Here is a 57,671-nt window from a genome sequence, read left to right as displayed (position 1 = left end):
TATCGTCAATTCGTACAATTCGGTATCGAAGCAATCGGCAGTAATGACCCTGCAATTGATGCAGAAGTAATTGCACTTGCTGTTGAATTTTACCGCGGCATGGGCTTAAAAAATATTAAAGTTGTATTAAACAGTTTAGGTGACGCAGCGAGCCGTCAAGCACACCGTGATGCATTAATCGCACACTTTGAGCCACGTATCGGCGAATTCTGTTCTGACTGTCAATCTCGCTTAGAAAAGAATCCACTTCGAATTTTAGACTGTAAGAAGGACCGTAACCATGAATTAATGGGAACAGCACCATCTATTACAGAATACTTAAACGAAGATTCAGCAATATACTACGACAAAGTTCAAGAACTATTAACGATGATGGATGTTCCGTTTGAAAAAGATCCGAACTTAGTGCGTGGTTTAGACTACTACCAACACACTGTTTTTGAAATTATGAGTGAGGCAGAAGGTTTCGGTGCGATCACTACATTAAGCGGTGGTGGCCGTTATAACGGACTTGTACAAGAAATCGGTGGACCAGAAATGCCAGGTATCGGTTTTGCAATGAGTATTGAACGTTTAATTATGGCGCTAAAAGCTGAAAACATTGAATTACCACTTGAACATAGCATTGATTGTTACGTTGTGGCGCTTGGCGAAAAAGCGAAAGACCATGCTGCAAAAGTTGCGTTCGATCTTCGTAAAGCTGGATTGTCAGTTGAAAAAGATTATTTAGATCGCAAAATGAAAGCACAATTTAAATCAGCAGATCGTCTAAAGGCGAAATTTGTAGCTGTATTAGGAGAAGATGAGCTAGATAAAGGCATCATTAACTTAAAAGATATGGCAACAGGTGAACAAGAAGAAGTAGCGTTAGATGTATTTGCTTCATACGTAGCAGAGAAATTAATATAGGGGGAACTTACAGTGGCTGAAAGAACACATGCATGTGGAAAAGTAACAGTAGAAGCTGTTGGACAAACAGTTCAATTAAAAGGTTGGGTACAAAAACGCCGTGACTTAGGTGGATTAATCTTTATCGACTTACGTGACCGTACAGGTATCGTGCAAGTTGTATTTAACCCAGAAACATCAAAAGAAGCGTTAGAAGTAGCAGAAACAATTCGTAGCGAATACGTATTACACGTAGAAGGTACAGTTGTTGAACGTGGTGAAGGCGCAATTAATGACAATATGGCAACTGGTCGTATTGAAGTACAAGCAACAAAAGTAAATGTACTAAATGCAGCGAAAACAACGCCAATCATCATTGCTGATGATACAGATGCATCAGAAGATGTGCGTTTAAAATATCGTTATTTAGACTTACGTCGTCCAGTAATGTTTAACACATTCAAAATGCGTCATGACGTAACGAAAACAATTCGTAACTTCTTAGACACAGAAGAGTTCTTAGAAGTAGAAACACCAATTTTAACGAAAAGCACGCCAGAAGGAGCTCGTGACTATTTAGTGCCAAGTCGTGTGCATGATGGTGAATTCTATGCACTACCGCAGTCACCACAGTTATTTAAACAGCTTCTTATGGTCGGCGGATTTGAGCGTTACTATCAAGTAGCACGTTGTTTCCGTGATGAAGATTTACGTGCGGATCGTCAACCGGAATTCACGCAAATCGATATCGAAGCTTCATTCTTAACACAAGATGAAATTTTAGATATGATGGAGCGTATGATGACGAAAGTTATGAAGGATGCAAAAGGTGTAGAAGTTAGTGCACCATTCCCTCGTATGAAATATGCTGATGCAATGGCTCGTTACGGTTCTGATAAGCCAGATACACGCTTTGAAATGGAACTAACAGACTTATCTGAGTTTGCAGCAGGTTGTGGCTTTAAAGTGTTTACAAGTGCTGTAGAAAGCGGCGGACAAGTAAAAGCAATTAATGCAAAAGGTGCTGCAAGTAAATATTCTCGTAAAGACATCGATGCATTAACTGAATTCGTGAAAGTATACGGTGCAAAAGGTCTAGCTTGGCTTAAAGTTGAAGAAGATGGCTTAAAAGGACCGATTGCGAAATTCTTCAGTGAAGAAGATGCAAATGTGTTAATGAGCACATTAGAGGCTACTGCTGGCGACTTATTACTATTCGTAGCAGATAAGAAGAGCGTTGTTGCAGATAGCTTAGGTGCACTTCGCTTACGTCTAGGTAAAGAGCTTGAGTTAATTGACGAAAGTAAATATAATTTCCTATGGGTAACGGATTGGCCACTTCTTGAGTACGATGAAGATGCAGATCGTTACTTCGCAGCTCACCACCCATTCACAATGCCATTCCGTGAAGACGTTGAGTTACTAGAAACAGCACCAGAAAAAGCACGTGCACAAGCATATGACCTTGTATTAAACGGTTATGAGCTTGGTGGTGGATCACTTCGTATTTACGAGCGTGACGTACAAGAAAAAATGTTCAAAGCACTTGGATTCTCACAAGAAGAAGCGCAAGAGCAATTCGGGTTCTTATTAGAAGCATTCGAATACGGTACACCACCACACGGCGGAATCGCATTAGGTTTAGATCGTCTTGTTATGTTACTTGCAGGCCGTACGAACCTTCGTGATACAATTGCATTCCCAAAAACAGCAAGCGCAAGCTGCTTATTAACAGAAGCTCCAAGCCCAGTTGCAGAAGCACAGCTTGAAGAGTTAAACTTAAAATTAAGCTTAAAAGAAGAGAAGTAAGAATAGGGTCTAGATGGTTATACTATAACCGTCTAGACTTTTTTTGAGAGGTTGTTTAAAAAGTCCGGTTTAGATAACTGTCGCATCTCATCGTTGCTTCGCCAGTCCGGTGCTCGAGTAGTATTTTTCTACACTGCGCTCCTCCTGGCTTCAGCGCCTCGATCTGCTCGGTTCTCTAAATCCTCCTTTTTAAACGTGTATTTAGGAAGAAATGAAATTCTGGTCTATGTTTTCATTTTCGAAATATGTATTTTTAGGAATTCTATAACTTTTTCTATACAAATAGTCGGAAAAACGCTAGAATACATGGTAGACCATTTTTGTAATAGGAGTGTAGAGCTGAATGTTACATCAATTTTCACGTAATGAATTAGCCTTCGGTAAAGAAGGACTTGAAATATTAAAAAATAGTACAGTCGGTATTTTAGGAATTGGCGGCGTAGGCTCTTTTGCAGCTGAAGCGTTAGCACGTTCTGGCGTTGGACGTCTTGTATTAGTTGATAAAGACGTTGTAGATATTACAAACGTAAACCGTCAAATTCACGCTTTAGTATCTACTGTAGGACGTTCAAAAGTAGAATTAATGAAAGAGCGTATCGCAGACATTAACCCAGAGTGTGAAGTAATTGGACTTGAAATGTTTTATACAGATGAAACATATGAAGAGTTCTTTAAGCACGGTTTGGATTTCGTAGTGGATGCATCTGATACGATTACGTTCAAAATTCATTTAATTAAACAATGTTTACGTCGTAAAATTAAAATTATCTCCAGTATGGGTGCAGCAAATAAAATGGACCCAACTCGTTTCCGTATTGCGGACATCTCTAAAACACATACAGATCCAATTGCGAAAGTCATTCGTACGAAGCTTCGTAAAGAGGGTATTAAAAAAGGTGTAAAAGTTGTCTTCTCTGACGAAAACCCAATCGTAATTCGTGAAGAGGTACGTAAAGAAATTGTACCAGACGAAAATGCAAAAATTCGTAAGGCGAAATTACCGCCTTCATCAAATGCATTCGTACCATCTGTGGCAGGCTTAATTATGGCAAGTCACGTTGTACGTGAACGTATTAAAAATGTAGAAGTGAAACGTGTAGGGCAAGAATAAAAAAAAGCATATATCCATTTTGGATATATGCTTTTTTATATGTATTAAAGAAATATGGATATTTGCATTACTACTAGTTCAAATGTAAGTAAGGTTAGTAAGTAAAAATCATATTTATCTGATTTATAGGCGGATGTCTTTTTTAGACTGTTAATGGTGAAAAGAGCTAAAGTTAGGACGAGAAGGCCAAGAGTTATTTTGAAGATTATTAATGAAATAGCAACCATCCCCCTTTAAAGGTATATGTTTATAATAATATTTTAGTAAAAAATATCTAATCCGTTTTAGGAGTTTCCTTGTATGACAAGGAGGAATGTTATTGTCAATCTTTGTCGTTAAATCGATATCCTTTATTGAATCGTTGATATATTGCAAGTTGTGATAGATATATTCGAAAAATCGTTGATATATTGCAAGTTACGATAGATATATTCGAAAAATCGTTAATATAATTTCATTTACCGACATGTATATATATGATTTACCGAAAACAAACAAGGATGTCACTCAGTCAAAAAAGTGACATCCCTGTTTTTAATTCTCAGCAGAATAAATAATATCTAAATTCCCGTTTTGATCGGTTTTGAAAATCGGGGCAATTTGCTCTTCTTGCTCTTCGACCGAAACAAGTTTTCGAGCACGATCCATAATTCGAACAAGCATCGCGTAATCTTCTTCGATTGCTTGTTGTTTTTTTGTGAGTACCGCTAATTTCGTTTCAAGTTCATGATTCGTTTTTTGCAGAGAAGTGAGCTGAGCTTGTAATACATCATTTTCAGTTTGCAACTTTGCGAGTGAAGGGTTATTATGCTCCAAGTTTTGCAAAAATGAGATGACATTTTGCATCGTAAGTTCTTGTTTACTTGGCGTAATATCTTCAGAAAACTCAGCATCGATTACGAGTTGTTTCGTTTTCGTGAACTGATTTTTTTCTATTTTAGCTTCAGAGCGCTTTAATTCTTTACGTTGTTTCTTCGCAAGCTGCACAGCATCTTCGTAATTCGGTCTTACTTCAGCATTCCATCTAAAGCCGCAAGCTGCTGAAGTCCGGTTCAACGTATCGCCGACTTCATCAAATGCTTTTATTTGTGTACTTCCGCTGCGAATATGTCGTAAAACAGTTTCTGCTAAAAGGAGATCATCTTCTTTTGTCCATGCATCTTGACGTGTTTTCATAAGCGAAGCCTCCATAATGGTGACGTTTTCGTTTATGTTACCCTTTATTTTTCGTTTTATTCGAAGTTTGTAATCTTTCATAAACAGTAGAAAGTGCTTGCTCAAATTTCCCTGTCGTTTTCGGTTTATAATATTGCTTGTTTTTTATTTTATCAGGTAAGTATTGTTGCCTTACCCAGCCGTTTGGATGGTCGTGTGGATATAAATATCCAATGCCTCTTCCAAGTGATTCTGCGCCTTTGTAATGACTATCTTTTAAATGGCTTGGAATGTCACCTGTTTGACCGTTGCGTAAATCGTGTAATGCAGCATCAAGTGCTTTATAAGCTGAATTTGATTTTGGTGATAAGCATAGCTCGATAACGGCATTTGCAAGTGGGATGCGTGCTTCTGGGAATCCAACTCGTTCAGCTGATTCAATTGCAGCTAGTGTACGTGGTCCAGCTTGTGGGCTAGCAAGTCCAATATCTTCATAAGCCATAATAAGAAGGCGTCTGCCAATACTTTGTAAATCACCTGCTTCAATAAGGCGTGCTAAATAATGGAGCGCTGCATTTACATCACTTCCGCGCACTGATTTTTGAAATGCTGATAATACGTCATAATGAGCATCGCCGCCTTTGTCGTGAACGAAGCTCTTCTTTTGTAAGCATTCTTCTGCAATCTCGAGTGTGATTTCAGCCGCTTGATCGTCTGTAGTAAAGCTAGATAATACAGCAAGCTCAAGTGCGTTATAAGCGGAACGCATATCACCACCAGAGGCGTTTGCAAAGTGATGTAGTGCTTCATCTGTTACCGTTACAGCATATTCTCCAAGGCCTTTTTCTTTATCTTCTAAAGCTCTTTTTAACCCAATTAAAATATCATCTTCTGTTAGTGCGTGTAATTCGAAAATTTGACACCTGCTTCGAATAGCGGAGTTTATTGCATGGAATGGATTACTTGTCGTTGCACCAATTAAAGTAAGAAGTCCGCTTTCTAAGTGAGGTAATAGAAAGTCTTGCTTTGCTTTATCTAGACGGTGAACTTCATCTAAAATTAAAACGAGGTGTCGATGCATCTTCGCTTCTTGTACGACAACTTCCATATCTTTTTTATTGTGAGTAACAGCATTCAATAGACGAAACGGGGTACCGGTACTTCCAGCAATTGCACTGGCAATGGATGTTTTTCCTGTACCTGGAGGACCGTATAAAATCATAGATTGAAAATGATTGGCTTGGACCATTCGCCATAAAATCTTTCCTTCACCAACTAAATGTTGTTGCCCAATAATTTCTTGAATATTTGTAGGGCGCATTCGATGTGCGAGTGGTTGTTTCATTTGGACCGTCTCCCTTAATATATAATCTCGTTCTATCGTATCATTTTTTTCTACGAAATTTGAAATAGGATGCTGTTTTATGGGAAAAATAAAGGATAATATTTTCATTTTTCTTTCAATTGTAATAATTCCCGAGTTTTTCAATGTGATTTTATGTTATCATTTTGATACACAAGTTGAAATTTCTTATAATACTATATTATGCTATAATTTCATAGGATTTTAAATTGTGTTCTTTTTATAAATAAGATATAACCAATAGAAGTGAAAATTTGAAAAGAGGTGCAAAATAGATGAAAATTTCAACGAAAGGCCGCTATGGCTTAACAATTATGATTGATCTTGCAAAAAAGTTTGGTGAAGGTCCGATTTCATTAAAATCAATTGCGCAGGCACATGACTTATCGGAACATTACTTAGAGCAATTAATTTCACCACTTCGTAACGCGCGTCTAGTAAAGAGTACGCGGGGAGCATATGGCGGATATGTACTATCAGATCAGCCGGCTAACATTACAGCTGGAGATGTAATCCGTGTATTAGAGGGTCCGATTAGTGTTGTAGAAATGATAGAAGAAGAAGAACCAGCACAACGCCAATTATGGATGCGTGTTCGTGATGCGGTGCAAGAAGTGTTAGATAGTACAACGTTAGAAGATTTAGTACGTTATGAGGAAGAAAATCACGGGGGCTATATGTTTTACATTTAATTCCTTGTGAAACGATTTGGAAAGAAGGAGATTTAATGGAACGCATTTACTTAGATCATGCTGCGACATCTCCGACTCACCCAGAAGTGGTCGAAAAGATGATTCCATATATGACAGAAATATTCGGGAACCCGTCTAGTATTCACTTTTATGGACGTCAAACTCGTCACACAGTAGATGAGGCGAGAAGAGTGTGTGCACGCAGCATTCATGCGAATCCGAATGAAATTATATTTACGAGCGGTGGTACAGAAGCTGATAATTTAGCGCTTATCGGTGTAGCACGTGCGAACCGTCATAAAGGTAACCACATTATAACGACGCAAATTGAACATCATGCGATTTTGCATACGTGCGAATTGTTAGAGCGTGAAGGGTTTGAAGTGACATATTTACCTGTCGATGAAACAGGGCGCATTCAAGTTTCTGACATACAAAAGGCATTAACAGAAGAGACGATTCTTGTATCTGTTATGTTTGGGAATAATGAAGTAGGGACGATGCAACCGATTGTGGAAATAGGAAAGCTGTTAAAAGAGCATCAAGCGTATTTCCATACAGATGCGGTACAAGCTTACGGTTTAGTAGAAATTAATGTGAAAGAGTTTGGTATTGATTTATTATCAATTTCAGCTCATAAAATTAACGGGCCAAAAGGTGTAGGTTTCTTATACGCTGGTGCAAATGTGAAATTTGAACCGTTATTAATAGGCGGAGAGCAAGAAAGAAAACGCCGTGCTGGTACGGAAAATGTGCCTAGTATTGCTGGGCTTCAGTATGCAATTCTTATAGCTGAAAAAACTCGTGAGCAAAAAAATGCCCAATATGAAGAGTTTAAAGATATAATGGTATCTGTCTTCAAAAATGAAGGCATTACTTTCGAGGTAAACGGAAACTTAGAACATCGCTTACCGCATGTACTTAATGTAAGTTTTACAGGAATGAACATTGAACCGTTTCTTGTGAACTTAGACTTAGCTGGTATTGCAGTATCAAGTGGTTCTGCTTGTACAGCTGGTTCGATTGATCCATCACATGTATTAGTAGCGATGTTTGGAAAAGACTCCGATCAAATACGTTCATCCGTACGCTTTAGTTTTGGACTTGGAAATACGAAAGAGCAAATTGAAAAAGCGGCGTACGAAACAGTGAAAATCGTGAAGCGATTAACACAAAATTAGCATGGGAGGTGACATGATGAACAAACTACCTCACGAAACACGCGTTGTCATCGGTATGTCCGGTGGCGTCGATTCATCTGTAGCAGCACTTTTATTAAAAGAGCAAGGTTATGATGTAATCGGAATTTTTATGAAAAACTGGGATGATACAGATGAGAATGGTGTCTGCACAGCAACAGAAGATTACAATGATGTAATTGAAGTGTGTAACCAAATTGGTATTCCGTATTATGCAGTAAACTTTGAAAAACAATACTGGGATAAAGTATTTACGTACTTCTTAGATGAGTACCGAGCTGGTCGTACACCAAACCCAGATGTAATGTGTAATAAAGAAATTAAATTTAAAGCATTTTTAGAGCATGCAATTGCGCTTGGTGCGGATTATGTGGCAACAGGCCATTATGCACGCGTTGCTTATATGGACGGCGAGTATAAAATGCTTCGCGGTGTTGATGACAATAAAGATCAAACATATTTCTTAAATCAATTAAGCCAAGAGCAATTATCAAAAACAATGTTCCCGTTAGGTGAATTAAAGAAACCGCAAATTCGTGAAATGGCGAAAGAAGCTGGCTTAGCGACAGCGGCGAAAAAAGATAGTACAGGTATTTGCTTCATTGGTGAGCGTAACTTTAAAGATTTCTTAAGTAACTACTTACCGGCACAACCAGGTGTAATGCAAACATTATCTGGTGAAGTGAAAGGGAAGCATGACGGTTTAATGTATTATACAATTGGACAACGTCATGGCCTTGGAATTGGTGGTAATGGTGATCCATGGTTTGCTGTTGGGAAAAATCTAAAAGAAAACATTTTATATGTTGATCAAGGATTCCATAACGAACTTCTATATGGTGATGAAGTTATTGCTACGAATGTAGGATGGGTAAGTAACAAAGAAAAAGAAACAGAATTTAAGTGCACGGCGAAATTCCGTTATCGTCAAGAAGACAATAAAGTAACGGTTCAAATCGTTGATGAAAATACAGTTCGTATTCTTTGTGATGAGCCAATTCGTGCAATTACACCAGGACAAGCAGTCGTTTTCTATGATGGAGATGAGTGCTTAGGCGGTGCTACAATTGATGAAGTATACCGTAGTGGTAAGAAATTGGATTATTTAGGATAAATGAGAAGCCTCTGCCGATTAGCGGTTAGAGGTTTCTTTTACATAAAGCGAATTTTCGTTCGCTTGGAAAATACATTCTTTGTTATAATTTGTTGTAGAGGTGAAGGACATGTCAAACAAACTTGAAACAGGTATTCAATATATGCAAGAAGGAAACTGGGAAGAAGCAGCTAAAAATTTTACAGAAGCAATCGAAGAAAATCCGAAAGATGCGCTTGGGTACATTAATTTTGCAAATTTATTAGACGTATTAGGTGATAGCGAGCGAGCGATTTTATTTTATAAACGTGCACTAGAGTTAGATGATAAATCTGCAGCAGCCTATTATGGTTTAGGAAATGTATATTATGGCCAAGAGCAATTTACTGAAGCGAAAGCTGTATTTGAACAAGCAATGCAAGCTGGATTACAATCAGCTGATGTAACATTTATGTTAGGTATCACACATGTACAGCTTGGAAATGATCGTCTTGCACTACCATTCTTACAAAGAGCAACAGAATTAGATGAAAACGATGTAGAAGCTGTATTCCAGTGCGGACTTTGCTTCGCGCGATTAGAACACGTTCAAGAGGCGAAACCTTATTTTGAAAAGGTATTAGAAATGGATGAGGAGCATGCAGATGCGTATTACAATTTAGGTGTTGCGTACGTATTTGAGGAAAATAATGAGAAGGCTCTCGCTTTATTTAAGAAAGCAACTGAAATTCAGCCAGATCACTTTTTAGCGGGTAATGGCGTTCGTTTATTAGAGCAAGAAGCTGAATAAGATAAAAATATAGTTTAATGGGTAGTTATCCCTCATCTAAAAAGGTGGGGGATGTACTGCTCATTAAAGTGAAAATACCGGAAAGGAGAGGAAAAATGGGAAATCAACATGCAATGGATTTGTTTGAGGAAGAGAAAAAGTTTATAAAAGCGCAAGTTCTTCATACCATTTTCCACAACGAAGAAAACCTCTATTCCGTTGTCAGTATGAAAGTCATTGAAACGAATGAAACGTATGACGAAAAGAAAGTAATGATAAACGGTCATTTTCCCCGCATGCATGAAGATGAAGTGTTTACATTGACAGGTCATTTTAAGGACCATCCAAAGTATGGAAAACAATATATGGTTGAAACATTTAAAAAAGAATTGCCGCAAACAAAAGCAGGTATGGTGCAATATTTAGCGAGTGATTTATTTAAAGGGATAGGAAAGCGTACAGCTGAAAAAATTGTGGACCATCTCGGAGAACATGCTATTTCTAAAATTATGGATGACCCTGAGGCATTAAATGGTGTCGTTAATAAACAAAAGGCTCAGGAAATATATGAGACAATTGTTGAACATCAAGGGCTAGAGAAAGTAATGAGCTTTTTAAATGGCTACGGTTTTGGAACGAAACTTTCTATTAAGATTTACCAGCAATATAAAGAGATGACATTAGAAGTGATTCGTAATAATCCGTATCAACTTATCGAAGAAGTGGACGGGATTGGTTTTGGAAGAGCGGATGATATAGGGCGTGCGTTAGGGATATCGGGTAATCATGACGACCGTGTACGCGCAGGATGTTTTTACACATTAGAGAATGTCTCATTACAACTTGGTCACGTTTATATGAGGAAAGATCAACTTGTAAGAGAAACGATGTCACTTTTAAACAATCAAGAAGGAAGAGTGACTGAGGAAGATATTATAGGTTGTATTGAAACGATGCAAAGTGAAGGGAAAGTCATCATAGAAGAAGAACGAGTGTATTTAGCAACGTTATTCTACTCTGAGAAAGGTGTTGTAAAGTCTATTCGCAGGCTTATGAATCAAGAAGAAACACCTTCATTTCCAGAAGCAGAAGTGTTAAAAACGTTAGGTGAAATTGAAGAACAACTGAACGTACAATATGCACCGTTTCAGCAAGAAGCAATTCAAACGGCACTTCATAAACCGATGATGTTATTGACAGGTGGACCAGGAACAGGGAAAACAACAGTTATTAAAGGGATTGTTGAAATGTATGCATCACTACACGGGTTATCGTTAAATCCGAATGAATACAGTGATGATAATCCATTTCCAATACTATTAACAGCTCCAACAGGAAGAGCAGCGAAGCGGATGAGTGAATCGACAGGACTTCCAGCTTGCACAATTCACCGTTTACTTGGTTGGACGCCAGAAGGATCTTTCCAGCGTAATGAAACGGATCCTGTCCAAGGTAAGCTCCTTATTATCGATGAATTTTCAATGGTTGATATTTGGCTTGCAAATCAGCTATTTAAGTCGTTGCCGACGAACATTCAAGTTATCGTTGTAGGTGATGAAGATCAGTTGCCATCTGTAGGGCCTGGACAAGTATTAAAAGATTTATTAAATGCAGGCGCAGTTCCGACAGTGAAGCTTACTGAAATTTATCGTCAAGCGGAAGGCTCATCAGTGATTCAACTTGCCCATGCGATAAAAAATGGAACTCTACCACCAGATTTAGCACAAAATCAAAAAGATCGTTCATTTATCGGCTGTACAGGAGCTCAAATTGTTGAGGTTGTGAAAAAAGTTTGTGAAAATGCTAAAACAAAAGGCTTTAGCGCAAGAGATGTACAAGTATTAGCACCGATGTACCGCGGGCCTGCTGGTATTAATGTATTAAACGAAGCGCTGCAACAAGTATTTAATCCGAAGAGGGAAAAGAGTAAAGAAATTGCTTACGGTGATGTTGTGTACCGAAGAGGCGATAAAGTACTGCAACTCGTGAATCAGCCGGAGAGCCAAGTGTTTAATGGTGATATTGGGGAAATTGTTTCGGTGTTTTATGCGAAAGAAAACGTTGAGCAACAAGATATGATTATCGTTTCATTTGATGGAATTGAGGTAACGTATACGAAGCCCGATTTAAATCAAATTACGCATGCATATTGTTGTTCCATTCATAAATCACAAGGTAGTGAATTTCCGATTGTTATTATGCCAATCGTGAAAAGTTACAACCGTATGTTACGTCGTAATTTAATTTACACGGGCATTACAAGAAGTAAGAAGTTCCTTATTATTTGCGGAGAGGAAGCAGCTTTCCAATCTGGTGTAAATCGCCTTGATGATGCAATGCGTCAAACAACCTTAGCTAGTCGCTTGCAAGAATCACAAGGAGAAGTACAGATGGTCACAGTTAATGGCGAGGAAATGGACGTGGAAAACATTTCACCGTATGATTTCATGTAACAAGGTGAAATTATATAGTGAAACTTTCAAACGCATAGCGTTGAAAGGCTCCAGTAAAATGTATAAATGAATGCAGTTTGGACATAATGGCGAATAGAATCTGGGAGACTGTAAGGAGATGAAAGCCATATGTTTATTTGTCCAAATTGCAAAGGGAAAGACATTGGAAAAATAGGTGTCAACCAATTTTATTGCTGGAATTGTTATATCGAATTATCGGTTTCAAAGGGGAAAATCCATACGCATCAAGTTGAGGAAGATGGTTCACTAAGCTCTCTTGATGATTTATTTGATGAGAATGAAAGAACGATCGGATAACGAAAAGGGGGATTTACTTTGAATCTACGCAATTCATTAATCGCATTAGGTGTTGGAGCTGCAGCATATCAATATGCTCGTAAGCAAGATGTATTTTCAAAACGCAATATGAAAAAAGCACGTAAGATGATTAAGTCTTACTTATAATCATTTCGATAAAGTGAAAAACTCCCTTGTAGACAAGGGAGTTTTTTTATGCACCCATATGCAAATAAAAAAGTCCGATCTCTGAGAAAAGATAAGATAGACCGTAGCAGCCAACGCCAAGTATTCCATACTGCCATAATTGCTTCGCTTTTTCTTTACGTGAGGAATGAATAAAGAACCCCTTCCAAATACCGAACCCGATACAAATCCATTCAAGAATCATAAAAAGTGCTGATAATCCAAGCATAAACAAAACCATAATTAGCCCTCCTGATTATATTAATTCATGCTGTATTCTCAGGGGTGGTTGTCCTTGTTATGTTATTTATATGTACGTCTTTAAAAAACAGTATGGTCCGTATGAAAAGATTTTAAAAGTTTCGCACATAACCTACCCCATTTATTTTCAAAATAAAGGTGGAGGAGGTTTTTCATGTGAAGAATCTTAAAATCATTTGGATATATCGTTTAGGATTATTGTTACTTGTTTTTCTTTGTCTGCTCGTCTTTTTAAAAATTAAGCCGCTATGGGCACCGATTATTTTTGTATTTAAAGTAGCAATCACGCCGTTTCTTATCGCGTGTTTTATTGCGTATTTATTGCACCCTTTAATTGAAAAAATTCATAAGGAAGGGATGCCCCGTACACTTGCCATTTTGCTCATTTATATCCTTTTCTTTGGCGGAATTGGTTATGGGATTTATAAAGGAACACCAGTCGTTATTAAACAGTTACAAGAGATTAATGAACAATTTCCGCAGTTTACAAAAATGTACGATTCGTGGATGGATGGCGTTACAGAACAAACGGCGAATTTCCCTTCGTTCATTCATGAAAAGGTGAAACAACTTTTTGTGGGTGTGGAAACGAAGATTCAAGCACTTTTAAATAAAGTGATGAGTACAGCTCGTGGTGTACTCGATTCATTGCTCATTATTTTCTTAATACCGTTCATTGTATTTTACATATTAAAAGATTATGGTGAGTTTTATCATATCTTTTGGAAACTAGTCCCAAGTAAATGGCGAGGTACGGGGCAAATGCTTGCGAAAGAAATTGATAAATCACTTGGAAGTTATATTCGAGGACAGTTATTTGTTTGTTTAGTATTAGGGGGAGTATCAGCTCTTTCTTTTTGGTTTATCGGTATGAAATATCCATTATTGCTTGGCATTATTATTGGGGTAACGGATATAATCCCGTACTTCGGTCCTATTTTAGGAGCAATCCCGACGTTAATGATTGCAGCAACAGTATCAACGAGTTTACTTATTAAGGCGGGGATCACAATTGCGATTTTGCAATTTGTGGAGAGTAACATTTTATCGCCTTACATCGTTGGTAAGTCACTTCGTATGCATCCCGTTATTATTATGCTTGCCTTACTAGTTGGGGGAGAGGTAGCTGGGATTGTAGGATTGCTAATATCGGTTCCGATTTTAGCAGTTATTCGCACTGTCATTGTTCATGTGAGACCGCTCTTGAAAAAAGAAGATGTGTAAGTATAGAAGCCCTCTATGTAAGAAATAGAGGGCTAATCATATATTTATTTAGAAAGCTGCTCGTGTATCTTTTGAACGAGGGAGCTCACATCATTTGTTTGAATATGTTTTATTTTTTTCCATTCGTTATCATACATAAATACAATTTGATTGTTGAAAAGCCGCTTTTGTTCTTTTAGATTAGAAATTTTTGCGAAAGAGTACTCTTCAAATATTGGATTCTTACTTACATCTGGCCCATAAAAGAATAGCCTTTTGTTCGTTAAAATTAGCATTCCTGGCCTTGCGACGGAACGATAAATAAATATGTCTAATGAACATGCTGCGTAAAATAATATCGTTTCGTCAGTCGCTAATATGTTTTTAGCTTTGCTAAGTAAGGTTGTCATTGTGATCGCTCCTTTATTTTATTAACAATAATTTAATTATAACAAAAAAAGTAATATTTAGAAATTTTTATAAATTATTCTTATAAGGAGATTCCGATTTATTAATAAATGCATACTATATGAAAAGGCTGTTAAGAATGAATAGTAGAATACTTATGATTAATAAGTAATTAATCCAATATAAATGATTATCTACATTGACAAACTTAAGAGAATTCTATTATATTTAGTCATATAATACATTAAATCAATGACGGAACAAGTACGTTACAGTCCATTTATAGAGAGAAGCTTCCATATGGCTGAAAGAAGCTTTAAATGAAGGGTAACAGAAAGCTAATCCTGAGAGCAGCTAATCACTGCCGTCTTGCCACGTTACGGCACCATGAGGTGATGAATTGATTGTTATTGTAATCAATTCATAATTAGGGTGGTATCGCGAGTTAACTCTCGTCCCTTTTATAGGGACGGGAGTTTTTTATATTTAAGGAGGAAAATACAATGAAACAACTAACAGGCGCACAAATTCGTCAAATGTTTTTAGACTTTTTCCAAGAAAAAGGACATGCAGTAGAACCTAGTGCATCACTAGTTCCGCATGAAGATCCATCTCTTCTATGGATTAATAGTGGTGTAGCTACATTAAAAAAATATTTTGATGGACGTGTAATCCCACAAAATCCACGTATTACAAATGCTCAAAAATCAATTCGTACAAACGATATTGAAAACGTAGGGAAAACAGCTCGTCACCATACATTCTTTGAAATGTTAGGAAATTTCTCAATTGGTGATTACTTCAAAGAAGAAGCAATTACATGGGCTTGGGAATTCTTAACGAGCGACAAATGGATCGGATTCGATAAAGAATTACTATCAGTTACAATCCATCCAGAAGATGAAGAAGCATTCACAATTTGGAATGAGAAAATGGGCGTTCCAAAAGAGCGTATTATTCGCTTAGAAGAAAACTTCTGGGATATCGGTGAAGGACCAAGTGGACCGAATACAGAGATTTTCTATGACCGCGGAGAAGCTTACGGTAATGACTTTAGTGACCCAGAATTATATCCAGGCGGAGAAAACGAGCGTTACTTAGAAGTATGGAACCTTGTATTCTCTCAATTTAACCATAATCCAGACGGTTCATATACACCACTTCCTAAGAAAAACATTGATACAGGGATGGGTCTAGAGCGTATGACATCTATCGTTCAAGATGTGCCTACAAACTTCGATACAGACCTATTCATGCCGATGATTGGTGCAACAGAAACAATTTCTGGTGAAAAATATCGTAATGGCGATTTAGAAAAAGATATGGCATTCAAAGTAATTGCTGACCATATCCGTACAGTAACATTCGCTGTTGGTGACGGTGCTCTTCCATCTAACGAAGGCCGTGGTTATGTATTACGTCGTTTATTACGCCGCGCTGTTCGTTATTCGAAGAAATTAAACATCAATCGTCCATTTATGTTTGAATTAGTACCGGTTGTTGGAGAAGTAATGAAAGACTTCTATCCAGAAGTACTTGAAAAGAAAGATTTCATTGCGAAAGTTGTGAAGAACGAAGAAGAGCGTTTCCATGAAACACTTCATGATGGTGAAGCGATTTTAGCTGAAGTAATTGCAAAAGCAAAAGAAGAAAAAACAACTGTTATTTCTGGAGTAGATGCGTTCCGTCTATATGACACATACGGTTTCCCAATTGAATTAACAGAAGAATATGCAGAAGAAGCTGGCATGACAGTTGATCATGAAGGCTTTGAAAATGAAATGGAAAAACAACGTGAGCGTGCCCGTGCTGCTCGTCAAGACGTTGATTCTATGCAAGTTCAAGGTGGTGTCCTTGGAGAAATTAAAGTAGCGAGCGAATTCGTTGGTTACGGTACAGTTGCAACAGAAAGTAACGTTGTTGCACTTGTGAAAAATGGCGAATACACAGACAGCTTACAAGCTGGTGAAGAAGGACAGTTAATTCTTGATGTAACACCATTCTATGCTGAGAGCGGTGGACAAATTGCAGACCGTGGTTACCTTCTTGCTGATGGCGTGAAAGTTCTTGTAAAAGACGTACAAAAAGCACCAAACGGCCAAAACTTGCATAAAGTTGTTGTTGAAGAAGGAACATTAACGAAAGATGCGGCTGTAAAAGCTATTATCGATACGAAAAATCGTAGTAGCGTTGTAAAAAATCATACAGCAACTCATTTACTACACCAAGCATTAAAAGACGTACTTGGAACACACGTTAACCAAGCAGGTTCTCTTGTAACTTCTGAACGTCTACGCTTTGACTTCTCTCACTTCGGTCAAGTACAAGCTGACGAATTAGAAAAAATTGAGCGTATGGTAAACGAGAAAATTTGGGAAAGTATTGATGTTGAGATTTCTCAAAAAGCAATCGAAGAAGCGAAAGAAATGGGTGCAATGGCATTATTCGGTGAAAAATACGGTGATGTTGTACGCGTTGTACAAGTTGGCGATTACAGCTTAGAGCTTTGCGGCGGTTGTCACGTTGATAACACAGCTTCTATCGGTATTTTCAAAATCGTTGCTGAGTCTGGTATCGGTGCAGGAACTCGTCGTATTGAAGCAGTAACTGGTAAGTCTGCATACGAATTAATGAACGATCAAGTAGGTTTATTAAAAGAAGCAGCAGGAAAAATGAAAACAAATCCGAAAGATATTTTAACAAGAGTTGATGGTCTATTTGCTGAAGTGAAACAACTGCAAAAAGAAAATGAATCTCTTGCTGCGAAATTAAGCAATATCGAAGCTGGAAACTTAACTGATTCTGTAATGACAGTTGATGGTGTGAATGTATTAGCAGCGAAAGTAAATGTTGCAGATATGAATAACTTACGTACGATGATGGATGATCTGAAAAATAAATTAGAGTCAGCAGTTGTTGTATTAGCGTCTGTTAATGACGATAAAGTAAACATCCTAGCAGGTGTAACGAAAGACTTAATTAGCCAAGGTTACCATGCTGGTAAACTTGTGAAAGAAGTAGCTTCTCGTTGCGGCGGTGGCGGTGGCGGCCGTCCTGATATGGCACAAGCAGGCGGTAAAAACCCAGCTCAAGTCGAAGAAGCTTTAGCATTTGTACAAGAGTACGTTAAATCTGTTTCAAAATAAAGAGATAGTAGTGTACAATGGTAGGGAGAGGAGAAGTTCTTCTCCCTATACTTACTATATAAGTGAGGTGCTTGAAATGGACGGTTTTGATAAAACAATGAAGTTTAGCATTCAAGATGAAAAACAGAGTGTCCATGTAAATGATGTACTTTTAACTGTGTATGATGCACTTCAAGAAAAAGGCTATAATCCGATTAACCAAATCGTCGGTTATTTATTAAGTGGAGACCCAGCATACATACCTCGCCATAAAGATGCACGTAGCATCATTCGCAAGCTTGAACGTGATGAGTTAATTGAAGAGCTTGTGAAGTCTTACTTGAAACATCATCGTGAGGAGTAGTTTATGCGGATATTAGGTTTAGATGTAGGTACAAAAACAGTCGGAGTTGCAATTAGCGACGAAATGGGCTGGACAGCACAAGGATTAGAAACAATTAAGATTAACGAAGAACGAGGTCACTTTGGTTTTGATCGTATTTCTGAGTTAGTAAAGCAGTACAATGTGGACAAGATAGTAGTAGGTTTACCTAAAAATATGAATGGTACAATTGGCCCGCGTGGTGAAGCGTGCCAACAATTTGCAGAAAACCTACGAGAGCTGTTACAATTAGACGTTGTAATGTGGGACGAGCGTTTGTCAACAATGGCAGCGGAACGTCTGCTCATTTCAGCCGATGTAAGCCGTAAGAAGCGAAAGCAAGTAATTGATAAGATGGCTGCAGTCGTAATCTTACAAGGATTTTTAGATAGTAAATAAGAGGTGACCAAAATGGAAGAAAATCAAATTACAATTGTAGACGAAAAAGGTAACGAACATTTATGTGAAATTATTTTCACTTTTGACGCTGAAAAATTTGGGAAAAAATCATACGTAGTCTTCTCTCCAATCGGTGAAGTAGACGAAGATGGAGACCAAATTTATGATGCAATGGCTTATGAGCAAAATGAAGAAGAGGGCGGAACTTTACTTCCAATCGAATCTGAAGAAGAGTGGGAAATGGTACAAGAAATGTTCAACACTCTAGCTGATGAGCAAGAAGCTGAATAATAAGTACTGAAAAGATGGACGACATACAGTCCATCTTTTTTTGTATTTATATGTAAAATGAAAGATTTTTTGTCGAAACTGTGTAAGTCTTTGTAGTATAATGAGACGGATTGTAGAAAAATAAAGTGTCAATTAAAAAAGATAAGTGAATTTTTAGCGTTTTTACATCGTGCTGTATAGAAAGGTGTACATACGGTCTACAATTAAGTAAGGAGGAAATGTTTTGATAGAGAATCAAGTGAAAAAGAAGCGTAGACGCATCTTTTTATTTTCGATTATTGCACTGCTTTTAGTTTGTGGTTCAGTCTATGCGTATATTTCATCCGCATTAGGACCAGTTGATAGCGGGAATAAAAAAGAGATTGAAGTAGAAATTCCGAAAGGATCATCTACAAGTAAAATTGGAGAAATTTTAGAAGAAAAAGGCGCTGTAAAAAACGGTACAGTTTTTAGTTTTTATACAAAGGCTAAATCGAAAAGTTTACAAGCAGGTACATATTTATTAAATCCTTCAATGAATGCTGAAGATGTGATCGAACAAATGTCATCTGGCAATGTGCATCGTCCGGCTCTTTATAAAGTGACGATTAAAGAAGGGGCGCAAGTAACTGAAATTGCAGAAACGATTGCGACAGAACTAAAGTGGAATAAAGATGATGTTACGCGTCAATTAAACGATAAAGCATTTATTCAAAAAATGCAGCAAAAGTATCCGAAGTTATTAACGGATAAAATCTTTGATAGCAATATTAAATACCCATTAGAAGGTTATTTATATCCTGCAACGTATTCGTTTTATAAGAAAGATACGACGTTAGAAGAAATTGTAATTCCAATGCTTGAGAAAACAAATGCAATCATTGTTCAAAATGAGGCGAAAATGAAAGCGAAGAATTGGGATGTTCATCAGCTTTTAACATTATCTTCACTTATTGAAGAAGAGGCAACTGGTTTTACAGATCGTCAAAAGATCTCTAGTGTCTTTTATAATCGTTTAGCAAAAGGTATGCCGCTTCAAACGGATCCAACGGTATTATATGCACTTGGAAAGCATAAACAACGTGTATTATACGAAGATTTAAAGGTCAACTCACCGTACAATACGTATGTTGTAAAAGGATTACCGGTAGGGCCGATCGCAAACTCTGGTAAACATTCAGTAGAAGCTGCGTTAGAACCTGCGCAAACAGATTATTATTATTTCTTAGCTGCACCAAGTGGTGAAGTGTACTATGCGAAAACATTAGAAGAGCATAATGCATTAAAGCAAAAATACATTACGAAAAAATAGTGAAATGGGGAGGGATAGCGAAAAAAGTCGCACATCCCTCTTTTTTGTGGTAAAATATATCGGGTTAAAAACTGGCAGAAGAATCGTTTTTAATATCAAAACGGGACGTACAAGCTAAGGATAAAGCTGGCTTGTATTTTTATTGCATTCTATGTGTGAAAAGACGTCATAGAGGCACTTCTCCATGTAAATAAGGAGGACCATTTATGGAGGATGCAGTTAACGAGTACCTATTATCATTTATTGATCCGAAAGATAAATTAATTCTTGAAATGGAAGAATATGCAACAGAAAATCATGTGCCGATTATGGATCGACTTGGAATGGAATTTATGCTGCAATTTTTACGTTTAATTGGACCGAAAAGCATTTTAGAACTTGGAACAGCAATCGGTTATTCTAGTATTCGTATGATGCAAGCTATTCCAAATTCACGTATTGTGACAGTTGAGCGCAATCGTGAGCGATATGAAAAAGCACTTGAATATATAGAACGTTCCCCAGTAACAGATCGTATTTCAGTTATTTACGGTGATGCGTTAGAGACAGGTGAACAAGTAAAAGAACACGGGACATTTGACGTTATTTTTATTGATGCAGCAAAAGGACAGTATCGTCGCTTTTTTGACTTATATGAACCGTTATTAAATCCTGGTGGCGTAATTATTTCAGATAATGTTATGTACCACGGTCTTGTAACGACAAAAGAGAAAATTGAAAACAGACGTACACGTGGTTTAATCCGTCGTATTAAGACGTACAATGAGTGGCTTATGAACCATGAAGGATATGATACAACGATTTTCCCAATTGGTGATGGAGTAGCTGTTAGTAAAAAGAGAGGGTGACCAAGGTATGAAGAAACCTGAATTGTTAGTAACGCCAAGAGCGGTGGCGGATATCGAACAACTTGCGAAAGCAGGAGCAGATGCGGTAATGATCGGTGAGCAAAAGTTTGGTTTACGTTTAGCAGGGGAGTTTTCACGTGAAGATGTAAAACAAGCTGTGAAGATTGCACATGAAAATGGTGTGAAAGTATACGTAGCCATGAACGCTATGTTCCACAACGATAAAGTAGAAGAATTAACAGATTACGTTTCATTTTTAAACGAAGTAAATGTAGATGCAATTGTTTTCGGAGATCCAGCGGTATTAATGGCTGTTCGTGAAGTAGCACCAAATATGCAGTTGCACTGGAATACAGAAACGACAGCAACAAACTGGTTCACTTGTAATTACTGGGGACAAAGAGGATCAAAGCGTGCTGTATTAGCTCGTGAGCTTAGCTTAGATGAAATTGTTGATTTAAAAGAAAATGCTGAAGTGGAACTGGAAGTACAAATTCACGGTATGACTTGTATGTTCCAATCGAAGCGTTCATTAGTAGGAAACTACTTTGAGTATCAAGGACGTAATCTTGACATTGAAAAGAAAAAATATGAAGAGAATATGTTCTTATATGACCCAGAGCGTAACAATAAATATCCAATTTATGAAGATGAAAATGGTACTCACATTATGAGTCCGAACGACATTTGTTTCATCGATGAATTAGAGGAACTAATCGATGCTGAAGTTGATAGCTTAAAAATCGACGGTGTACTAAAAAGCTCTGAATACATTATTGAAGTAACGAAGAAATATCGTCAAGCGATTGATTTATGCGTAGAAGATCGTGATGCATATTATGACGTGAAAGATGATCTATATAAAGAAATAGAAGAAATGCAACCAGTAAATCGTCCGTTAGATACAGGATTCTTCTTTAAAGAAACGGTTTACTAAACGAGGAGGGTGTAGGAAATGACTGTACAAGAAATTTCACGAGTGATCGATGGCAAACGTGTTATTGTGAAGAAACCTGAACTGTTAATCCCTGCGGGTAACTTAGAAAAATTAAAAGTAGCTATCCATTACGGGGCAGATGCTGTATATTTAGGTGGACAAGAATTTGGTCTTCGTTCGAATGCAGGTAACTTTACGCTAGAAGAAATGGCAGAAGGCGTTGAGTTTGCAAAGAAGTATGGAGCAAAAATATACGTAACAACAAATATCTTTGCACATAATGAAAATATGGACGGGCTAGAGGAATATTTAAAAGGGATTGAAAAAGCTGGCGTAACGGGAATTATCGTTGCTGATCCGCTTATCATTGAGACTTGTAAACGCGTAGCGCCTTCTGTTGAGGTGCATTTAAGCACACAGCAATCACTATCCAACTGGAAAGCAGCACAGTATTGGAAAGAAGAAGGTTTACATCGTCTTGTATTAGCTCGTGAAGCAAGCTATGAAGAAATGAAAGAAATTAAAGAAAAAGTGGATATTGAAATTGAAGCGTTCGTCCATGGTGCAATGTGTATCGCATATTCAGGAAGATGTACATTAAGTAACCATATGACAGCGCGTGATTCTAATCGTGGTGGTTGTTGCCAATCTTGCCGCTGGGATTATGATTTAGTTCAAACAGTATCACAACATAAAGATGCAAAAGAGCTTCCTCTATTCCAAGAAGGAGATGCTCACTTTGCGATGAGTCCAAAAGATTTAAATTTAATTTTATCAATTCCAAAAATGATTGAAATCGGAATCGATAGCTTAAAGGTAGAAGGACGTATGAAATCAATCCATTACGTAGCGACTGTAGCAACTGTATATCGTAAAGTAATTGATGCGTATTGTGCGGATCCAGATAACTTTGAGTTTAAACAAGAATGGTTAGATGAGCTTGATAAATGTGCAAATCGTGATACAGCTCCTGCATTCTTTGAAGGGGTTCCAGGACATCAAGAGCAAATGTTTGGAAATCATAGTAAGAAAACAACGTATGATTTTGCTGGTTTAGTGTTAGATTATAATGAAGAAACGGGCATCGTAACGATTGAGCAACGTAATCATTTCAAACCAGGACATGAAGTGGAGTTCTTTGGACCAGAAATAGAAAACTTTACGCAAACGGTGGAGAAAATTTGGGATGAGGATGGAAACGAATTAGATGCAGCGAGACATCCGTTGCAAATCGTGAAATTCAAAGTGGATCAACGAGTGTATGTGAATAATATGATGCGCAAAAGCATACTTCAATAAGAAAGAGTGATAGTCGAATGGGGACGAATAAGCCTGTTGTAATTGGAATTGCTGGTGGTTCGGGATCAGGTAAAACGAGTGTAACGAAAGCGATTTTTGACCATTTTAAAGGTCATTCTATTTTAATCTTAGAGCAAGATTATTATTACAAAGATCAAAGCCATTTACCAATGGAAGAGCGTTTAAAAACAAATTATGATCATCCGCTTGCGTTTGATAATGATCTGTTAATTGAACATTTGCAGCAGTTGCTTGCATATGAGCAAATTGATAAGCCTGTATATGACTATACATTGCATACGCGTTCAGAAGAAATTATTCCGGTTGAGCCGAAAGATGTAATTATTTTAGAAGGAATTCTTATTTTAGAAGACCCACGTCTTTGCGAGTTAATGGACATTAAATTATTCGTTGATACGGATGCTGACCTTCGTATTCTGCGCCGCATGCAACGTGATATTAAAGAGCGCGGTCGTACGATGGATTCAGTTATTGATCAGTACGTAAATGTTGTACGTCCAATGCACAATCAATTTATTGAGCCTTCTAAGAAATTTGCGGATATTATTATCCCTGAAGGTGGACAAAACCACGTTGCAATTGATATTATGGTGACAAAAATTGCAACAATTCTTGAACAAAAAGTAAATTTGTAATAGCATAGTAAAAGATATACGGTAGGAAGGGATTTTTTCCCTTCTTATCGAATACAATGAAACATGCAACCTCATCTATATATAGGTGAGGGCATATTTATATCAACTTTCCATACATATCTTCTTTATATAAAGAAGAATTGGAAATACGGGGTTGTATGTGACAACTCCGCTAGTGCAAGGGTACTAGAAACCTCCGCTAACAATGGAAGCGGAGGAGTTTTCATATGGAACTCCTCTTTTTTTTCGGGGGATTGGTATATAAAAGGAGTGGAAAATATGTCAACAGAAAAAACATACCCTATGACGCAAGAGGGTAAGCAAAAACTAGAGAACGAACTTGAGCAATTAAAAACAGTAAGACGTAAAGAAGTAGTAGAACGTATTAAAATCGCACGTAGCTTCGGGGATCTTTCTGAGAACTCTGAGTACGATGCAGCGAAAGATGAGCAAGCGTTCGTAGAAGGACGTATTACACAATTAGAAAATATGATTCGTAACGCAGTTATCATTAAAGATACTGGCGAAGTATCTACTGTTGTTACATTAGGTAAAACAGTAACATTTAAAGAATTACCAAACGGAGATGAAGAAGCGTATACAATCGTAGGTAGCGCGGAAGCTGATCCATTCGAAGGAAGAATTTCTAACGATTCTCCAATCGCAAAAAGCTTATTAGGTAAGCAAATTGGTGAGAAAGTAACAATCCAAACACCAGGCGGAGAAATGCAAGTAGAGATTGTCTCTGTAAAATAAAAAAAAGATTCTCCTATCGGGAGAATCTTTTTTTTCTGTAGAATGAAAAAAATTGTGTAAACCTTAGAGTGATTCGACAAAAAATGTCAAAAAAACACTTTAAGCTTTGATATCATAATTAGAGACCATAGGTTTTAAAAGGGAAAAGGGGCTAATTATGAAACATAAAATCTTTACAGGATTGGTTTGTAGTATCTCCATATTAGGACTTGCTGCATGCGGAACGAATGAAGAAACTACATCATCAAAGGGAGAAAAAGTGAAGCAAGAAGAAAAAAAGGATATTAAAGCAACTGAGAGTTCAAAAGCCTTAGAAAATCCACAAGATAAAAAGGAATTTAATGATTTTGATGTAGCGTATCAATTAGCAATTGTCATGAAAATATTTCAAGATGTAACGATTAAGTATGATTACGCAATTGGGAATCCAGATTATTTATTGCGAGATTCGATGGATCAAAAAACAATAGATGATATGAAGAATATGTTACAAGAACAGGCGAAGAATAATGATAAAATTTTAAAAGATGAAGTGAATCAAGCATATACATATTTAAAACAATCGAAAGTAAGTAATAAAGATGATATTCAAAAAATAATAGATGCACAAAATAATTATTTACATATTGTAGATAAGATGATTACTTGTATTGATTCTGTAACAGTTGAGAATGCAAAAGAAAAAAGAAATGAAATGGATAATCTTAGTAAGGATTATTTAAAAATAGCGGCTAATGTAACAACCACTGTAATTGAAGTTGCTAAAAACACTGGAGTGAATGAAACTGAATTTAGATCGCTTCTTATGAAATTTTTAGAGAAGCCAAAGAAACAATAATAGCCTTATATAATATCTGTTTTTGTTTTGGAGATTGTATAAATAAAATAGTACCTCGTCTAAACTACAATAGACGAGGTGTTTTTTATGAAAATAAAACGGAGAATTACAATTGTTTTAATTTGTTTTATGAGCGTTATGTTTGTATTGCTTTGTCGTTTAATCCAAATTCAAATTATAGATACAGAATCATTTACTGATCGCAAAATAAATTTAATTGAAAAAAGTGTTACGCAACGCACACAATCCATTACAGTAGACGATGGACGTGGGCAGTTTATAGATCGTAATGGTAAAAAAATAGGTGAGGAAAAATATCCTGTTTTAATTATTTTTCCATTTTTACAAATAAAAAATGACATGTTAGAGAAAATCGCGCATATCATTGGTGTGTCGAGACAAGAGATTAGAAGACAAATGAAAAATAATAAAAATGCATTTACACTACAAGGAGAAACTGCTCCATTTCGAGTGACACGAGAGCAGATGGAGAAGGTAAATGAATTACATGTATTAGGTATTGTAGCAGCTGAAGTGCGATTAAAACAAACTGGAGAGATAAATCATTTAATTGGTGATGTAGGGGAGAACGAAAGGGAGTTTCAAAAGCGATATGGAGAATTGAAAAGAATCTCAAAACAAACGCCGATAGGTATTTCAGGATTACAGCAATCATTTGATGAATTTCTATTGACTGATGGAGAGGCAAAAGTATTATATCAAGTAGACCGGCAAGGAGAACCAATTTTCGGAAAGCAAGCGAAATACACTTCACCAGGAAATCCATTTTATCCAGTTAGGATTCAAACTACTTTACATAAAGAGTTGCAGCAAAAAGCAGAAGAAGTGATTGAAGCGAACGAAATAAAGAAGGGGGGACTAGTATTACTTGATGTAAAGACAAATGAAATATTAGCGATGGCTAGTAAGCCGTCTTTACAAGTAAGGGATGAGAATTTATATAAAACTACACTTGAAAATCAAATGTTAACGCCACATTTTCCAGGCTCTGTTTTTAAAACAGTAGTTGCAGCTGCAGTCATTGATCAAAAAGTAAATTTGTTTAATCGGACATTTAACTGTAATAAAGATTTATATGGTGAAAACGACCCGCAAGTTAGGATGGGTACACTTAACTTTAAAGAGAGCTTTGCTAGGAGCTGTAACAGGACATTTTCCGAGTTAGGTAACGAGCTATTACAAAAGGATAAGACGGTGCTAGAAACATACGTAGCAGCTTTAGGAGCAAATGAAAAGGTTGGATGGAAAGGTTCTGTATTTCATACACCTCATTTTGAGCAAATGCCAGAAGAAAAGGGTACTACTATTTGGGGGAATGAAGAAAATAAAAATAGTAAAAAAGCGGTAGAACAAACAGCAATTGGACAGAAAGATGTACGTATATCACCTCTAGCAATTGCAAATATGATGGCGACGATTGCGAGGAATGGAGAAAAGATGGAAGTGAAAGCAGTTGAAAAAATAGTATATAAAAATGGAGCGGATTTTTTTACATTTGAGAGCCATACGTTAAATGGAAAACAGCTTTCGTATGAAACAGTGAAAACATTACAAAAGTTATTAAGAGGCGTTGTAACAAGGGAGAAAGGAACAGGAACGGCATTCCGTTCGTTGCCGCTAAGTGTCGCTGGAAAATCCGGGACAGCGCAAACAGGGAAAGGGACGAGGGTGAATCGCTGGTTTGCAGGTTATTTTCCGTATGAGAATCCAAGATATGCTTTAGTTGTTGTTGATCTAGAGACTGATAGCAAAGTGAATAAAGTTACACCTATTTTTAAAGATATGGTAGGAGCAATCTATCAATTGGAGAATGAAAAGTAATCTTGCAATTTATAGTGAAATGTCTTCATTTCATGAAAATATCATTGTAAATGTTCAACCTTTCTAGATTTAATGTTACAATAGCAATTAGGAAAAACTGCATGGAGGTTTGGAGAATGGCAGGAGGATCAAGATTCCAACAGAAACAACAAAAACGTCGTCAAAACGGTGTTTTAAATATTGCAATCGCTATTGTATTACTATTAGTAGCTATTGTAGCATATCAATTGTTCGTTCCTAGTACGAAAGAGCAAGCATCTTCTACTGATAAGAAAGTCTCTCAACAAACAACAAAGAATGAGAAAGCTGGAAAATCAGAAGATAAAGAATCTGCTAAGAAAAAAGAACAAGAGCAAGCAGAAGCTAAGAAAAAAGCTGAAGAAGAGAAGCTAAAGGCTGAAGAAGAACAGAAAAAAGCTGAAGAAGAAGCGAAAGCTAACGAGAAAGTATCAGCTGAGAAAACTGTATCTAAGGCAAAAGAGGCGTATACAAAACCTTCTTGGAAAGCTGTAGGAACAGAACAAGGTTCATCACCAGCGATGACGTTTAAACAGGGTTCATCAGATTGGAATGAGATGCAAAGTGCAATTGCTGCAGGTGTTGAAGTACCGAAAGAGCAATTAGTATTCCATTTTGTTGGAAGAGACAAAACTGGAAAGAGCAAAGCTTATGGTGATGTTCAAGATAAGCAAAGTGGGAAAAGATATTATGTAAATATTGATTGGGTAGACAATGAGGGCTGGAAACCAGTACTTGTTCAAACTCTAAACTAAAAAAGAGAGGCTCCTTAGGAGCTTCTCTTTTTTGTTAACGCAATTTCTTTAATTTAAAATGAACAACCGCGCTATAATACGGTCTTTTGCTTTCAGGATCCATAACCATTTGATGTGAGATGTGATGAACTTCAAGCATAAGTGCTTTATTATTATCAATTTGTTCACTAATTTTTCGTTCTAAAGAAGCTAAGTCTCCCGCTTCAAAAAACTCTACTTTATCTTCTAACATTTCAAAGGTAAATGACATGAAGACGGCCCCTCTCCTATGTAATCAACTATAGTGTAACAAAGAAAAGAAGGAAATACCATGTACATTTCAATTGACATTTTTAGAAAGAGGGAATATCATACTGATAAAACCGATAAGAAAAAGGGGAATTTTTATGGGTACAGAATTTAATGGTTTATTTGATGAGTGGGCTCATACGTACGACTCATTTGTACAAGGCGAAGATATACAATATAAAGAAGTTTTCGCCCATTATGAGGACATTCTAGAGGATGTAGTTCACAAGTCATTTGGTAATGTATTAGAATTTGGTGTCGGTACAGGTAATTTAACAAATAAATTATTACTTGCTGGCCGCACAGTTTACGGTATAGAACCGTCGCGTGAAATGCGCATGATTGCAAAAGAGAAATTGCCAAAAGAATTTTCAATTACAGACGGTGATTTTCTTTCGTTTGAAGTTCCAAATTCAATTGATACCATTGTAAGCACCTATGCATTTCATCATTTAACAGATGATGAAAAAAATGTAGCGATTGCGAAGTATAGTCAATTGCTAAACAAAGGTGGTAAAATAGTGTTTGCTGATACGATATTTGCAGATCAAGATGCATATGATAAAACTGTTGAAACAGCAAAACAAAGAGGTTTCCACCAGTTAGCAAACGATTTGCAAACGGAATACTATACACGTATTCCAGTTATGCAGACTATTTTTGAAAACAATGGCTTCCATGTAACGTTCACGAGATTAAATCATTTCGTTTGGGTAATGGAGGCAACTAAGCAATAGAAAGAGGGATTAGATTGAGAATTGCTGTAATTGGAGCAATGGAAGAAGAAGTACGTATTTTACGTGACAAATTAGAACAAGCAGAGACAGAAACGGTTGCAGGTTGTGAATTTACGAAAGGGCTATTAGCAGGGCATGAAGTAATCTTGTTAAAGTCTGGTATTGGTAAAGTAAACGCAGCGATGTCAACGACAATTTTATTAGAAAAATATAAGCCTGAAAAAGTAATTAATACTGGTTCAGCTGGTGGATTCCATCATTCTCTAAACGTTGGTGATGTAGTTATTTCCACTGAAGTTCGTCACCATGACGTAGATGTAACAGCATTTAACTATGAATATGGTCAAGTACCAGGAATGCCGCCTGGATTTAAAGCTGATGAGGCGTTAGTTGCATTAGCTGAGAAATGTATGCAGGCTGAAGAAAATATTCAAGTTGTAAAAGGCATGATTGCAACAGGTGATTCATTTATGAGTGATCCGAACCGCGTTGCAGCCATCCGTGATAAATTTGAAAATCTTTATGCGGTAGAAATGGAAGCAGCAGCTGTTGCACAAGTATGCCACCAATATGAAATTCCGTTTGTTATCATTCGCGCACTTTCTGATATTGCTGGTAAAGAATCAAATGTTTCATTTGATCAGTTTTTAGATCAAGCAGCTCTTCATTCTACAAACTTTATCGTAAAAGTGTTAGAAGAGTTAAAGTAATGTAACAAAAAGGCAACTGTCTCATATAAAGAAAATACATACAGTTGCCTTTTCTTTATTGGCAAACAAGGGGGAGAACACGATGAATGTATATCGTGGAGTTCATGAGTTAATTGGTCATACACCAATTGTAGAAATTACTCGTTTTTCACTTCCGAAAGGAGTCCGTTTATTTGCAAAGCTTGAATTTTATAACCCAGGCGGAAGCGTTAAGGATCGTTTAGGAAGAGAATTAATCGAAGATGCGCTAGAAAAAGGGCTTGTGACCCAGGGTGGAACAATTATTGAACCGACTGCTGGGAATACTGGTATTGGACTGGCACTTGCAGCATTAGAACATGATTTACGTGTTATTGTTTGTGTACCAGAGAAATTTAGTATTGAAAAACAAGAATTAATGAAAGCACTAGGTGCAACGGTCGTGCATACACCGACTGAGCAAGGAATGACCGGTGCAATTGCTAAAGCAAAAGAGTTAGTAAATGAACTACCGAATTCATACTCTCCAAGTCAGTTCGCAAATGAGGCAAATCCTCGTGCATATTTTAAAACACTAGGACCTGAACTGTGGGACGCATTGAATGGAGAGATTAACATATTTGTTGCTGGAGCAGGAACTGGCGGTACGTTTATGGGGACTGCATCTTATTTGAAAGAAAAAAATATAGATATTAAAACAGTTATCGTAGAGCCAGAAGGATCTATTTTAAATGGTGGTAAGGCTGGTTCACATGAGACCGAAGGAATTGGACTGGAATTTATCCCGCCATTTTTGAAGACATCTTATTTTGATGAAATTCATACGATTTCTGATCGAAATGCATTTTTACGAGTGAAAGAATTAGCGAAAAAAGAAGGACTTCTCGTTGGGAGCTCTTCAGGAGCAGCATTTCATGCGAGCTTACTTGAGGCCGAGAAGGCAGCACCAGGTACAAATATTGTAACGATTTTTCCTGATAGCAGTGAGCGCTATTTAAGTAAAGACATATACAAAGGATGGGAATAAAAAATGAGAGCAAAGACAAAGTTAATTCATGGTATTCGCATAGGAGAACCTTCAACTGGATCTGTAAACGTACCGATTTATCAAACAAGTACGTACAAACAAGAAGCAGTTGGTAAGCATCAAGGATATGAATATTCACGTACAGGTAACCCAACACGTGCAGCTTTAGAAGAAATGATTGCTGTATTAGAAAATGGGCATGCTGGATTTGCATTTGGTTCAGGAATGGCTGCTATTACAGCGACAATTATGTTGTTCTCAAAAGGTGACCACGTTATTTTAACAGATGATGTTTATGGCGGAACATACCGCGTTATTACGAAAGTATTAAACCGTTTCGGTATTGAGCATACATTTGTAGATACAACAAACTTAGAGGAAGTTGAAGAAGCGATTCGTCCAAATACGAAAGCAATTTATGTGGAAACACCAACGAACCCACTACTAAAAATTACTGATATTAAGAAAATATCTACTCTTGCTAAAGAGAAAGACCTATTAACAATTATTGATAACACATTCATGACGCCATATTGGCAGTCGCCGATTTCTTTAGGAGCAGATATTGTGCTTCATAGTGCAACGAAATATTTAGGAGGTCATAGTGATGTAGTTGCAGGTTTAGTAGTTGTAAATAGCCCACAACTAGCAGAAGATCTTCACTTTGTACAAAACTCAACAGGAGGTATTCTTGGGCCACAAGATAGCTTCTTACTACTTCGCGGTTTAAAAACATTAGGAATTCGTATGGAAGAACATGAAACGAATTCACGTGCTATTGCTGAGTTCTTAAATAATCATCCAAAAGTAAATAAAGTATATTACCCAGGTCTTGAATCACATCAAAATCACGAATTAGCAACAGAACAAGCAAACGGGTTTGGTGCTATTATCTCATTTGATGTAGATAGTGAAGAAACATTAAATAAAGTACTTGAGAAACTACAATACTTTACACTTGCTGAAAGCTTAGGAGCGGTAGAAAGTTTAATTTCTATTCCATCTCAAATGACACATGCATCAATCCCGGCTGATCGCCGCAAAGAATTAGGAATTACAGATACATTAATTCGTATTTCTGTCGGTATTGAAGATGGTGAAGATTTAATTGAAGATTTAGCACAAGCGCTAGCATAATAAAAAATGCACTGCTCTATATTAGCAGTGCGTTTTTTTATTACGTCTTTTTGTGAAACATTTCACAAAATAGACATACACAAACGAAATGATTTCATGTATATTGAATTCAGGAAACGTTACTCACGAACAAACTTGTGAAACTTTTCACAAACAATGAAATTCATGTAGGAAAGCATCTCTATTTTTTTGTGTTAATTGGGACTTATTTTGACCTACAGGGACATATAAGGACCGTAATAGTAGAATAGGAGGAAATTCACATGGTAGTCAAAGAGAAAGTTGTAAATGAAATGCAGGAAGTAAAAAAGATGATTGATACGCTAGTAAATAATGGTCAACAAGCTTTACAAGCATTAGAAAGTTTTACACAAGAGGAAATTGACAACATTGTTCATGAAATGGCATTAGTAGGTGTTGATCAACATATGCCGCTAGCGAAATTGGCAGTTGAAGAAACTGGCCGTGGTGTATATGAAGACAAATGCATTAAAAATATTTTTGCCACTGAATATATTTGGCATAGTATAAAGCAAGATAAAACGGTAGGGATTATTCACGAAGATCCTCATGAAGAAATAATAGAAATCGCGGAACCTGTCGGTGTAGTAGCTGGAGTAACACCAGTAACGAATCCAACGTCGACAACAATGTTTAAAGCGTTAATTGCGATAAAAACAAGAAATCCAATTATTTTCGCATTTCATCCTTCCGCACAAAAATGTTCTGTGGCAGCAGCGAAAACCGTATATGATGCAGCGATGAAAGCTGGTGCACCAAAACACTGTATTCAATGGATTGAAAGACCGTCTGTTGAAGCGACGAAACAATTGATGAACCATGATGGTGTAGCACTCGTTCTAGCAACTGGAGGCGCTGGTATGGTGAAATCAGCTTACTCTACTGGAAAACCAGCGTTAGGCGTTGGTCCTGGTAATGTACCGTGTTATATAGAAAAATCAGCACATGTAAAACGAGCTGTTAATGATTTGATTTTATCAAAAACATTTGATAACGGTATGATTTGTGCATCGGAACAAGCAATCATTGTCGATAAAGAAATTTATGATGATGTTAAAACAGAAATGATTGAAAACAGTTGTTACTTTGTAACAGAAGAAGAAAGAAAAAAATTAGAAAAGCTCGTTATAAATGAAAATACATGTGCAGTAAATAGTGATATTGTAGGGAAATCAGCACAGTATATTGCCGATTTAGTTGGGATCACTGTTCCTGGACATACAAAAATGCTTGTAGCTGAAATTCAAGGTATCGGAGCAGCATATCCGTTATCCCGTGAGAAACTGAGTCCAGTATTAGCTTGTGTGAAGGCAAATTCATTAGAAGAAGGATTTACATATTGCGAAGAAATGTTGAACCTCGGTGGTTTAGGACATTCAGCAGTTATCCATTCTACAAATAAAGATGTGCAAAAGCAATTTGGGTTACGTATGAAAGCTTGCCGTCTCATTGTAAATGCACCTTCATCACAAGGTGGAATAGGGGATATATATAATGGATTTATTCCATCACTTACACTTGGTTGTGGTTCATACGGAAAGAATTCAGTTTCCCAAAATGTAACAGCGACTCATTTATTAAATATAAAAAGGCTGGCAAATAGAAAAAAGAATATGCAGTGGTTCAAACTGCCACCAAAAATTTATTTTGAAAAACATGCTACAGCTTATTTAGCAAATATGCCTAACATTTCACGTGCATTTATTGTAACGGACCCCGGAATGGTTGAACATGGCTATGTCGATACAGTCGCGCACTATTTAAACAAGCATGCAAATGATGTGAAAGTTGAAGTTTTCTTTGAGGTCGAACCAGATCCATCAGATGAAACTGTTTTCAAAGGTGCGGAAATGATGAAAAGTTTTAAGCCAGATGTAATTATCGCACTTGGTGGTGGTTCAGCTATGGATGCAGCAAAAGGAATGTGGTTATTCTATGAGCATCCAGAAACGACATTCTATGGTATTAAACAGAAATTTTTAGATATAAGAAAACGTACATGTAAATATCCGGAATTAGGAAATAAGGCGCAGTTTGTTGCGATTCCAACGACATCAGGAACGGGATCAGAAGTGACACCATTTGCGGTTATTACAGATAAGAAAAATAATATAAAGTATCCGCTCGCAGATTATGAATTAACACCAGATGTAGCAATTGTTGATCCACAATTTGTAATGACAGTACCACCACATGTAACAGCAGATACTGGTATGGATGTTTTAACACATGCAATTGAGGCGTATGTGTCTGTTATGGCAAATGACTATACAGATGGATTAGCATTAAAAGCTATTGATCTCGTATTCAAATATTTACCCAGAGCATATAAAGATGGAAATGATGAAGAAGCAAGAGAAAAAATGCATAACGCTTCTGCAATTGCAGGGATGGCATTTGCAAATGCTTTCCTCGGTATTAATCACAGCTTAGCACATAAGATTGGACCAGAATTCCATATTCCGCACGGACGCGCAAATGCCATTCTAATGCCGCACGTAGTCCGCTATAATGCTATTAAGCCAAGAAAACACGCATTGTTCCCAAAATATGAGCACTTTGTGGCAGATGAAAGATATGCACATATAGCGAGAATGCTCGGGCTTCCAGCAAGTTCGGCAGCAGAAGGGGTGGAATCACTCGTCCAAGCAATTATTGAGCTTGGAAAAAGCTTAAATATTAATATGAGTATTGCGGGACAAGGAGTCGATAAAGAGCAATTTGAAGAGGTTGTTGGAGTATTAGCAGAAAGAGCTTTTGAAGATCAATGTACAACTGCTAATCCAAAGTTACCGCTTATTTCAGAGCTGAAAGAAATTTATATGGAAGCATATAAAGGTGAATAATGATAAAAAAAGAGTCGCAGTAAAAGCGGCTCTTTTTTTATTGGAAAACATCTCCCAGAATGGCTGTATTTACTGGTCTTTCAGTTTCATAGAATATGATACAGTGAAATGGAGGAGTGAGAATATAATGAAAGAATTAAAAGGAAAAATAGAAGATTATACTCGGTTTGGACAAATGCTTCTCGCTGTAAGTACATTGTTAATGGTTGGCTTATTGATTCCGAGTGGAGCAAAAGAGACAATCCAATTTTTTGTTATGATGGGGAGCATCGTTATATTTTTAAGCTTATCGTTCTTTTTCTTTCAGCGTGTGAAAGTGATGCGTGACCAGCTAGAGGAAAATGAATGTGAATAATATTGTTAACTAGAGCGCAGCGAAAAGAAAAAATCTTTTTGTCGCGCTTTTTGTTTTTTTGTAGGAAAATATATGCGTTTCGTGTTGACAATGATAATCCTTATCAATTAAAGTAGAATAGTAGTTAATGATTATCATTATCAATTAGAGGTGAAGGAATGAAAAAATCTATTACGCTATTTACAGCGATTTTATCTATTTTTTTCTTGTTAATAGGTTGCAGTGCCAAAGGGGACGAAAAAGCGTCTGCAACCAAAACAGAAAAAGGAAAAGAGAAAATCGAAATTACCGACCTATCAGGAAGAAAGGTAACATTCGATAAAGTGCCAGAAAGTTTTGCAACATTAAGTATGGGGGACATGGATATTATTCATGCTTTAGGTGGAAAAATAGTAGGTCGCCCGGATACGAAATTAACTCTTCCAGATGAGCTAAAGAAAGCACAAGTAATTGGGAATGCACATCAACCGAATTTTGAGCAAATTGCTAGTTTAAAGCCCGATGTACTTGTTGCTAACAATGGATTCCAAAAGAATGTGCCAACGGTTGAAGGACAAGGAACGCAAGTTATCATTTCTTCTGCGAATTCTGTACAAGATATTCAAAAAAATATTGAATTATATGGAACGGTAATGAAGAAAGAAGATAAAGCAAAAGAAATTAATCAAAAAATGAATGATCAAATGAAGAAATATGAGAAAAAGAGCGATGCGAAAGCATTGCTAGTGTATGGCGCACCAGGAACTTATTTAGCGGCATTACCAACATCTTTATCAGGTGATATTTTAGAAAAAACAGGCGGAAAAAATATTGCTTCTGATTTTCCAGAAACGAAAGAATATCCGCAATATGCACAGCTAAGTGTAGAACGTATTATTGAGGCGAATCCAGATGTGATTTATTTAATTACACACGGAGATCCAAAAAGTGTGAAAAAAGCATTCGAAGGCGAAATGATGAAAAATGAAGCGTGGAAAAATTTAGAGGCAGTAAAACAAAACCGCGTAGTTATTTTGCCACCTGATTTATTTGGATCTAATCCTGGTACAAAAGTTACAGAAGCAATGGACTTTATGTATAAAAGTATACAAGATGTAAGGAAATGATACTATGGAAAGTAGTGAAGTAGTAAGAGAAAAGGAACATCCTTTTGCGAAAAAAAGATGGATAATAGCAGTTACTTTAGTTGTATTAACAATCCTAGGTCTCTTTTACGGTCTTTTCGCAGGAAGTTTATCCTTTTCTGTACGAGATATTCTAACGGGTATACAAGATGAAGGTTCGACAGTTCATCGAATTGTATGGGATCTTCGCATACCGAGAGTGCTCATTGGGTTTATAGTAGGAACATGTTTAGCTGCATCTGGTACACTGCTACAAGGAGTTATGAGAAACCCTCTTGCAGATCCTGGTATTATCGGAGTTTCATCTGGGGCAGGCCTTGTAGCAATTGTCATCATGATTTTATTCCCACAGCATCTAGCTTTTTTACCACTAGGGGCGTTTTTAGGATCTTTCATAACAGCGATGGTTATTTATGCTTTATCATGGCAAAAAGGGGCACCACCTTCAAAAATCGTCTTAGTAGGGGTGTCGATCAATGCATTAATTGGTGCAGCAACGTCAGCATTAATGTTATTACATAGTGACAAAGTACAATCGGTGTTACCGTGGCTAGCGGGTGGTATTGGTGGTGTAAGTTGGGCACATTTAAATATGATTATTTATTATGCAATATTCGCCATTATATTAGCTTTCTTTGGTATTAAGCATATTCGAGTGTTAATGCTTGGAGATGAAATGGCAAAGTTATTAGGACATAACGTGGAAAAAAGTCGGTTTTATTTAATCGTAGTAAGTACATTATTAGCTGGAATTGCAGTAAGTGTGTCTGGTCTTATTGGATTTGTCGGTCTTGTCGTACCACATATGCTACGTTTATTAGTTGGAAATGATTATAGATATTTGCTACCTTTATCATGCCTTGGCGGCGGGGTATTACTTGTTTTTGCGGATGCAATAGCTCGAAGTTGGTTTGACCCAATCGAATTGCCTGTTGGTATTTTACTGTCCTTCTTAGGTGGTCCGTTCTTCTTATATTTAATTCATAGAGGAGGAAAACAAAGTGATTTCCGTTAACAAAGTGTTTTACGCACACTCTGAAAGATTTCAAATGCAAAATATGAATGTACATATTAAGGCTGGAGAAATCGTTAGTTTAATTGGTCCGAATGGATCGGGAAAATCTACTTTGCTTCGTTTAATAGCAAGGCTACTGAAACAAAGCGAAGGGGACATCATTTTAGATGGGAAAAATATTCATATGATGAAGAGTGCTGATGTAGCGAAGCAATTAGCAATGTTACCACAAATGCATGATCATCAATTAGATTTAACAGTGAAAGAACTAATTGAGTTCGGAAGAGGTCCACATAAATCATGGAGTAGCCACTTAAATAAAGAAGATGAAGAAATTGTTGATTGGGCATTGTCTGTTACAAATCTTGAAGGGTATGAATATCGTCTTTTACATTCTTTATCAGGAGGGGAACGGCAACGTGCTTGGATTGCGATGACGCTAGCGCAACGTACAAATGTCTTATTATTGGATGAACCAACAACCTTTTTAGATATCGTTCACCAGTTGGAAGTAATGGAACTTGTGAAACGATTAAATGAGGAGTTTGGAATGACAATTATAATGGTTTTACATGACATTAACCAAGCTGCTCAATATAGCGATCGTTTACTTGTATTAAAGCGAGGAAAAATTCAGTATGATGGTATACCAGAAGAAGTACTATGTCATGAAATGTTTCAACATGTATTTGGCATAGATGTAGATATTTTTCAGGGAAGTGACAAGCCTTTTTTTACACCGAAACGAATTTCTAAAAGGGGAGAAGAGCGATGCAAACAGAAGAGCGTATTACCATTGAATTAGTAAGAGAATTTGTTATGGCAGCTCACGGGGATTTAGAGAAAGTACAAGAGCTATTGGTTGAATCACCAAGCTTACTTCACGCCTCTTATAATTGGGGTGGATCAGATTGGGAAAGTGCGTTAGGCGCATCGGCACATGTAGGTCGTAAAGATATTGCTCTTTATTTACTAGAAAAGGGTGCTCGGATGGATATTTTTGCAGCAGCTATGCTTGGTGAATTAGAAGTTGTACAAGCTATTTTAGTAGCTCAACCAGAAGCATTGCGCGCATCTGGTCCTCATGGTATTTCTCTTCTTCAACATGCACGAATGGGTGGAGAGAAATCTAAGCGTGTATATGATTATTTAGCAATACTATCTTAATGAACGAAGGAAGTTCTTATGTGCGGTAAACTTTTCACTTGAAACAATTGGAAAGTTTACCGCCCGTTAGAACGGGATAAGTATCTAGTATATTTGAAAATCCTACACCCCCCTCAATTGTAGTTTTCTTTATGCTAGTTATGATATGGATGCAGTGGACAATATTTGTCTACTGCTTTTTTTGTTTCTATAAGATTGAATATTCTGTGTTATGCGGTTGATTCATTTATAATAAATGGTAACACTTATTGTGCATACAAAATATGATTGTGAAATTAAGAAGAAATTAGTAGAAAGGAGTGAAGGAATGTTTCATACAGACCGTTTACAAATTCGTAAATATACAATGGATGATTTACAGTTCTACGCTTCACTATGGGGAAACGAAAAAGTAATGCGCTATATTGGAAATGGGAATTTAAAAACATATATGCAATGTAAAAAAAGTTTGGAAGAGTGGGTAATTCCTAGCTATAAAAACGGCCTCGGTTTATTTGTATTAATTGAAAAGGAAACGGGGATACGGATTGGTCATGCAGGATTAGTAAAGCAGCAGATAGATGGAAAAGAGGAAATTGAAATTGGTTATTGGTTATTACCTCAGTATTGGGGAAAAGGCTATGCGAGAGAAGCAGCGGCAGCATTTCGAGACTATGGCTTCCAAGCGTTACGAATGAATAAATTGATTTCTCTTATTAATCCGGACCACCCCGCCTCAATCTTTGTTGCTAGAAAAACGGGGCTTAGTTATGAGAAAACAACTTCATTTCATGGGATGGATGTTCTCGTTTATTCCATTAGGCGCGTTGGATGAAAAAAGGTTAATTGCATTTTTTGAAGAATGGTATATAAAAATAAAGGGGGGATTACATGTACATTTATCATAATGGACTTATTATTCGTGAGGGGACGAATGGTGTACCTGCATATGCAATTAAGACTTTATTCGAAGATGCCGGTTGGAGCAATGATAATATCCCTTCTTGGCAAATTGAAAAATTCACGATAGCATTTGAAAATTCAACATGGGCATTCACAATTTGGGATGAAGAAGAGATGATTGCCATGGTTAGAGTCATTTCTGATGGAATCATGGTCGCGAACATAGTAAATTTAGTTGTGAAATGTGAATATAGAGGGAAGGGATTAGGTAAGAAACTTGTCGCTCTTTGTTTGCAAAAGCTACCACATGGTGACTGGTTTGCACATACTTCTGCGAACAATTTTGATTTTTATAGAAGCTGTGGATTTGAAGTTAGAGAGCTATCGAGAAATGGAACATGTGCGTATTATGGATATCAAGTCGCGAAAAGAGATGGTCACCGATAAATGAATGAAAAGTAAAAGTTTAGCGAGGTAATTTTGAGGATTTGATAATAGAGAATGGATTGAGGCACATTTTATGATAAAATAAAAGAAAATTCTGTTTATTATTAGGGGGATAAAAATGAGTATAAAAGTTGGGGATGTATTTAAATATGAAAGAAGATTTACTGAGGAAGAGGTGTTTGAATTTGCAAATATTACCGGAGATAAAGGTAGACACCATGTGGAATATGATGAAAATGGAAGATTAATGGTCCATGGTTTATTGACTGCTAGCATTGGAACGAAAGTAGGCGAAGAATTACATTACATAGCAAGAGAATTAGTAAGTGAGTTTATTAGACCAGTTTTCACAGGAGATACAATCACTTGTGAATTAACTTTAACAAATGTTGAGCAAATGGAAGGCTATAAAAAAGTTTCAATCGAGTCAGTTTATCGCAATCAACACGAAAAGACTGTACTAGTGGGGACAAGTTATGGAATTATAAGGGGATAAAAAAGAAGCCTGTTTAGCAGGCTTCTTTTTTATTATTTAGTAAACACGTTTTCGATTTTCCGCATAACTAGAGATGAGTAGTAATGCAGTTTCTTCTCCTATATTACGAACAATATGAGGAACGCATGCATTCCATGAGAAAGAATCACCTTCTTCTACAATTGCAATATCTTCACCGTGCTGAACTTCTAGTTTTCCGCGTAATACAAGGTGACATTCTTCCCCTTCATGGGCATTTGGTGAGTTTTCTTTCGGGAATCCAGTAGGGATTTCTACTAAAGATAGGCGAAGGCCCCCTTGCTCCGCAACATGTTCAATTCTTTGCTCATCTTTGCCGTATACACTGTATTTCCGTTCTTCTTTTTTGACAATTTTTAATCGATCTTTTTGCTCTAACAATAAATAGGGAAGGGGAACGTTTAAAAAATTGGAGATCGTTTCTAAAGTTGAGATAGATGGTGATGTTTTATTATTTTCAACCTGACTCATAAATCCTTTAGAAAGACCTGTTCCCTCACAAATTTGTGCGATTGTTATGCCCCTACGTTGACGAATTTCACGTATTGCAGAACCAATATTCATAAAATCAAGCTCCTTTTTGTAAACAACTATTTGTATCATAGCAAAAAAAATATATTTTTTCCCAGTGAAAATGAATTGACGAATAAAAAAAATTAGTGTATGTTTTGTAATGTGAATAAAAGTTTTGTATAAGAAAACTATAAAGGAGAGAAAGAAATGAATCAACATATTGGTAACTTAATTATTCGTATCGTGTTAGGGGTAACATTCTTCATGCACGGTTTAACAAAATTCCAATCAGGAATTGACAATATTGCAGGGTGGTTTACAAGCATTGGTTTACCAGGAGGACTTGCATACGGTGTAGCAACATTTGAATTAGTTGGAGGCCTATTATTAATTCTAGGTTTAGGTGTAAGATATATTGGATTATTATTTGCACTTGTTATGGTTGGAGCAATCGTAAAAGTGAAATGGTCAGCTGGTTTATTGGGAGATGGAAAAAATCCTGGTTTCGAATTAGAACTTGCATTATTAGCAATGGGTGCATACTTATTTGTTGCAAAAGCTGATGGTTTTGTAGATAATTTCTTAAAAGAAAAAATGTCAAAGAAGAACTAATTTAAATGGGGGGCTAACAAGATGAGTTTTCAACTTCATCCCGATACAACACTGGATGTTGTTCATTTATACGTATCTAATGTAAAGAAATCACTAGAGTTTTATACGGAAGTACTAAGTATGAAGGTGCTAAAAGAAGAAAAAGCAGTCGTTACATTTGGGAATGAAAATGATGAACCACTTCTTATCATTGAAGAAAAGAAAGAAGCTTTTCCGAAGCAAAGAGGAAGAACAGGGTTATATCATTACGCAATTTTATTACCAAGTAGGCAGGATTTAGCGAATGTTCTTCGTCATCTTGTAGAAATGGTATATCCACTACATGGCGGGGCCGATCATTACTTTAGTGAAGCTCTTTATTTAGCTGATCCAGATGGAAACGGGATTGAAATTTATCATGATCGACAAAAAGAAGTTTGGCGTGATGAGAATGGAGAGCTCCCATTTGTTAGTAACCCGTTAGCTGGTGAAGAATTATTGCAGCAAGGAAGTACATGGAGTGGATTTCCAGCTGGTACTGTGATGGGGCATATTCATTTCCATGTAGCTGATTTAGAGGAAGCGAAACGTTTCTATGTTGATGGTCTTGGTTTTGAAGTAACAATCCCAGCTCGTAATGGAGCGTTGTTCGTATCAGCAGGTGGCTATCATCACCATATCGGTTTAAATACATGGCAAGGTGAAGGTGTACCACCGCAAATGCCAGGTTCTGTTGGTTTGAAATATTTCACAATTGTATTAGCGGATGAAAAACAAAAAGAGCAAGTATGTGAAAGCTTAAAAAATATTGGTAAGATTGCTACGTACAAAGATGGAATATTACAAGTCGAGGATCCATTTGGACATTGTATCCATTTCCAAATAAAAGGAGAAGCCTAAAAAGGCTTCTCTTTTTTATTTTCTTATAATTGCATTTTCGTTTTGTAAAAATAGTTCATCAAATTGTTTTGCAAGCTCAAAATCTAGTTTCGTTAAACCTTTTGCATTCCAAGATGACAAAGTAATAATAACTGCTTTATACTGGATAAGGATAAATGGATGGTGATTATGTTCTTCTGATAGTTTGGCGGCTTCAGAGACAAATTCGACTCCTTTTAAGTAGTCGGAAAACATATATTTTCGTTCAATCCATTTCTCATCTTTTACCATCCATTTATCTACCTTCAATAATTCCTCGTGAACTTCTTCTTCAGTTAATCTTAGCATCATTTTTCACATCCTTTATTGGAAGTAACGCAAGACCATTGTTAATAAGGCGTGTTACAGCTTCGTCAGTTGTGAAAGTAGAAAGTTGATGTAGTAATGCTGCAGATGTTTCATGCCCTTTGTTATGCTCTAAAAGTAACTCTAATACTTCAAGGCGCAGCAACCATTCTTTCGCATAAAATTTATTTAATACTTCTTGGATTGCTACTAATTGATCGATATGCGCGTCGTGTAAAATCCCCTCACTTCGAATATCTCGAGCTGTTTGATACATACGCTCGAGTTCATTCAGTACAAGCGGAGCAGGAATTTCTTGAACTTCTTCATCCATTGGGAAAAATGCTGCTGCATCTGCGGCACCTGGGAATACTGAAGTGATTTGTGAGCCAACAGCCATATCAAATGCGCCCCATGAAGCATCAAATAAAACGCGGGCGTTATAAGTAACTGTGCAATCGATAAAGGAAATAAGAGCAATTTTCTTATCATTTTTCACAATATCTGTTACTGTTCCTTTTACATGAATACCACTTGCAAAAGTAAACTCAGCGATAGTTCCAATTTTAATTCCTAATGATTGTAGTTGTTCGTCTGTACAATTTTCTAATGCAATATTTTCAGTAAGTAATCCAATCGGTGTTCCAAATCCGTCACTGTGTACAGAAGTAGAATGATTCGCTAACTGTTTATTATGAAGCGCTAATGCCGTTGGCGAATTTGTTCGCATGTAAATTAATTCACCTGCATCGTTTTCAATTGTCTCGCTAAATGTACCTGTAATTTGTAATCCACTATTTAGCTCAGCTGTTGCATAGTTCTCAGAGCGAATTGCTTTTTCTAATCCTTCTTTACCACCAGTTTTAAAGGCCATCGTTTCAGAGAATTTCTCAAGTGCTTCTGTTAATTCTTCAAATGATTCGCAAACAAATAGTTGTGGTTGCATTTTTGTTACGTCATAAGTTGTACTTGTACATGCCTCTATAGAGAATGGAACCTTTTCTACAGCGTCTGTTAAGCAATGTTTGCTTTCGCCAACAGAAGAAAGGAGACCAGCACCATATATTTTTGGAGCATCTATATTTCCGATTAATCCATATTCTACTGTCCACCAGAAAAGACGTGAAATTTGTTCTGCTTCTGATAAGCCAGAAACTAACTTTTGTTTTTCAAGTACATTATTTTCAGCAGCTGTAACTTCATCAGGAGTAGAAGTAGGGCTTTCCTTTACAATTGTTAATGTACGAACAGCTTCGAATGCATCATGTTCTTCTTTTGTAGAGAAAGCTTTTGCACCAATTTGTCCAAATCGTTTCACATATTTTGCATATGTAGGATCAAGTAAAATAGGTGCGTGTCCTGCAGCTTCGTGTACAATATCTGGAGCAGGTGTATACTCGATGTTTTCTACTTTGCGAATATCTGTTGCGATTGGTAATAATCCGTGTCCTTGAAAATCGAAGAAGGCTACGCCAGGAATAAGCCCGTCAATCGTTACAGCACCCCAGCCGCTTGGTGCTAAACACTCATTCATTTCTTCTACCTTTGGAATTGCATCTATATTAATACCAGATGATTGTAATCCGTTTACATAGGCTGGATGAGCAACGTCTTTTAAGAAGCTATGATTTTGTCTCATAATATAACGCCACACAGCGTGATTCACCGGTGTGTATTGATCATAATGTTGTGTGGATACAAATGGTTTTAAATGCGATGGAATTTCTGTTTTCTTTGTCATTTAGACATCCTCCTTTTTTTCAATAAAATTGAATATCGATTTCGTATAGCTTGTATCACCCCCTTTCATTTTTTGTAAGCGCTTATAAAATTTTATCATAAGATTCGGAATTATTTAACATATGTTTCTGTGATAAATAGAAAAAGCCCCTATCGGAAAATCCGATAGGGGCGAAAGAATCGCGGTACCACCCTATTTGTAAGTGAAAATATACTTACATCTCAATTAATGATAACGGAAAAATTCCGTCTTTTCCTTCATGCATAAAAGCACTACGAAAAAGAAGCTCCAGAATTGTAATTCATACTTATATATGTGCTAATTTCCACCGACCATTAGCTCTCTGTAACAGGGATATAAGATACTACTGCGATTCTTTCAACGCGTATATATGAAATTGTGTAAGAGGATGGATGCAAAAAAGTCCCTATCGGAAAATCCGATAGGGACGATAAAAATCGCGGTACCACCCTATTTGTAAACAACTAATTGTTTACCACTCACTTTACGATAACGGAAAGATCCGTCTTTCTCTTCATGCATAAAAAGCATTACGGGAAAGAAGCTCCAGAATTGTAATTCACGCTTGTATATGTACTGATTCGCACCAACCATCAGTTCTCTGGGACAGTGATATAAGTCGCTACTAGCATTCCTTCAAAGCCGATATATAATTCGTTCAACTAAACTATGTTTTGTATTATAAAACTATATTAAAAAAATTGTCAACAAAAATTTTTTATCCCGTGTTAATGAGCAGTAAAATTCCTACCTCAAAATTCGGTGGGAGAATAACTGCCCGTAACCCCCGATTGGTGAAGGCTAATAATCAGTGGGGATGAACAAAATCTCTACTGATTAAGGCTTCACTTTATTTCACTTCTAAATTAACAGTTAAATTAGAGGTATTGCCAGCTGCATCAGTTGCTACAATGTGAATAGTATTTTTTTCTTCGTGTAATTGAGTGCGATCGAAATAAATGTCATAGCTTTTCTCCCAAGGGTTCAGGAATGCCTGTTCCCATACACCATTTCCGTTAATTTCATATTGCATTCTCACTGGAATACCAGGTGCTATCCAACCAGATTCTGACATCCAATCTAGTAGAATATCATCAACTTTTCCTCTAATTACGAGATTTTCTTGGTCAACTTCGTGTGTTAACTTAGGTGCAGTTCGATCAAGAAATACAGCAGCTGTTTGTTTTGTTTCTCCACCAGAATTAGAAGCAACTGCTTCGATTTGATATAGCCCGTCAGCTAAAGGAGTGCCATCTGCTTTTGTACCATTCCATTTGAAAGGTTTGTATCCAGGAGTTGCATTTTTAGCTTGATGGATAATCCCTTGATACGTTACACGTTCTTTCGTAACTAAATTTGCATGTAATGTTACATCATCCACAGGCGCAACTAAATAGTAGTTGATGAGATTATCATCTAGTACGTGGTCGCCATTTGGGCTAAAAGTAGAATTAATAATTTCAAGTCCATCGATACGTTTATAATCTTTAGGATCGATACTAAATGTGAATGGAATTCGAATTTCTTCTTTTGCCCCTTGTTCTTTTACATATACATTTCCAGTATACACACTTTGTGGTAGTGAGCTATCTACCGTGATAGTAAATGGTTTTTCGGTACTACTATTCGGTTGTATGCTAATCGATGAAGGGACAGAAGCTTTTACTTTTGTTTTTGTGTTGGCATCTAGTAATTCCACACGAGTTGAAAAACTTTTCTTTTTACTAGAAAGGTTTTGTAATGTAACATTTTGCGTCAGTTTTACTTTTCCGCTATTTGGCTTAATAAGACCAAAGCTGACATTGTTAGGTTTTACTAATACATTTGTTTGAGCTGCTTTCGGAATGTTAATTAAACCAGATCCTTGTGCCATAACAGGGTATGTATTTTCATTGACATCATGTAATGTTTTTGCATTGTTAGCAAGAGCCGCTTTCAATTGTTCTGTCGTCCAATCCGGATGCATTTGACGCAAGAGGGCAACCGCTCCAGCTACTTGCGGAGCAGCCATACTTGTTCCGTTATGCGATTCATAGCCGCCTCGCGGTACTGTACTAGTAATTTGTACTCCAGGTGCAACAACATCAGGCTTTATTAGCCAACTTCCTTGTGATGGTCCTCTTGAACTAAAGTTACCGATAAGTTCTGTTTGCTTTGGTTGTCCAATTTTTATATTTTTCTTTCGTTTTGTGATTAAAGTTTTTAATTCTTCCCCATTTGTATTTGATAATTGCATTACTGGGATAACCAGATGTTCACGCGAAAAATATTCCGGCATCATATTAATTTCTTTTTCGTTAGAGATTAATAACACACCAAGTGCCCCAGCTTGCTTCGCTTGTTCTGCTTTTACTAATGTACTAGAAGTACCTTGTAAAATAAGTGCGAATTTCCCTTTCACATCTTGTTTTGCATAATCACTTGGATTGCCATAACCAACATATACAAGAGGGGAATCATTTCCTATTGGAAAATCGGATTTTGATAACGGTAACCCTTGATATGTTTTGCTGGAACCAGCTACTTGGAATGTTGGAAACGGGATAGAAACCGTAGATGCTCCAACAGAAATGACACTACTTGCGTTACCGGGAGCATCAACAGACCAAGGTTTTGGTCCGTCATTTCCATTTGAAACGACAGTAGTAACACCAAGTTTCGCTGCTCGTTCTAACGTTAATGTTACAGGCTGATCAGGTACATTTAAATCTTGCCCAAGGGAGAGGTTTAACACATCCGCACCATCTTGAATCGCTCGCTCAATCCCTTGGATAATATCATCTGTTGTACCAGTTCCACCGTCATTCATTACACGATAGGCTAGAATAGAAGCGTTTGGAGCAACGCCTTTAATTTTTCCATTACCCGCAATAATTCCAGCTATATGAGTACCATGTACGTTACCATCCATTGGATCGCTATCTTCATCAACCGTGTCATATCCACCGATATAATTTGCCTTTAAGTCAGGGTGTGTATAGTCAACGCCAGAGTCGATAATGGCTACTTTCATGCCTTTTCCATCAAGCGGTTTGCCAGATGGATCTTTTAAATTCCACGCTTCAGGTGCACCAATTGTCGGTCCACCGATATTTGGTGCTTCTTCGTTAGTAGTACTTTTTGATGTTTCATGCAATTTATATGTTAAGTTCGGATAGACTGCTTTTACTTCAGGTAAAGAGGCAAGAGAGGTAATTTGATCTCCAGGAACTGAAATAGAGAATCCGGAAAATAACGTATTATACACTTCTTTAATTTTTGCACCAGGTGCTTTTTCTTTTATTTTCTTAGTCGTATCTTCTTGTGCTTTTTTTAGCTCAGCATGATAAGACTGAGCATTACTATTTTGTAAATCTGGAGCATGCTGAATATTACTTTGAGCAGCGAGAGGTGCATGTTGCAATTCTACAATTACTGATATTTCTTTTGTAGTGATTCAGCATGAGCGCTTAAAGCTCCAAAACTAGAAAAGACAAGCGCCATGCTTAATAGTGTAGATGTAGTTTTTTCATTGATACTCCCCCTAATAAAAAGTGCCAATATTCAGAAATGAAATCTTACATTTTAGTTATAACTTATAAATATAAATGTTGGCTAAACTATACTTTCGACATAATTCATACCAATCCTCTGTGAATTGAAAATTTCTTGGGAAATTTTTTCTGATTATGTCGAATCGATATTTTTCACATATTGTAGGAAGAAAGTGAGGAATGCTATGAGGGAAATGGAGTGATGGTATGAAAAGGCTAATAGTAAGTGGTAGTGTAGTGTTGTTTATGTTTTTGTGTTCTATCACTATTACTAGCGCAGAAAATAATAGTGTGAAAGTTGCTTTTATTCGTCATCATAATCTTTGGATTAAAGTTGAGGGGAAAGAAAAACAACTTACAAAAGGAGAGAACATAACAGGGCCAAAGTGGTCACATGATGGAGAATGGCTGGCATATGTAAAAGGGAAGAAACAAAATATTCTTGAGTTATATCGGCTGAAAGATGGAAAGAAAGTTACGCCGTTTCACTCAGAAGCATCGAATTATCAATGGTCACCAACAGAAAATATAATTGCATTTATATTTACAGGTACATTAAATACATTTGATGTAGAAAAAAAGAATGCAGATTTTGAAAATGTATCGGCTGGTGTAGGGGATTATGCATGGTACCCCGATGGAAAGAACTTTCTTGTATCCTCTGAAGCGCACTTACTTCCAACAGGATGGACAGGGGCTCAGCTATATGAAGTGCAAAAAGATGCACATATGAATCCTCACAAAATGAAGCATTTGTATGCATTGCCAAATGAACATGATGATTTCCTAGCGCTAGTAGCAAGTGGCTTTAAGTGGTCACCAGATCAAAAGTGGATTTCATTTTTAGCAGTACCGACAGCTTCATGGTCAGCTGATAGTAATACGCTTTGCTTAGTTCGTGCAGATGGCAGTCGGTTTGAAAAAGTAGATCAAATGTTACTAAACGCACAATGGTTTCAATGGGCACCATCAAAAAATATATTAGCTTATATTGAAGGGAGCGGAAGAGTTGCATTAGAAAATAAGCATTTAAAAGTAAAGGAATTGCCAGCACTTCAGCAGAACATATTTACGCCGAAAGGATATGTTGATTGGGATTTTGTATGGAAGAACGATAGAGTAATTATCGTTTCACGAGCAAAGGAGGCAGGGATAGAAACTCCACCAGAAAAAAGGCCACTACCATCTTTGTATGAGGTCGATAGTACAAGTAATGCACAGCATCAAATCACAAAGAAAAAGAACAAGCAAGGGGATTACCACCCGATCTTCATGAAGAAGAGTAATCAATTAATTTGGATACGTTCAGACCGTAAGAAAGCGGATGTATGGCTTGCTCATAAAGATGGGAAACAGGAAAAGAAGTGGATTGAAAATATAGATGTACCAGCGTGGTATTATGAGAAATGGAATTGGGAAAATGTCATCTCGGTGAAATAACAATAAAAAACTGCCTAAAAGATCATTTTAGGCAGTTTTTTATTGTTATTTATGCGTTTTATTTGGCTTTTTTTTCGCTGGGTTTCCGTTCCCTTGGCGCTTTCTATTTTGTTCATCTTTTGCTTGTTTTTCATGTAGTGTATCTAAAAATTCATTCGAGTTACTCATTTTTCTATCGCTCCTTTCATTTCGTCCTAATTACTATAACCATTTAGGAGGATAATCATGAGTTAGAAGTTAGGCACTTAATTTTCTTCGATAATGTAAGTAAAATATTCCATACATAACAAATAGCATGAGTAAAACTTGTAACTCTACATTTTCCTTTAAAATAGCTGCGATAGGGTCTGGTAAGTAAAGTGATTTATCGTTTGTGCTTAAACCTAACCATTTATTTAAGAGGCTAATGGTACAAAACATAAAAACACCGGACCAGCTTGCCGTAATTGCTTTTTGTTTAATTTTTGTTTCACGTTCATCATCTGTAATCCAGGGATTAGCAGTTTTATCCCGCATTAACGGGCAGTAAGACCCCCACCTCAAAATTCAGCGGAGGCAAAGAAGTTAGGTGGGGATCAACTGTCCGTAAAAGCCCGATTGGTTCAACTAATAATCCGTGGGGGATGAACAAAACCCCCACGGATTAAAGTTTCACTTTATCACTACTAAAAAATCCATTTATGTATCCCCATATAATCATTCCAATTAAGATGGTTATCCATTTCATATTTTTTGATTCACTTCTCCCTTGTAAAAAGTGTTTTACATATCAGTTTTTCATATAGCAGGAATAAAGTATAAGATAGGGAAGAAATATGTAAGAGGATTTCATAAAGAGAGGAGGAAGAGGATGAAAATCGTTTTTGTTCGGCATGGTGAAGGTGAACATACAACGGATTTACCAGAAAGTTTACAAGTGTTTGACCCACCATTGACGAGAGTAGGAAAGGCTCAAGCTAAATTACTTCAATGCAATGTGCCATTGCAAGAGACGGATATATTAATTGTTAGTCCTACACTTAGAACTTTGCAAACGGCGACAATATGGAGTGCGAAAGTTGCTTGTCAAAAACTAGTCCATCCATATGTATCCCCACGTATTTTTCCTTATCGAGAAGGAGCGAAAACATTACCGTGCGATTATATAGTAGATCAGGGAATGATAACAAAGTTATTTCCGCATTTTTCGATAGAGGAAAGCTCAAATAATCAGTTATGGAAGGAAGGTATAAACACTATTTCAGAGAATAGTTTTCAGCAAATAGTAGATGAATTTCTTCTTTGGTGTTATGAACTGGGTGCTGAAAGAATTTGCATTGTATCTCACGATGGAACAATTACAGCATATAGGCAATATTTACAGAAAGTCGTTTTAACTAGATCAGATTTTTTGAAAGAAACGGGCATATATGAAATGGATTTATCCCATAAAATTCTGATTGATAAGGGCTGATTATAGGATGGGGGTTGTATGTTGAATATTGCATTAGTAGTTGGTTTTAATTCGGATTTAGAAGCGCAATCAATTCGAGCATCTCTTGAATATTTTGGTGCAAGGGTTGTGACATATTGGATTGGTAGACCGAAAGATTTTGTGGAAGTTCTTTCTGGAAAGAACTTATTTAACAATATTAATTATATTATTTTTTGCTTTCATGGTGAAGAAGGGAAGTTTGTCATGGAAGAGTTAGGCGAAGAAGTATATGAACAAGATGAACCGAGAGGGGATTTTGGTACAGAAGAAATTTATAAATATGCAAAATTGCATAATACACATATTGTAAATAGCGGGTGCACGTTAGGGGAGCAAAATCTAGCAAAATCTTTTTTACATAGTGGTGCGAAATCATATATTGGATCGATTGATTATGTAGATGGAAATGCAGCACTTATGTTTACTATACGCTTATTTTATGGGGTTATTAACCATGGGAAAACGTTAGAAGAAGCGTTTCAAGAAGCGAGTTTAATTGATGAGGAGACACATACATTTCGATTCTATAATTAGTGTGAAACACGTTTATTCTATATTCGAATAAACGTGTTTCACATTTAACTCACATTTTTTTTACATTTTTTTCAATGAAAATGGTTATCACTTGTGGTATGATATGTTCAAGTTTTTACAGGTAATAAAAGTTACTATATAAACGTTAGTTTTTAATGTTTCATACGCATGTCACAGATTATTCATAATTAACGTTTGAAAAATAAGTAACTAATGTTATTATATTATCTGTAACTAACTTAATTACAACTTTAGGAGGAAGATATGGTTATTCAATTTTTAAGAGAAAACAAAGCAGTTTCTTTTGCATTAGCAGTAATTCGAGTATATCTTGGTTACACATGGTTAATGGCTGGAATCGGTAAACTACAAGGAAAAGGATTCGATGCAACAGGTTATTTGCAAGGGGCAATTGAAAAATCTAAAGGTGCACAACCGGCTGTTCAATCTTGGTGGGCATCATTCTTACAAGAATTTGCAATTCCAAATGTAGATTTGTTTAATACACTTGTAACATGGGGAGAAATTTTAGTCGGAATTGGTTTAATTGTAGGCTGTTTAACAAAAACAGCGGTCTTTTTTGGTCTTGTAATGAACTTTTCCTATATGTTTAGTGGGTCAATTGGTGTGAACCCTGAGATGGTTATCTTATCTATGTTTGTTCTTGTTTCCGGTATGAACGCTGGGAAATTTGGAATGGATGGCTTCGTTATCCCGAAAGTATTAGGATCAAAAACTCCAAAACGCCAAAAGCAAGCTGCTTAATATATGAAAACGGGTATCTCATTTTGAGATACCCGTTTATGTTATTTTTCAACTTTAATCGGATTGTTCTTAAAGAAATCTTTTACATACCCGACAAATTCTTGTGGTTCTTGGCGAAATGGTGCATGATAACCTTTTTCAATAATATGTAAAGTGCTATTTTTTAAGAATTGATGATACGTTTCTCCTTCTTTCCAGGAAACGCTACTATCATTTCTGCCCCATATAATTAAAGTTGGCTGTTTTATTTCATTTGCATTAATTTTAAGACGTCTAGGCCATAATTTCATTTTATTATAATGCTCTTCATCATTACGTTTGAATTTCACTTTGCTTTCATCATAATCTGTAATAGAAGAAACGGCATTTAAATCAGTCGACAATTGTGGTTTTGGTGAGCCTTGTTTATTAACGAATGTATGAGGGCCACCTGTAGCATCAGTTAAAATAAGGTGAGTAACTGCTTCAGGATATAAATATGTTAAATTTAGAGAAATTTCTCCCCCCATGGAATGCCCCAGTATTGCGAATGAATCATACCCTAGTTTTTTCATTAATTTATAATACAAATTTGCATGAGTTGGAAAAGAATAATAAAAATCCATTGGCTTAGATGAGCGCCCGAATCCTAAAGCATCTACAGAAATAATTGTATGATCTTTTGCTAAATCGGAGTAAATTTTTTGAAAACCATCTGATGACCCTCCAAAGCCATGAATCATAAGTAAAGGTGGTTTTTCATTACCAATCTTTTTAAAGTAAATGGTTTGACCATCTATTTCTACCATTTTTTCCTCGGTAGCTAGTTTCGCTGTAATTGTATTTTTAACTTGTTTTACTTGTTCTACTGGCTTTTCTGCTGCACTACATCCTACTAATAGTGTAAGAGTAAGACAACCTACCATAAAATAGCTAAATCGCTTCAATTAGGTGTCTCCTTTCTAACATAACGCTGTATCTATCATAGCAAATAGCATATTACGATTTCCAGGAAGTTGGCTACCATTTTTTATCATAAGAGGTGAAAGGAGCGTTTCTTGGAAATTTTCTGTTTGAAGAAATTGACGAAATGTAAATTGTGAGTGTGGAACATCAATTCGTACTATACCATTCCAACATTCACATATCTTTTTTAATAATTGGATAGCATCTTCTTCTTGCTTGGCGATAAGTGGATTGATACATAATATATTGCCCTTTTGTATGCATAATGAAAAAGCTTCTATACAGTTATTTCTTTCAATTTTAAAAGAGTGTACGGCCCTTGGTAATAGCAAAGAGTAAAATAGAGAACGATTCATACCAGTTGCAATTTGATCCAGAGAAGTAACAGATATAAGGTCTTCTTCTTGTACTTGTTGTAAGTGAGAAGGGTACGTCTTAATAGTTTGCTTTTCAAAACGATGAATCGTTGTTGCTGTTTGAAATCCGCATGATGTGTATAGAGGTTCGCCAGCTTTTGTCGCAATAAGTGCAATGGGTTGTTTTGGATGAATTTGTTCCAAGCAATGATTTAGCAACATGCGCCCTATTCCGCGTCCTTGAAAATTAGGGTGAACGATTAACATACCAATGGAAGCGAAGTTACTTGTAAAGGGAAATACTCCTCCAGTCGCAATGAGTTTGTTTTCATGAATGTAACCTACAAGTGTGCCGATAGAAAGATACATTTCGAATTGTTTTTTCATAAAAATTTCATCGTGTAACCATCCAACAGATTTGCAAAGATTAAGTAATTCAAAAATAAAAGATTCATTTAGCTTTACTATTTTCATAAAGGCTCACCGCATTTCTATTTATTTTCATAAACATAGAGTCAAAATGTAAAAAAAGAGATTTACGTTAAATGAAATCCAACTTGTTTATATTTAAATTGTAAAGGGCGGAATGATTGATACAAAAAGACAAACTTATACAAATTATAACTGATATTTACATAAGTTAACAAAAAATTTACATACAGCTAATTTTCTCTTAATAGTCTTCCATTAAATTTGATAGTGGGAAATGAATAACCTAATTAGGGGGACAAGACAGTGAAAAAGTTTGTGAAAAAAGCATGGCCATTTGCAGTTGTGGCATCATTAGCAGTTACTTCGGTAGCAACATGGAATTTTACTCGTTCTAGTGAGGTTAATGCAGATGAGAACGGAAGCAATGCAAAGATTAAAAATGTTATCGTATTAATTGGGGATGGTATGGGTCCTTCATATATGACGGCTCACCGTTATATGAAAGATAATCCAAAAACCTTTGAAATGGAATCTACAGAATTTGATAAGCATCTTGTAGGAACACAAAAAACATACCCAGAAGATGAACATGAAAATATTACAGACTCTGCATCGGCAGCAACAGCTATGTCAGCAGGAATTAAAACATATAATGCTGCAATTGCAGTTGATAATGATAAAGCGGAAGTGAAAACAGTTCTTGAGCAAGCGAAAGAAAAAGGGAAATCAACGGGACTCGTTGCAACTTCTGAAATTACACATGCAACACCAGCTGCTTTCGGTGCGCATGACATTAGCCGTAAAAATATGGACGCAATTGCAAATGATTATTTTGATGAGAAAATTAAAGGGAAGCATAAGGTAGATGTTATGCTTGGCGGCGGCGTAAAGAACTTTGTTAGAAAAGATCGTAATCTTACAGAAGAGTTTAAGAAATCTGGTTATAGCTATGTAACGGATCGAGATCAATTGTTAAATGATAAAAATGATCAAATTCTTGGTTTATTTGCACCAGGTGGATTAGATAAAATGATTGACCGCAATGAGAAAACACCTTCATTAGAAGAAATGACTAATGCAGCAATTGAGCGTTTGAACAAAAATAAAAATGGTTTCTTCTTAATGGTGGAAGGAAGTCAAATCGACTGGGCTGGACATGATAATGATATTGTTGGTGCAATGAGTGAAATGGAAGACTTCGAAAAAGCTTTCAAAGCAGCGATTGAGTTTGCGAAAAAAGATAAAAATACGTTAGTTGTTGCAACGGCAGATCACGCTACTGGTGGCTTATCTTTAGGTGCCAATGGCGAGTATAACTTTAAAGTAGATCCAATTAAAGCTGCAAAACGCACACCAGACTTTATGGCAAATGAGATTGCAAAAGGTGCAAATGTAGAAGAAACATTGAAAAAGTATATTGATTTACAATTAACTCCAGAAGAAATTCAAGCTGTAAATGATATAGCTCCGTCAAAAGATGTAACAAAGATTGATAATGCAATTGAAGATATTTTCAATAAGCGCTCGGTTACAGGCTGGACAACAGGTGGACATACAGGGGAAGATGTGAACGTGTATGCATTTGGTCCAGGTAAATACTTGTTCTCTGGCGTTCAAGAGAATACAAATATAGCGAAACGTGTCTTTGATATTGTTGGTGGCGGTGATCCGAATAAAGGAAGACGCTAATTAAGAGCGAAAGTGAGGCGAACTGCCTCGCTTTTCTTTTTAGGAGTTGGAAATATGAAAAAAATATTTGCGAAATTAAGATTCCTTCTAGCATTTGTAGTATTACTAGTTGGATGTCAACAAGAAGAGAATAATGTAGCACAAAAATCTACTACTAAAAAAACTGAGGAAAAGGTACAAATAACAAAAGAAGAAGAGAAATCTATTCAAGATGTTATTCATACATTTGTGCGAACGACCAATGAAAAAAATCTTGCAGAACATATGGAGTTATTTTCAAAGAAGATGCCTAGTGCTGAAGACTTAAAAACACAAAAAGAAGCCGCATTTCAAAAGGGAAATAAGAAAATTGAATTGGAACATATAGATATGAAAGTTAGTAAAGTAGGGTATGTTATTGTTGAAACGAAAGAAAAGGAAGTAGACGACAGTATTACTCTTCAAAAGAAAGTACAGTATGCCCTTGGAAAAGAAGAGGATAAATGGAAGATTGAAGAGGTTCGAACAATAGAGAAAAAATAACGTGAAACTTTAATAAGTGTGGAGTCGTACTTCCCAAAAATGATAGAAAAAAGGTTCTCATTGGCGAGAACCTTTTTTTATAGTGGTAGCATAATTTGATTTGAACATGCCTCAATATCATCAATATCTTGACGAATTGTGGCCATTTTATTATCCAGATCTTCAGCTTTCATTGCTGCATCATGTAGTTCATCTTTTAAATACTCCGGTATTTTCCCTTCATATTTATAATAAAGTTTGTGTTCTAAACTTGCCCAAAAGTCCATTGCCAGTGTACGTAACTGAATTTCTGCAAATACATCTTTTGTACCAGAATTTAGTGATAAAGGGTATTTAATGATCATGTGTAAACTTTTATATCCGTTTCGTTTTGGGTTAGCGATATAATCTTTTACTTCTATGACTTCCATATCTTCGCGTTTTTGAATGACTTCTTTCAAATGATAGATATCTTCTACGAAGCAACATGTAATACGAATACCAATAATATCTTGTAAATGTGTTTGAGCATTTTCAACTGTTGGTAATAAGCTTTTGCGCTCTAGTTTTTTAATAATACTTTCAGGTTGTTTTAGTCTTGTTTTTATATGTTCAAACGGGTTGTAATCCTCTAGAAATTGAGCTTCCCGGTTCATAATTTCAAATTTAGTTTTTAACTCTTCTAAAGCAAATGTATATGGTAATACAAAAGCTTTCCAGTAGTTAACTGTTGATTGATTATATTCCATTTATATACACACCTTTTCCTATTTGCAAGTGAGGTCGTTATTATACTAAATACCAAATCATATAAGCGCAAGCAGCAAATGATGAGATCATAAAGCGATATTTAGTTTTCATACTTTCAACTCCTTTCGAGTAAGATTTTATATAAATAAACGTGATTGTTAATAAGTTCACTATGTACAGTTTCTATAGTAATAGATTCGTGTGAATTTCGTATGAACTAATTGTTTCAGCTTTTTGTCTTTTTTGCTGTTAATCATAATTATTATTCGGATTTAAAGTGTTTTTATTTGATTTATCTATTTGTATAAATTAATGTATATTTAAATTTACAGTTATCGAGGAGGATATATGGTGAACTTTGAAGAATTAGCAATTGCTAGACGTTCTGCAATGAAATTTATACAAGGTATAGAAATCCCTGATGAGGATTTTAAAAAAATATTTGAGTTAACTAAGCTTTCTCCATCTTGCTATAATTTGCAGCACACACATTATGTTGTAATTCGTGATCAAGAGCGAAAAGAAAGATTAAAAGAATTAGCTTTCGGTCAATATAAAGTATCGAGTGCATCAGCGGTAGTGCTCGTTT

The 57,671-nt window shown here is 36.4% G+C and carries 59 protein-coding genes, 1 pseudogene and 3 other annotated features (2 of these 63 only partly in view); of the genes and pseudogenes, 46 read left to right on the top strand and 14 right to left on the bottom strand.

Annotated features, from left to right (window positions below; translation table 11 throughout):
* The 3 genes from hisS to HFD78_RS07770 form a co-directional block, all read left to right on the top strand.
* A protein-coding gene (gene hisS, locus HFD78_RS07780) for a histidine--tRNA ligase (RefSeq protein WP_000027081.1) crosses the window boundary here: on the top strand, positions 1 to 909 show its 3' portion. Its footprint begins 363 nt before the window's first position; the window shows 909 of its 1,272 coding nt (coding positions 364-1,272); its start codon lies off the left edge, out of view; the stop codon is at positions 907 to 909.
* A gap of 12 nt (positions 910 to 921) precedes the next feature.
* On the top strand, positions 922 to 2,697 hold the full coding sequence (gene aspS, locus HFD78_RS07775; protein ID WP_000840905.1) for an aspartate--tRNA ligase: 1,776 nt from the start codon (positions 922 to 924) through the stop codon (positions 2,695 to 2,697).
* Positions 2,698 to 3,040: 343 nt separating this feature from the next.
* Positions 3,041 to 3,808 carry a tRNA threonylcarbamoyladenosine dehydratase gene (locus tag HFD78_RS07770; RefSeq protein WP_000903177.1) on the top strand — a complete coding sequence of 256 codons (768 nt, stop codon included), beginning with the start codon at positions 3,041 to 3,043 and terminating at the stop codon, positions 3,806 to 3,808.
* Between the two features lie 534 nt (positions 3,809 to 4,342).
* On the opposite strand, the gene HFD78_RS07765 is transcribed toward HFD78_RS07770, so the two are convergent.
* A complete protein-coding gene (locus tag HFD78_RS07765; RefSeq protein ID WP_000857722.1) occupies positions 4,343 to 4,984 on the bottom strand; it encodes an RsfA family transcriptional regulator in 642 nt (213 codons plus the stop codon).
* A gap of 37 nt (positions 4,985 to 5,021) precedes the next feature.
* A complete protein-coding gene (locus tag HFD78_RS07760; protein ID WP_000812919.1) occupies positions 5,022 to 6,308 on the bottom strand; it encodes a replication-associated recombination protein A in 1,287 nt (428 codons plus the stop codon).
* 293 nt (positions 6,309 to 6,601) lie between these two features.
* Here HFD78_RS07760 and cymR point away from each other — a divergent pair, with 293 nt between their 5' ends.
* The 7 genes from cymR (at position 6,602) to HFD78_RS07725 (ending at position 12,997) form a co-directional block, all read left to right on the top strand.
* Positions 6,602 to 7,018, top strand: a complete 417-nt coding sequence (cymR, locus tag HFD78_RS07755) for a cysteine metabolism transcriptional regulator CymR (RefSeq protein WP_000704116.1) — start codon at positions 6,602 to 6,604, stop codon at positions 7,016 to 7,018.
* Between the two features lie 35 nt (positions 7,019 to 7,053).
* Entirely contained in the window at positions 7,054 to 8,199 is a 1,146-nt protein-coding gene (locus tag HFD78_RS07750) for a cysteine desulfurase family protein (protein WP_000439893.1), read from the top strand.
* Positions 8,200 to 8,215: 16 nt separating this feature from the next.
* A complete protein-coding gene (gene mnmA / locus HFD78_RS07745) occupies positions 8,216 to 9,331 on the top strand; it encodes a tRNA 2-thiouridine(34) synthase MnmA (RefSeq protein ID WP_001038010.1) in 1,116 nt (371 codons plus the stop codon).
* 109 nt (positions 9,332 to 9,440) lie between these two features.
* Positions 9,441 to 10,100, top strand: coding sequence for a tetratricopeptide repeat protein (locus HFD78_RS07740; RefSeq protein WP_000066409.1), 660 nt, complete (start codon positions 9,441 to 9,443; stop codon positions 10,098 to 10,100).
* Positions 10,101 to 10,195: 95 nt separating this feature from the next.
* Entirely contained in the window at positions 10,196 to 12,532 is a 2,337-nt protein-coding gene (gene recD2, locus HFD78_RS07735; RefSeq protein ID WP_000528086.1) for an SF1B family DNA helicase RecD2, read from the top strand.
* A 129-nt stretch (positions 12,533 to 12,661) separates the two neighbouring features.
* On the top strand, positions 12,662 to 12,850 hold the full coding sequence (locus tag HFD78_RS07730; protein ID WP_000469281.1) for a hypothetical protein: 189 nt from the start codon (positions 12,662 to 12,664) through the stop codon (positions 12,848 to 12,850).
* Between the two features lie 18 nt (positions 12,851 to 12,868).
* Positions 12,869 to 12,997 carry a YrzQ family protein gene (locus HFD78_RS07725; RefSeq protein ID WP_001053553.1) on the top strand — a complete coding sequence of 43 codons (129 nt, stop codon included), beginning with the start codon at positions 12,869 to 12,871 and terminating at the stop codon, positions 12,995 to 12,997.
* Positions 12,998 to 13,043: 46 nt separating this feature from the next.
* On the opposite strand, the gene HFD78_RS07720 is transcribed toward HFD78_RS07725, so the two are convergent.
* Positions 13,044 to 13,256: a hypothetical protein gene (locus tag HFD78_RS07720; protein ID WP_000242535.1), complete on the bottom strand. Its 213-nt coding sequence runs from the start codon at positions 13,254 to 13,256 to the stop codon at positions 13,044 to 13,046.
* Positions 13,257 to 13,432: 176 nt separating this feature from the next.
* Between HFD78_RS07720 and HFD78_RS07715 the strand changes: the two genes are divergently transcribed.
* Positions 13,433 to 14,500 carry an AI-2E family transporter gene (locus HFD78_RS07715; RefSeq protein ID WP_000793128.1) on the top strand — a complete coding sequence of 356 codons (1,068 nt, stop codon included), beginning with the start codon at positions 13,433 to 13,435 and terminating at the stop codon, positions 14,498 to 14,500.
* 44 nt (positions 14,501 to 14,544) lie between these two features.
* On the opposite strand, the gene HFD78_RS07710 is transcribed toward HFD78_RS07715, so the two are convergent.
* Complete coding sequence (locus HFD78_RS07710) at positions 14,545 to 14,889, bottom strand: PH domain-containing protein (protein ID WP_000209584.1); 345 nt, start codon at positions 14,887 to 14,889, stop codon at positions 14,545 to 14,547.
* A gap of 241 nt (positions 14,890 to 15,130) precedes the next feature.
* Positions 15,131 to 15,350: a binding site (T-box leader), on the top strand.
* 40 nt (positions 15,351 to 15,390) lie between these two features.
* Between HFD78_RS07710 and alaS the strand changes: the two genes are divergently transcribed.
* The 13 genes from alaS to HFD78_RS07645 all read left to right on the top strand — a co-directional run bounded on the left by alaS (position 15,391) and on the right by HFD78_RS07645 (position 28,324).
* Positions 15,391 to 18,033 carry an alanine--tRNA ligase gene (gene alaS / locus HFD78_RS07705; protein ID WP_000811825.1) on the top strand — a complete coding sequence of 881 codons (2,643 nt, stop codon included), beginning with the start codon at positions 15,391 to 15,393 and terminating at the stop codon, positions 18,031 to 18,033.
* A gap of 76 nt (positions 18,034 to 18,109) precedes the next feature.
* Positions 18,110 to 18,376 carry an IreB family regulatory phosphoprotein gene (locus HFD78_RS07700; protein ID WP_000348590.1) on the top strand — a complete coding sequence of 89 codons (267 nt, stop codon included), beginning with the start codon at positions 18,110 to 18,112 and terminating at the stop codon, positions 18,374 to 18,376.
* Positions 18,377 to 18,379: 3 nt separating this feature from the next.
* Positions 18,380 to 18,793: a Holliday junction resolvase RuvX gene (ruvX, locus tag HFD78_RS07695; RefSeq protein ID WP_001221193.1), complete on the top strand. Its 414-nt coding sequence runs from the start codon at positions 18,380 to 18,382 to the stop codon at positions 18,791 to 18,793.
* Between the two features lie 12 nt (positions 18,794 to 18,805).
* The gene (locus HFD78_RS07690) at positions 18,806 to 19,084 is read left to right on the top strand and encodes a DUF1292 domain-containing protein (protein WP_000392247.1); all 279 of its coding nucleotides are present in this window, start codon (positions 18,806 to 18,808) and stop codon (positions 19,082 to 19,084) included.
* A gap of 223 nt (positions 19,085 to 19,307) precedes the next feature.
* Complete coding sequence (gene mltG / locus HFD78_RS07685; protein WP_000572137.1) at positions 19,308 to 20,375, top strand: endolytic transglycosylase MltG; 1,068 nt, start codon at positions 19,308 to 19,310, stop codon at positions 20,373 to 20,375.
* A gap of 206 nt (positions 20,376 to 20,581) precedes the next feature.
* Positions 20,582 to 21,223, top strand: a complete 642-nt coding sequence (locus tag HFD78_RS07680; RefSeq protein WP_000389102.1) for an O-methyltransferase — start codon at positions 20,582 to 20,584, stop codon at positions 21,221 to 21,223.
* A 7-nt stretch (positions 21,224 to 21,230) separates the two neighbouring features.
* Positions 21,231 to 22,160, top strand: a complete 930-nt coding sequence (locus HFD78_RS07675) for a peptidase U32 family protein (protein WP_000742807.1) — start codon at positions 21,231 to 21,233, stop codon at positions 22,158 to 22,160.
* A gap of 18 nt (positions 22,161 to 22,178) precedes the next feature.
* Positions 22,179 to 23,459: a peptidase U32 family protein gene (locus HFD78_RS07670; RefSeq protein ID WP_000217974.1), complete on the top strand. Its 1,281-nt coding sequence runs from the start codon at positions 22,179 to 22,181 to the stop codon at positions 23,457 to 23,459.
* Positions 23,460 to 23,476: 17 nt separating this feature from the next.
* Entirely contained in the window at positions 23,477 to 24,115 is a 639-nt protein-coding gene (udk, locus tag HFD78_RS07665; RefSeq protein ID WP_000537078.1) for a uridine kinase, read from the top strand.
* 279 nt (positions 24,116 to 24,394) lie between these two features.
* Complete coding sequence (gene greA, locus HFD78_RS07660; RefSeq protein WP_000102591.1) at positions 24,395 to 24,871, top strand: transcription elongation factor GreA; 477 nt, start codon at positions 24,395 to 24,397, stop codon at positions 24,869 to 24,871.
* Between the two features lie 157 nt (positions 24,872 to 25,028).
* A complete protein-coding gene (locus HFD78_RS07655) occupies positions 25,029 to 25,709 on the top strand; it encodes a hypothetical protein (RefSeq protein WP_000680878.1) in 681 nt (226 codons plus the stop codon).
* An 87-nt stretch (positions 25,710 to 25,796) separates the two neighbouring features.
* Positions 25,797 to 27,551, top strand: coding sequence for a peptidoglycan D,D-transpeptidase FtsI family protein (locus tag HFD78_RS07650; RefSeq protein ID WP_000695156.1), 1,755 nt, complete (start codon positions 25,797 to 25,799; stop codon positions 27,549 to 27,551).
* Between the two features lie 116 nt (positions 27,552 to 27,667).
* Positions 27,668 to 28,324: a YrrS family protein gene (locus HFD78_RS07645; protein WP_000897102.1), complete on the top strand. Its 657-nt coding sequence runs from the start codon at positions 27,668 to 27,670 to the stop codon at positions 28,322 to 28,324.
* Positions 28,325 to 28,358: 34 nt separating this feature from the next.
* Here HFD78_RS07645 and HFD78_RS07640 read toward each other — a convergent pair whose 3' ends face one another.
* The gene (locus HFD78_RS07640) at positions 28,359 to 28,574 is read right to left on the bottom strand and encodes a YrzA family protein (protein WP_000010984.1); all 216 of its coding nucleotides are present in this window, start codon (positions 28,572 to 28,574) and stop codon (positions 28,359 to 28,361) included.
* Between the two features lie 136 nt (positions 28,575 to 28,710).
* On the opposite strand from HFD78_RS07640, the gene HFD78_RS07635 reads away from it, so the two are divergent.
* The 13 genes from HFD78_RS07635 to HFD78_RS07575 all read left to right on the top strand — a co-directional run bounded on the left by HFD78_RS07635 (position 28,711) and on the right by HFD78_RS07575 (position 40,555).
* A complete protein-coding gene (locus HFD78_RS07635; protein ID WP_000536310.1) occupies positions 28,711 to 29,349 on the top strand; it encodes a class I SAM-dependent methyltransferase in 639 nt (212 codons plus the stop codon).
* 14 nt (positions 29,350 to 29,363) lie between these two features.
* Entirely contained in the window at positions 29,364 to 30,059 is a 696-nt protein-coding gene (gene mtnN / locus HFD78_RS07630) for a 5'-methylthioadenosine/S-adenosylhomocysteine nucleosidase (RefSeq protein ID WP_001217024.1), read from the top strand.
* Between the two features lie 82 nt (positions 30,060 to 30,141).
* The gene (locus HFD78_RS07625; protein WP_001103880.1) at positions 30,142 to 31,065 is read left to right on the top strand and encodes an O-acetylserine dependent cystathionine beta-synthase; all 924 of its coding nucleotides are present in this window, start codon (positions 30,142 to 30,144) and stop codon (positions 31,063 to 31,065) included.
* A gap of 3 nt (positions 31,066 to 31,068) precedes the next feature.
* Positions 31,069 to 32,202 carry a bifunctional cystathionine gamma-lyase/homocysteine desulfhydrase gene (locus HFD78_RS07620; protein WP_001201908.1) on the top strand — a complete coding sequence of 378 codons (1,134 nt, stop codon included), beginning with the start codon at positions 31,069 to 31,071 and terminating at the stop codon, positions 32,200 to 32,202.
* A 263-nt stretch (positions 32,203 to 32,465) separates the two neighbouring features.
* Positions 32,466 to 35,069: a bifunctional acetaldehyde-CoA/alcohol dehydrogenase gene (adhE, locus tag HFD78_RS07615; protein WP_000260513.1), complete on the top strand. Its 2,604-nt coding sequence runs from the start codon at positions 32,466 to 32,468 to the stop codon at positions 35,067 to 35,069.
* A gap of 127 nt (positions 35,070 to 35,196) precedes the next feature.
* Entirely contained in the window at positions 35,197 to 35,424 is a 228-nt protein-coding gene (locus HFD78_RS07610) for a YrhC family protein (protein ID WP_000661265.1), read from the top strand.
* A 158-nt stretch (positions 35,425 to 35,582) separates the two neighbouring features.
* A complete protein-coding gene (locus HFD78_RS07605) occupies positions 35,583 to 36,530 on the top strand; it encodes an ABC transporter substrate-binding protein (RefSeq protein ID WP_000748453.1) in 948 nt (315 codons plus the stop codon).
* A 4-nt stretch (positions 36,531 to 36,534) separates the two neighbouring features.
* Positions 36,535 to 37,563, top strand: coding sequence for a FecCD family ABC transporter permease (locus HFD78_RS07600; RefSeq protein WP_000445963.1), 1,029 nt, complete (start codon positions 36,535 to 36,537; stop codon positions 37,561 to 37,563).
* Positions 37,550 to 38,368: an ABC transporter ATP-binding protein gene (locus HFD78_RS07595; protein WP_000626525.1), complete on the top strand. Its 819-nt coding sequence runs from the start codon at positions 37,550 to 37,552 to the stop codon at positions 38,366 to 38,368. The genes HFD78_RS07600 and HFD78_RS07595 overlap by 14 nt, the downstream gene beginning before the upstream one ends.
* Positions 38,335 to 38,730, top strand: a complete 396-nt coding sequence (locus HFD78_RS07590; RefSeq protein WP_001192763.1) for an ankyrin repeat domain-containing protein — start codon at positions 38,335 to 38,337, stop codon at positions 38,728 to 38,730. The genes HFD78_RS07595 and HFD78_RS07590 overlap by 34 nt, the downstream gene beginning before the upstream one ends.
* A 235-nt stretch (positions 38,731 to 38,965) precedes the next feature.
* On the top strand, positions 38,966 to 39,544 hold the full coding sequence (locus HFD78_RS07585) for a GNAT family N-acetyltransferase (RefSeq protein WP_000258037.1): 579 nt from the start codon (positions 38,966 to 38,968) through the stop codon (positions 39,542 to 39,544).
* 56 nt (positions 39,545 to 39,600) lie between these two features.
* Complete coding sequence (locus HFD78_RS07580; protein WP_000276114.1) at positions 39,601 to 40,059, top strand: GNAT family N-acetyltransferase; 459 nt, start codon at positions 39,601 to 39,603, stop codon at positions 40,057 to 40,059.
* 118 nt (positions 40,060 to 40,177) lie between these two features.
* Positions 40,178 to 40,555: a hotdog family protein gene (locus HFD78_RS07575; RefSeq protein WP_000025015.1), complete on the top strand. Its 378-nt coding sequence runs from the start codon at positions 40,178 to 40,180 to the stop codon at positions 40,553 to 40,555.
* 36 nt (positions 40,556 to 40,591) lie between these two features.
* Here HFD78_RS07575 and HFD78_RS07570 read toward each other — a convergent pair whose 3' ends face one another.
* A complete protein-coding gene (locus tag HFD78_RS07570) occupies positions 40,592 to 41,137 on the bottom strand; it encodes a helix-turn-helix domain-containing protein (RefSeq protein ID WP_001020693.1) in 546 nt (181 codons plus the stop codon).
* Positions 41,138 to 41,293: 156 nt separating this feature from the next.
* Between HFD78_RS07570 and HFD78_RS07565 the strand changes: the two genes are divergently transcribed.
* Together HFD78_RS07565 and HFD78_RS07560 are read left to right on the top strand one after the other, a co-directional pair.
* Positions 41,294 to 41,698, top strand: a complete 405-nt coding sequence (locus HFD78_RS07565) for a DoxX family protein (protein ID WP_001071553.1) — start codon at positions 41,294 to 41,296, stop codon at positions 41,696 to 41,698.
* A gap of 21 nt (positions 41,699 to 41,719) precedes the next feature.
* A complete protein-coding gene (locus HFD78_RS07560; protein WP_000009844.1) occupies positions 41,720 to 42,577 on the top strand; it encodes a VOC family protein in 858 nt (285 codons plus the stop codon).
* 15 nt (positions 42,578 to 42,592) lie between these two features.
* On the opposite strand, the gene HFD78_RS07555 is transcribed toward HFD78_RS07560, so the two are convergent.
* The 3 genes and pseudogenes from HFD78_RS07555 to HFD78_RS07545 form a co-directional block, all read right to left on the bottom strand.
* On the bottom strand, positions 42,593 to 42,907 hold the full coding sequence (locus tag HFD78_RS07555; protein WP_000979538.1) for a 4a-hydroxytetrahydrobiopterin dehydratase: 315 nt from the start codon (positions 42,905 to 42,907) through the stop codon (positions 42,593 to 42,595).
* On the bottom strand, positions 42,888 to 44,642 hold the full coding sequence (locus HFD78_RS07550) for an aromatic amino acid hydroxylase (RefSeq protein ID WP_191968060.1): 1,755 nt from the start codon (positions 44,640 to 44,642) through the stop codon (positions 42,888 to 42,890). Before HFD78_RS07550 ends, HFD78_RS07555 begins: the two co-directional genes overlap by 20 nt.
* A 163-nt stretch (positions 44,643 to 44,805) precedes the next feature.
* Positions 44,806 to 45,033, bottom strand: a binding site (T-box leader).
* 50 nt (positions 45,034 to 45,083) lie between these two features.
* Positions 45,084 to 45,312: a binding site (T-box leader), on the bottom strand.
* A 201-nt stretch (positions 45,313 to 45,513) separates the two neighbouring features.
* Positions 45,514 to 48,146 (bottom strand): annotated as a pseudogene (locus HFD78_RS07545) (S8 family serine peptidase).
* A 257-nt stretch (positions 48,147 to 48,403) separates the two neighbouring features.
* On the opposite strand from HFD78_RS07545, the gene HFD78_RS07540 reads away from it, so the two are divergent.
* Positions 48,404 to 49,636 (top strand): TolB family protein, encoded by a 1,233-nt coding sequence (locus tag HFD78_RS07540; RefSeq protein ID WP_000825724.1) that lies wholly within the window; start codon positions 48,404 to 48,406, stop codon positions 49,634 to 49,636.
* A 45-nt stretch (positions 49,637 to 49,681) separates the two neighbouring features.
* On the opposite strand, the gene HFD78_RS07535 is transcribed toward HFD78_RS07540, so the two are convergent.
* Both HFD78_RS07535 and HFD78_RS07530 read right to left on the bottom strand, forming a co-directional pair.
* On the bottom strand, positions 49,682 to 49,804 hold the full coding sequence (locus HFD78_RS07535; protein ID WP_000071866.1) for a DUF4023 domain-containing protein: 123 nt from the start codon (positions 49,802 to 49,804) through the stop codon (positions 49,682 to 49,684).
* 69 nt (positions 49,805 to 49,873) lie between these two features.
* Entirely contained in the window at positions 49,874 to 50,152 is a 279-nt protein-coding gene (locus HFD78_RS07530; RefSeq protein WP_002103616.1) for a hypothetical protein, read from the bottom strand.
* 334 nt (positions 50,153 to 50,486) lie between these two features.
* Here HFD78_RS07530 and HFD78_RS07520 point away from each other — a divergent pair, with 334 nt between their 5' ends.
* The 3 genes from HFD78_RS07520 (at position 50,487) to HFD78_RS07510 (ending at position 52,409) form a co-directional block, all read left to right on the top strand.
* Positions 50,487 to 51,089, top strand: coding sequence for a histidine phosphatase family protein (locus HFD78_RS07520; protein ID WP_000706243.1), 603 nt, complete (start codon positions 50,487 to 50,489; stop codon positions 51,087 to 51,089).
* Positions 51,090 to 51,107: 18 nt separating this feature from the next.
* On the top strand, positions 51,108 to 51,644 hold the full coding sequence (locus HFD78_RS07515) for a hypothetical protein (RefSeq protein WP_000931928.1): 537 nt from the start codon (positions 51,108 to 51,110) through the stop codon (positions 51,642 to 51,644).
* A 264-nt stretch (positions 51,645 to 51,908) separates the two neighbouring features.
* A complete protein-coding gene (locus HFD78_RS07510; RefSeq protein WP_000236592.1) occupies positions 51,909 to 52,409 on the top strand; it encodes a DoxX family protein in 501 nt (166 codons plus the stop codon).
* Between the two features lie 41 nt (positions 52,410 to 52,450).
* Here HFD78_RS07510 and HFD78_RS07505 read toward each other — a convergent pair whose 3' ends face one another.
* Together HFD78_RS07505 and HFD78_RS07500 are read right to left on the bottom strand one after the other, a co-directional pair.
* Entirely contained in the window at positions 52,451 to 53,335 is an 885-nt protein-coding gene (locus HFD78_RS07505) for an alpha/beta fold hydrolase (protein ID WP_000819810.1), read from the bottom strand.
* A gap of 15 nt (positions 53,336 to 53,350) precedes the next feature.
* Positions 53,351 to 54,184 (bottom strand): GNAT family N-acetyltransferase, encoded by an 834-nt coding sequence (locus HFD78_RS07500; protein ID WP_000706695.1) that lies wholly within the window; start codon positions 54,182 to 54,184, stop codon positions 53,351 to 53,353.
* A gap of 261 nt (positions 54,185 to 54,445) precedes the next feature.
* Between HFD78_RS07500 and HFD78_RS07495 the strand changes: the two genes are divergently transcribed.
* Complete coding sequence (locus tag HFD78_RS07495; protein WP_000714912.1) at positions 54,446 to 55,831, top strand: alkaline phosphatase; 1,386 nt, start codon at positions 54,446 to 54,448, stop codon at positions 55,829 to 55,831.
* 54 nt (positions 55,832 to 55,885) lie between these two features.
* Entirely contained in the window at positions 55,886 to 56,353 is a 468-nt protein-coding gene (locus tag HFD78_RS07490) for a hypothetical protein (RefSeq protein ID WP_000717905.1), read from the top strand.
* 77 nt (positions 56,354 to 56,430) lie between these two features.
* Here the strand turns inward: HFD78_RS07490 and HFD78_RS07485 are convergent, their stop codons facing one another.
* The gene (locus HFD78_RS07485; protein WP_000456230.1) at positions 56,431 to 57,081 is read right to left on the bottom strand and encodes a GTP pyrophosphokinase; all 651 of its coding nucleotides are present in this window, start codon (positions 57,079 to 57,081) and stop codon (positions 56,431 to 56,433) included.
* Between the two features lie 349 nt (positions 57,082 to 57,430).
* On the opposite strand from HFD78_RS07485, the gene HFD78_RS07480 reads away from it, so the two are divergent.
* A protein-coding gene (locus HFD78_RS07480; protein ID WP_000245978.1) for a nitroreductase family protein crosses the window boundary here: on the top strand, positions 57,431 to 57,671 show its 5' portion. The gene runs 386 nt beyond the window's last position; only the first 241 of its 627 coding nucleotides appear in the window; the start codon lies at positions 57,431 to 57,433; its stop codon lies off the right edge, out of view.

It is taken from the genome of Bacillus sp. EKM501B (genome assembly GCF_011800505.1).
GTDB classification, from domain to species: Bacteria; Bacillota; Bacilli; order Bacillales; family Bacillaceae_G; genus Bacillus_A; species Bacillus_A cereus.
Note: the sequence above shows the minus strand (reverse complement) of the source record. Positions and strands in the feature narration are given on the sequence as shown.

Excerpts from the sequence above, each read along its gene's own strand:
- adhE (WP_000260513.1), top strand. The coding sequence starts at position 32,466 with ATGGTAGTCAAAGAGAAAGTTGTAAATGAAATGCAGGAAGTAAAAAAG.
- HFD78_RS07675 (WP_000742807.1), top strand. The coding sequence starts at position 21,231 with ATGAAGAAACCTGAATTGTTAGTAACGCCAAGAGCGGTGGCGGATATC.
- HFD78_RS07605 (WP_000748453.1), top strand. The coding sequence starts at position 35,583 with ATGAAAAAATCTATTACGCTATTTACAGCGATTTTATCTATTTTTTTC.
- HFD78_RS07760 (WP_000812919.1), bottom strand. The coding sequence starts at position 6,308 with ATGAAACAACCACTCGCACATCGAATGCGCCCTACAAATATTCAAGAA.
- cymR (WP_000704116.1), top strand. The coding sequence starts at position 6,602 with ATGAAAATTTCAACGAAAGGCCGCTATGGCTTAACAATTATGATTGAT.
- HFD78_RS07530 (WP_002103616.1), bottom strand. The coding sequence starts at position 50,152 with ATGCGGGATAAAACTGCTAATCCCTGGATTACAGATGATGAACGTGAA.
- ruvX (WP_001221193.1), top strand. The coding sequence starts at position 18,380 with ATGCGGATATTAGGTTTAGATGTAGGTACAAAAACAGTCGGAGTTGCA.
- HFD78_RS07575 (WP_000025015.1), top strand. The coding sequence starts at position 40,178 with ATGAGTATAAAAGTTGGGGATGTATTTAAATATGAAAGAAGATTTACT.
- HFD78_RS07635 (WP_000536310.1), top strand. The coding sequence starts at position 28,711 with ATGGGTACAGAATTTAATGGTTTATTTGATGAGTGGGCTCATACGTAC.
- HFD78_RS07570 (WP_001020693.1), bottom strand. The coding sequence starts at position 41,137 with ATGAATATTGGTTCTGCAATACGTGAAATTCGTCAACGTAGGGGCATA.
- mnmA (WP_001038010.1), top strand. The coding sequence starts at position 8,216 with ATGAACAAACTACCTCACGAAACACGCGTTGTCATCGGTATGTCCGGT.
- HFD78_RS07585 (WP_000258037.1), top strand. The coding sequence starts at position 38,966 with ATGGTAACACTTATTGTGCATACAAAATATGATTGTGAAATTAAGAAG.
- HFD78_RS07485 (WP_000456230.1), bottom strand. The coding sequence starts at position 57,081 with ATGGAATATAATCAATCAACAGTTAACTACTGGAAAGCTTTTGTATTA.
- HFD78_RS07580 (WP_000276114.1), top strand. The coding sequence starts at position 39,601 with ATGTACATTTATCATAATGGACTTATTATTCGTGAGGGGACGAATGGT.
- HFD78_RS07560 (WP_000009844.1), top strand. The coding sequence starts at position 41,720 with ATGAGTTTTCAACTTCATCCCGATACAACACTGGATGTTGTTCATTTA.
- HFD78_RS07770 (WP_000903177.1), top strand. The coding sequence starts at position 3,041 with ATGTTACATCAATTTTCACGTAATGAATTAGCCTTCGGTAAAGAAGGA.
- HFD78_RS07620 (WP_001201908.1), top strand. The coding sequence starts at position 31,069 with ATGAGAGCAAAGACAAAGTTAATTCATGGTATTCGCATAGGAGAACCT.
- HFD78_RS07510 (WP_000236592.1), top strand. The coding sequence starts at position 51,909 with ATGGTTATTCAATTTTTAAGAGAAAACAAAGCAGTTTCTTTTGCATTA.
- HFD78_RS07750 (WP_000439893.1), top strand. The coding sequence starts at position 7,054 with ATGGAACGCATTTACTTAGATCATGCTGCGACATCTCCGACTCACCCA.
- HFD78_RS07625 (WP_001103880.1), top strand. The coding sequence starts at position 30,142 with ATGAATGTATATCGTGGAGTTCATGAGTTAATTGGTCATACACCAATT.
- HFD78_RS07515 (WP_000931928.1), top strand. The coding sequence starts at position 51,108 with ATGTTGAATATTGCATTAGTAGTTGGTTTTAATTCGGATTTAGAAGCG.
- HFD78_RS07765 (WP_000857722.1), bottom strand. The coding sequence starts at position 4,984 with ATGAAAACACGTCAAGATGCATGGACAAAAGAAGATGATCTCCTTTTA.
- HFD78_RS07655 (WP_000680878.1), top strand. The coding sequence starts at position 25,029 with ATGAAACATAAAATCTTTACAGGATTGGTTTGTAGTATCTCCATATTA.
- HFD78_RS07700 (WP_000348590.1), top strand. The coding sequence starts at position 18,110 with ATGGACGGTTTTGATAAAACAATGAAGTTTAGCATTCAAGATGAAAAA.
- HFD78_RS07670 (WP_000217974.1), top strand. The coding sequence starts at position 22,179 with ATGACTGTACAAGAAATTTCACGAGTGATCGATGGCAAACGTGTTATT.
- HFD78_RS07730 (WP_000469281.1), top strand. The coding sequence starts at position 12,662 with ATGTTTATTTGTCCAAATTGCAAAGGGAAAGACATTGGAAAAATAGGT.
- HFD78_RS07555 (WP_000979538.1), bottom strand. The coding sequence starts at position 42,907 with ATGATGCTAAGATTAACTGAAGAAGAAGTTCACGAGGAATTATTGAAG.
- recD2 (WP_000528086.1), top strand. The coding sequence starts at position 10,196 with ATGGGAAATCAACATGCAATGGATTTGTTTGAGGAAGAGAAAAAGTTT.
- HFD78_RS07500 (WP_000706695.1), bottom strand. The coding sequence starts at position 54,184 with ATGAAAATAGTAAAGCTAAATGAATCTTTTATTTTTGAATTACTTAAT.
- HFD78_RS07650 (WP_000695156.1), top strand. The coding sequence starts at position 25,797 with ATGAAAATAAAACGGAGAATTACAATTGTTTTAATTTGTTTTATGAGC.
- HFD78_RS07540 (WP_000825724.1), top strand. The coding sequence starts at position 48,404 with ATGAAAAGGCTAATAGTAAGTGGTAGTGTAGTGTTGTTTATGTTTTTG.
- HFD78_RS07490 (WP_000717905.1), top strand. The coding sequence starts at position 55,886 with ATGAAAAAAATATTTGCGAAATTAAGATTCCTTCTAGCATTTGTAGTA.
- HFD78_RS07520 (WP_000706243.1), top strand. The coding sequence starts at position 50,487 with ATGAAAATCGTTTTTGTTCGGCATGGTGAAGGTGAACATACAACGGAT.
- alaS (WP_000811825.1), top strand. The coding sequence starts at position 15,391 with ATGAAACAACTAACAGGCGCACAAATTCGTCAAATGTTTTTAGACTTT.
- HFD78_RS07680 (WP_000389102.1), top strand. The coding sequence starts at position 20,582 with ATGGAGGATGCAGTTAACGAGTACCTATTATCATTTATTGATCCGAAA.
- HFD78_RS07710 (WP_000209584.1), bottom strand. The coding sequence starts at position 14,889 with ATGACAACCTTACTTAGCAAAGCTAAAAACATATTAGCGACTGACGAA.
- HFD78_RS07565 (WP_001071553.1), top strand. The coding sequence starts at position 41,294 with ATGAATCAACATATTGGTAACTTAATTATTCGTATCGTGTTAGGGGTA.
- HFD78_RS07690 (WP_000392247.1), top strand. The coding sequence starts at position 18,806 with ATGGAAGAAAATCAAATTACAATTGTAGACGAAAAAGGTAACGAACAT.
- HFD78_RS07590 (WP_001192763.1), top strand. The coding sequence starts at position 38,335 with ATGCAAACAGAAGAGCGTATTACCATTGAATTAGTAAGAGAATTTGTT.
- HFD78_RS07600 (WP_000445963.1), top strand. The coding sequence starts at position 36,535 with ATGGAAAGTAGTGAAGTAGTAAGAGAAAAGGAACATCCTTTTGCGAAA.
- HFD78_RS07645 (WP_000897102.1), top strand. The coding sequence starts at position 27,668 with ATGGCAGGAGGATCAAGATTCCAACAGAAACAACAAAAACGTCGTCAA.
- greA (WP_000102591.1), top strand. The coding sequence starts at position 24,395 with ATGTCAACAGAAAAAACATACCCTATGACGCAAGAGGGTAAGCAAAAA.
- HFD78_RS07720 (WP_000242535.1), bottom strand. The coding sequence starts at position 13,256 with ATGGTTTTGTTTATGCTTGGATTATCAGCACTTTTTATGATTCTTGAA.
- HFD78_RS07610 (WP_000661265.1), top strand. The coding sequence starts at position 35,197 with ATGAAAGAATTAAAAGGAAAAATAGAAGATTATACTCGGTTTGGACAA.
- HFD78_RS07535 (WP_000071866.1), bottom strand. The coding sequence starts at position 49,804 with ATGAGTAACTCGAATGAATTTTTAGATACACTACATGAAAAACAAGCA.
- udk (WP_000537078.1), top strand. The coding sequence starts at position 23,477 with ATGGGGACGAATAAGCCTGTTGTAATTGGAATTGCTGGTGGTTCGGGA.
- HFD78_RS07640 (WP_000010984.1), bottom strand. The coding sequence starts at position 28,574 with ATGTCATTTACCTTTGAAATGTTAGAAGATAAAGTAGAGTTTTTTGAA.
- HFD78_RS07550 (WP_191968060.1), bottom strand. The coding sequence starts at position 44,642 with ATGACAAAGAAAACAGAAATTCCATCGCATTTAAAACCATTTGTATCC.
- HFD78_RS07740 (WP_000066409.1), top strand. The coding sequence starts at position 9,441 with ATGTCAAACAAACTTGAAACAGGTATTCAATATATGCAAGAAGGAAAC.